The 56,269-nt window shown below is 72.4% G+C and carries 51 protein-coding genes and 1 pseudogene (2 of these 52 running past the window's edge); 28 read left to right on the top strand and 24 right to left on the bottom strand.

Going from position 1 to position 56,269, the window contains the following annotated elements; all coding sequences use genetic code 11:
• Both ACFWIA_RS16360 and ACFWIA_RS16355 read right to left on the bottom strand, forming a co-directional pair.
• Positions 1-496, bottom strand: partial view of a TetR/AcrR family transcriptional regulator gene (locus ACFWIA_RS16360; RefSeq protein ID WP_387005005.1) — the 5' portion only. 86 nt of this gene lie to the left of the window's left edge; the window shows 496 of its 582 coding nt (coding positions 1-496); it begins with the start codon at positions 494-496; the stop codon falls past the left edge of the window.
• Between the two features lie 49 nt (positions 497-545).
• Positions 546-1,019, bottom strand: coding sequence for a DUF4260 family protein (locus tag ACFWIA_RS16355; protein ID WP_387004952.1), 474 nt, complete (start codon positions 1,017-1,019; stop codon positions 546-548).
• Positions 1,020-1,166: 147 nt separating this feature from the next.
• Here ACFWIA_RS16355 and ACFWIA_RS16350 point away from each other — a divergent pair, with 147 nt between their 5' ends.
• Both ACFWIA_RS16350 and ACFWIA_RS16345 read left to right on the top strand, forming a co-directional pair.
• Positions 1,167-1,955 carry a MerR family transcriptional regulator gene (locus ACFWIA_RS16350; RefSeq protein ID WP_387004949.1) on the top strand — a complete coding sequence of 263 codons (789 nt, stop codon included), beginning with the start codon at positions 1,167-1,169 and terminating at the stop codon, positions 1,953-1,955.
• Positions 1,956-1,960: 5 nt separating this feature from the next.
• Positions 1,961-2,653, top strand: a complete 693-nt coding sequence (locus ACFWIA_RS16345; RefSeq protein ID WP_387004946.1) for a hypothetical protein — start codon at positions 1,961-1,963, stop codon at positions 2,651-2,653.
• 99 nt (positions 2,654-2,752) lie between these two features.
• Here the strand turns inward: ACFWIA_RS16345 and ACFWIA_RS16340 are convergent, their stop codons facing one another.
• Positions 2,753-4,156, bottom strand: a complete 1,404-nt coding sequence (locus ACFWIA_RS16340; RefSeq protein ID WP_387004943.1) for an APC family permease — start codon at positions 4,154-4,156, stop codon at positions 2,753-2,755.
• Positions 4,157-4,460: 304 nt separating this feature from the next.
• Between ACFWIA_RS16340 and ACFWIA_RS16335 the strand changes: the two genes are divergently transcribed.
• Genes ACFWIA_RS16335 through ACFWIA_RS16320 form a run of 4 tightly spaced genes read left to right on the top strand, consistent with a single transcriptional unit; the run spans position 4,461 to position 7,994 of the window.
• A complete protein-coding gene (locus ACFWIA_RS16335; protein ID WP_387004940.1) occupies positions 4,461-5,234 on the top strand; it encodes a polysaccharide deacetylase in 774 nt (257 codons plus the stop codon).
• Between the two features lie 32 nt (positions 5,235-5,266).
• Positions 5,267-6,046 (top strand): SDR family NAD(P)-dependent oxidoreductase, encoded by a 780-nt coding sequence (locus ACFWIA_RS16330; protein WP_387004937.1) that lies wholly within the window; start codon positions 5,267-5,269, stop codon positions 6,044-6,046.
• On the top strand, positions 6,043-6,795 hold the full coding sequence (locus ACFWIA_RS16325) for an SDR family NAD(P)-dependent oxidoreductase (RefSeq protein ID WP_387004934.1): 753 nt from the start codon (positions 6,043-6,045) through the stop codon (positions 6,793-6,795). Before ACFWIA_RS16330 ends, ACFWIA_RS16325 begins: the two co-directional genes overlap by 4 nt.
• The gene (locus tag ACFWIA_RS16320; protein ID WP_387004931.1) at positions 6,792-7,994 is read left to right on the top strand and encodes a C45 family autoproteolytic acyltransferase/hydolase; all 1,203 of its coding nucleotides are present in this window, start codon (positions 6,792-6,794) and stop codon (positions 7,992-7,994) included. Before ACFWIA_RS16325 ends, ACFWIA_RS16320 begins: the two co-directional genes overlap by 4 nt.
• A gap of 83 nt (positions 7,995-8,077) precedes the next feature.
• On the opposite strand, the gene ACFWIA_RS16315 is transcribed toward ACFWIA_RS16320, so the two are convergent.
• On the bottom strand, positions 8,078-9,811 hold the full coding sequence (locus tag ACFWIA_RS16315) for an ABC transporter substrate-binding protein (RefSeq protein WP_387004928.1): 1,734 nt from the start codon (positions 9,809-9,811) through the stop codon (positions 8,078-8,080).
• Between the two features lie 209 nt (positions 9,812-10,020).
• Here ACFWIA_RS16315 and yaaA point away from each other — a divergent pair, with 209 nt between their 5' ends.
• Entirely contained in the window at positions 10,021-10,821 is an 801-nt protein-coding gene (gene yaaA / locus ACFWIA_RS16310) for a peroxide stress protein YaaA (protein WP_387004926.1), read from the top strand.
• Between the two features lie 62 nt (positions 10,822-10,883).
• Positions 10,884-11,564 (top strand): bifunctional 4-hydroxy-2-oxoglutarate aldolase/2-dehydro-3-deoxy-phosphogluconate aldolase, encoded by a 681-nt coding sequence (gene eda, locus ACFWIA_RS16305; RefSeq protein WP_387004923.1) that lies wholly within the window; start codon positions 10,884-10,886, stop codon positions 11,562-11,564.
• 31 nt (positions 11,565-11,595) lie between these two features.
• Here the strand turns inward: eda and ACFWIA_RS16300 are convergent, their stop codons facing one another.
• From ACFWIA_RS16300 to ACFWIA_RS16290, 3 genes are read right to left on the bottom strand one after another with little or no spacing between them, the layout of a single operon-like run.
• Positions 11,596-12,900, bottom strand: a complete 1,305-nt coding sequence (locus ACFWIA_RS16300) for a bifunctional RNase H/acid phosphatase (RefSeq protein WP_387005002.1) — start codon at positions 12,898-12,900, stop codon at positions 11,596-11,598.
• Positions 12,901-12,923: 23 nt separating this feature from the next.
• Positions 12,924-13,667 carry a zinc ribbon domain-containing protein gene (locus ACFWIA_RS16295; RefSeq protein ID WP_385495314.1) on the bottom strand — a complete coding sequence of 248 codons (744 nt, stop codon included), beginning with the start codon at positions 13,665-13,667 and terminating at the stop codon, positions 12,924-12,926.
• Positions 13,664-14,530, bottom strand: a complete 867-nt coding sequence (locus ACFWIA_RS16290; protein ID WP_387004920.1) for a Nif3-like dinuclear metal center hexameric protein — start codon at positions 14,528-14,530, stop codon at positions 13,664-13,666. Before ACFWIA_RS16290 ends, ACFWIA_RS16295 begins: the two co-directional genes overlap by 4 nt.
• Before the next feature lie 376 nt (positions 14,531-14,906).
• Between ACFWIA_RS16290 and ACFWIA_RS16285 the strand changes: the two genes are divergently transcribed.
• Positions 14,907-16,583, top strand: coding sequence for a hypothetical protein (locus tag ACFWIA_RS16285; RefSeq protein WP_387004917.1), 1,677 nt, complete (start codon positions 14,907-14,909; stop codon positions 16,581-16,583).
• Between the two features lie 62 nt (positions 16,584-16,645).
• Positions 16,646-16,798 carry a hypothetical protein gene (locus tag ACFWIA_RS16280; RefSeq protein ID WP_385495282.1) on the top strand — a complete coding sequence of 51 codons (153 nt, stop codon included), beginning with the start codon at positions 16,646-16,648 and terminating at the stop codon, positions 16,796-16,798.
• A 117-nt stretch (positions 16,799-16,915) separates the two neighbouring features.
• On the opposite strand, the pseudogene ACFWIA_RS16275 reads toward ACFWIA_RS16280, so the two are convergent.
• A pseudogene (locus ACFWIA_RS16275) lies at positions 16,916-17,356 on the bottom strand (VOC family protein); the annotation flags it as partial.
• Between the two features lie 88 nt (positions 17,357-17,444).
• Here ACFWIA_RS16275 and ACFWIA_RS16270 point away from each other — a divergent pair.
• The 3 genes from ACFWIA_RS16270 (at position 17,445) to ACFWIA_RS16260 (ending at position 21,805) form a co-directional block, all read left to right on the top strand.
• On the top strand, positions 17,445-19,178 hold the full coding sequence (locus tag ACFWIA_RS16270) for a recombinase family protein (RefSeq protein WP_387004998.1): 1,734 nt from the start codon (positions 17,445-17,447) through the stop codon (positions 19,176-19,178).
• 1,264 nt (positions 19,179-20,442) lie between these two features.
• Positions 20,443-20,820: a phage terminase small subunit P27 family gene (locus ACFWIA_RS16265; protein ID WP_387004913.1), complete on the top strand. Its 378-nt coding sequence runs from the start codon at positions 20,443-20,445 to the stop codon at positions 20,818-20,820.
• A 49-nt stretch (positions 20,821-20,869) separates the two neighbouring features.
• Positions 20,870-21,805, top strand: a complete 936-nt coding sequence (locus ACFWIA_RS16260) for a major capsid protein (RefSeq protein WP_387004911.1) — start codon at positions 20,870-20,872, stop codon at positions 21,803-21,805.
• A gap of 56 nt (positions 21,806-21,861) precedes the next feature.
• Here ACFWIA_RS16260 and ACFWIA_RS16255 read toward each other — a convergent pair whose 3' ends face one another.
• Positions 21,862-23,211: a tetratricopeptide repeat protein gene (locus tag ACFWIA_RS16255; protein ID WP_387004908.1), complete on the bottom strand. Its 1,350-nt coding sequence runs from the start codon at positions 23,209-23,211 to the stop codon at positions 21,862-21,864.
• 1,256 nt (positions 23,212-24,467) lie between these two features.
• Here ACFWIA_RS16255 and ACFWIA_RS16250 point away from each other — a divergent pair.
• Positions 24,468-24,677 carry a DUF397 domain-containing protein gene (locus ACFWIA_RS16250; protein ID WP_387004905.1) on the top strand — a complete coding sequence of 70 codons (210 nt, stop codon included), beginning with the start codon at positions 24,468-24,470 and terminating at the stop codon, positions 24,675-24,677.
• 244 nt (positions 24,678-24,921) lie between these two features.
• Here the strand turns inward: ACFWIA_RS16250 and ACFWIA_RS16245 are convergent, their stop codons facing one another.
• Positions 24,922-25,203, bottom strand: a complete 282-nt coding sequence (locus ACFWIA_RS16245) for a GntR family transcriptional regulator (protein ID WP_387004902.1) — start codon at positions 25,201-25,203, stop codon at positions 24,922-24,924.
• A gap of 184 nt (positions 25,204-25,387) precedes the next feature.
• Between ACFWIA_RS16245 and ACFWIA_RS16240 the strand changes: the two genes are divergently transcribed.
• A complete protein-coding gene (locus ACFWIA_RS16240; protein ID WP_387004899.1) occupies positions 25,388-25,762 on the top strand; it encodes a hypothetical protein in 375 nt (124 codons plus the stop codon).
• A 264-nt stretch (positions 25,763-26,026) separates the two neighbouring features.
• Here the strand turns inward: ACFWIA_RS16240 and ACFWIA_RS16235 are convergent, their stop codons facing one another.
• The 3 genes from ACFWIA_RS16235 to ACFWIA_RS16225 form a co-directional block, all read right to left on the bottom strand.
• Positions 26,027-26,371, bottom strand: coding sequence for a VOC family protein (locus tag ACFWIA_RS16235; protein ID WP_387004896.1), 345 nt, complete (start codon positions 26,369-26,371; stop codon positions 26,027-26,029).
• Positions 26,372-26,533: 162 nt separating this feature from the next.
• Positions 26,534-27,610 carry a Zn-dependent alcohol dehydrogenase gene (locus tag ACFWIA_RS16230; protein WP_387004893.1) on the bottom strand — a complete coding sequence of 359 codons (1,077 nt, stop codon included), beginning with the start codon at positions 27,608-27,610 and terminating at the stop codon, positions 26,534-26,536.
• Between the two features lie 161 nt (positions 27,611-27,771).
• Positions 27,772-28,026, bottom strand: a complete 255-nt coding sequence (locus tag ACFWIA_RS16225) for a DUF6479 family protein (RefSeq protein ID WP_387004891.1) — start codon at positions 28,024-28,026, stop codon at positions 27,772-27,774.
• A gap of 201 nt (positions 28,027-28,227) precedes the next feature.
• Here ACFWIA_RS16225 and ACFWIA_RS16220 point away from each other — a divergent pair, with 201 nt between their 5' ends.
• The 4 genes from ACFWIA_RS16220 (at position 28,228) to ACFWIA_RS16205 (ending at position 31,365) form a co-directional block, all read left to right on the top strand.
• Positions 28,228-28,398, top strand: coding sequence for a hydrophobic protein (locus ACFWIA_RS16220; protein ID WP_387004887.1), 171 nt, complete (start codon positions 28,228-28,230; stop codon positions 28,396-28,398).
• 48 nt (positions 28,399-28,446) lie between these two features.
• Complete coding sequence (locus ACFWIA_RS16215; RefSeq protein ID WP_387004885.1) at positions 28,447-28,794, top strand: PRC-barrel domain containing protein; 348 nt, start codon at positions 28,447-28,449, stop codon at positions 28,792-28,794.
• 157 nt (positions 28,795-28,951) lie between these two features.
• On the top strand, positions 28,952-29,653 hold the full coding sequence (locus ACFWIA_RS16210) for a response regulator transcription factor (RefSeq protein WP_387004882.1): 702 nt from the start codon (positions 28,952-28,954) through the stop codon (positions 29,651-29,653).
• Entirely contained in the window at positions 29,650-31,365 is a 1,716-nt protein-coding gene (locus ACFWIA_RS16205) for a sensor histidine kinase (protein WP_387004878.1), read from the top strand. Before ACFWIA_RS16210 ends, ACFWIA_RS16205 begins: the two co-directional genes overlap by 4 nt.
• Before the next feature lie 31 nt (positions 31,366-31,396).
• Here the strand turns inward: ACFWIA_RS16205 and ACFWIA_RS16200 are convergent, their stop codons facing one another.
• The 4 genes from ACFWIA_RS16200 to ACFWIA_RS16185 all read right to left on the bottom strand — a co-directional run bounded on the left by ACFWIA_RS16200 (position 31,397) and on the right by ACFWIA_RS16185 (position 35,135).
• A complete protein-coding gene (locus ACFWIA_RS16200) occupies positions 31,397-32,599 on the bottom strand; it encodes an ABC transporter permease (RefSeq protein WP_387004877.1) in 1,203 nt (400 codons plus the stop codon).
• Positions 32,596-33,336 carry an ABC transporter ATP-binding protein gene (locus ACFWIA_RS16195; RefSeq protein WP_387004876.1) on the bottom strand — a complete coding sequence of 247 codons (741 nt, stop codon included), beginning with the start codon at positions 33,334-33,336 and terminating at the stop codon, positions 32,596-32,598. The genes ACFWIA_RS16200 and ACFWIA_RS16195 overlap by 4 nt, the downstream gene beginning before the upstream one ends.
• On the bottom strand, positions 33,333-34,478 hold the full coding sequence (locus tag ACFWIA_RS16190; protein ID WP_387004875.1) for a peptidoglycan-binding domain-containing protein: 1,146 nt from the start codon (positions 34,476-34,478) through the stop codon (positions 33,333-33,335). Before ACFWIA_RS16190 ends, ACFWIA_RS16195 begins: the two co-directional genes overlap by 4 nt.
• Positions 34,479-34,598: 120 nt before the next feature.
• Positions 34,599-35,135: a hypothetical protein gene (locus ACFWIA_RS16185; RefSeq protein WP_387004874.1), complete on the bottom strand. Its 537-nt coding sequence runs from the start codon at positions 35,133-35,135 to the stop codon at positions 34,599-34,601.
• 443 nt (positions 35,136-35,578) lie between these two features.
• Here ACFWIA_RS16185 and ACFWIA_RS16180 point away from each other — a divergent pair, with 443 nt between their 5' ends.
• The gene (locus ACFWIA_RS16180) at positions 35,579-37,585 is read left to right on the top strand and encodes a protein kinase (protein WP_387004873.1); all 2,007 of its coding nucleotides are present in this window, start codon (positions 35,579-35,581) and stop codon (positions 37,583-37,585) included.
• A gap of 38 nt (positions 37,586-37,623) precedes the next feature.
• Here ACFWIA_RS16180 and ACFWIA_RS16175 read toward each other — a convergent pair whose 3' ends face one another.
• On the bottom strand, positions 37,624-38,169 hold the full coding sequence (locus tag ACFWIA_RS16175; RefSeq protein ID WP_387004870.1) for a class I SAM-dependent methyltransferase: 546 nt from the start codon (positions 38,167-38,169) through the stop codon (positions 37,624-37,626).
• A gap of 71 nt (positions 38,170-38,240) precedes the next feature.
• Here ACFWIA_RS16175 and ACFWIA_RS16170 point away from each other — a divergent pair, with 71 nt between their 5' ends.
• The 4 genes from ACFWIA_RS16170 (at position 38,241) to ACFWIA_RS16155 (ending at position 42,715) form a co-directional block, all read left to right on the top strand.
• Positions 38,241-39,989, top strand: coding sequence for a hypothetical protein (locus ACFWIA_RS16170; protein ID WP_387004867.1), 1,749 nt, complete (start codon positions 38,241-38,243; stop codon positions 39,987-39,989).
• 113 nt (positions 39,990-40,102) lie between these two features.
• Positions 40,103-40,765 (top strand): class I SAM-dependent methyltransferase, encoded by a 663-nt coding sequence (locus ACFWIA_RS16165; RefSeq protein ID WP_387004864.1) that lies wholly within the window; start codon positions 40,103-40,105, stop codon positions 40,763-40,765.
• A gap of 21 nt (positions 40,766-40,786) precedes the next feature.
• Positions 40,787-41,719, top strand: a complete 933-nt coding sequence (locus ACFWIA_RS16160) for an N-acetylmuramoyl-L-alanine amidase (protein ID WP_387004862.1) — start codon at positions 40,787-40,789, stop codon at positions 41,717-41,719.
• 156 nt (positions 41,720-41,875) lie between these two features.
• Entirely contained in the window at positions 41,876-42,715 is an 840-nt protein-coding gene (locus tag ACFWIA_RS16155) for a hypothetical protein (RefSeq protein WP_387004860.1), read from the top strand.
• Positions 42,716-42,828: 113 nt separating this feature from the next.
• Here ACFWIA_RS16155 and ACFWIA_RS16150 read toward each other — a convergent pair whose 3' ends face one another.
• The 3 genes from ACFWIA_RS16150 to ACFWIA_RS16140 are packed head-to-tail and all read right to left on the bottom strand — an operon-like array spanning position 42,829 to position 46,072.
• Positions 42,829-43,899: a prenyltransferase gene (locus ACFWIA_RS16150; RefSeq protein WP_387004857.1), complete on the bottom strand. Its 1,071-nt coding sequence runs from the start codon at positions 43,897-43,899 to the stop codon at positions 42,829-42,831.
• Positions 43,896-44,630, bottom strand: coding sequence for a methyltransferase domain-containing protein (locus tag ACFWIA_RS16145; RefSeq protein WP_387004854.1), 735 nt, complete (start codon positions 44,628-44,630; stop codon positions 43,896-43,898). Before ACFWIA_RS16145 ends, ACFWIA_RS16150 begins: the two co-directional genes overlap by 4 nt.
• Positions 44,630-46,072: a glycosyltransferase family 4 protein gene (locus ACFWIA_RS16140; protein WP_387004851.1), complete on the bottom strand. Its 1,443-nt coding sequence runs from the start codon at positions 46,070-46,072 to the stop codon at positions 44,630-44,632. The genes ACFWIA_RS16145 and ACFWIA_RS16140 overlap by 1 nt, the downstream gene beginning before the upstream one ends.
• A 271-nt stretch (positions 46,073-46,343) precedes the next feature.
• On the opposite strand from ACFWIA_RS16140, the gene ACFWIA_RS16135 reads away from it, so the two are divergent.
• On the top strand, positions 46,344-46,976 hold the full coding sequence (locus tag ACFWIA_RS16135) for a TetR family transcriptional regulator (protein ID WP_387004848.1): 633 nt from the start codon (positions 46,344-46,346) through the stop codon (positions 46,974-46,976).
• 14 nt (positions 46,977-46,990) lie between these two features.
• Here the strand turns inward: ACFWIA_RS16135 and ACFWIA_RS16130 are convergent, their stop codons facing one another.
• Positions 46,991-48,448, bottom strand: a complete 1,458-nt coding sequence (locus ACFWIA_RS16130) for an aldehyde dehydrogenase (RefSeq protein ID WP_387004846.1) — start codon at positions 48,446-48,448, stop codon at positions 46,991-46,993.
• 635 nt (positions 48,449-49,083) lie between these two features.
• Here ACFWIA_RS16130 and ACFWIA_RS16125 point away from each other — a divergent pair.
• Positions 49,084-49,479 carry a hypothetical protein gene (locus ACFWIA_RS16125; RefSeq protein ID WP_387004995.1) on the top strand — a complete coding sequence of 132 codons (396 nt, stop codon included), beginning with the start codon at positions 49,084-49,086 and terminating at the stop codon, positions 49,477-49,479.
• Between the two features lie 17 nt (positions 49,480-49,496).
• Here ACFWIA_RS16125 and ACFWIA_RS16120 read toward each other — a convergent pair whose 3' ends face one another.
• Positions 49,497-50,168 (bottom strand): O-methyltransferase, encoded by a 672-nt coding sequence (locus ACFWIA_RS16120; protein ID WP_387004843.1) that lies wholly within the window; start codon positions 50,166-50,168, stop codon positions 49,497-49,499.
• 558 nt (positions 50,169-50,726) lie between these two features.
• Between ACFWIA_RS16120 and ACFWIA_RS16115 the strand changes: the two genes are divergently transcribed.
• On the top strand, positions 50,727-52,682 hold the full coding sequence (locus ACFWIA_RS16115; RefSeq protein WP_387004992.1) for a bifunctional glycosyltransferase 87/phosphatase PAP2 family protein: 1,956 nt from the start codon (positions 50,727-50,729) through the stop codon (positions 52,680-52,682).
• A gap of 89 nt (positions 52,683-52,771) precedes the next feature.
• Here ACFWIA_RS16115 and ACFWIA_RS16110 read toward each other — a convergent pair whose 3' ends face one another.
• A complete protein-coding gene (locus tag ACFWIA_RS16110) occupies positions 52,772-54,331 on the bottom strand; it encodes a hypothetical protein (protein ID WP_387004840.1) in 1,560 nt (519 codons plus the stop codon).
• A gap of 627 nt (positions 54,332-54,958) precedes the next feature.
• On the opposite strand from ACFWIA_RS16110, the gene ACFWIA_RS16105 reads away from it, so the two are divergent.
• Positions 54,959-56,269: the 5' end (the start) of a S8 family serine peptidase gene (locus tag ACFWIA_RS16105; protein WP_387004837.1), read on the top strand. 2,046 nt of this gene lie beyond the right edge of the window; only the first 1,311 of its 3,357 coding nucleotides appear in the window; it begins with the start codon at positions 54,959-54,961; its stop codon lies beyond the right edge, outside the window.

The raw sequence follows: 56,269 nt of genomic DNA, 5'->3' as shown, positions 1-56,269 counted from the left end.
CCATGCCGTGCGCGAAGGCCCACACGGCGCGGGCCCGGTCCACGTCGAAGTCGCAGGCCCGCATCAGAGGCATGGCCGCCCGGGCCTCCAGCCCCTCGGGCAGGGCGTGGCGGGGCAGCGGGCGTTCGGTGGCGAGGAGGTAGACGTGGGGGTGCGCGAGGGCGTCGGCCCGGTACGCCCGGGCGAGGGCGGCGAGGAGCGTGCCGGGCTCGTCGGCAGCGGCTCCGGTCGGCCCCGACCCGAACGGCGCGGATGACGCGGACCGCGCGAAGCGCTCCTCGGCGGCCTCCAGCGCCTCGGCCGTCTCCAGCAGTCCGAGGGCGATCACCTCGGCCTCGACGGCCGCCTTGTCCGGGAAGTGCTTGTACAGCGAGGGCGCTTTGATGCCGAGGTGGTCGGCGAGCGCCCGCATGGTGAGGGCTGCGGGGCCCGACTCCTCCACCAGGGCGCGTGCGGCCAGGACGATCTCCCGCCCCCGGGGGGTGAGGCGGGACAGCGGGTCCCGTGCGCCCGGGGGGAGCTCCGCCGTCGCGCCCGTGTGCCGTTCAGCCACGCTGGAAACCGTCCTTCGTCCGCAGTCCGTACCCGAAGGCGCGATCGTACGAGATGTGGGCGAGCCAGCCGCACAGGCCTGCGAAGAGGGGGGCCCACTCCTTGGGGGCGGCGAACGTGTAGAGGACCGCGAGGCCGAGCGGGATCATCGCCCGGTGCGCGAGGTTGTAGTACGGGACGGCGCGGGGCGGCAGTTGGCCCCGGACGAGGCCGCTGTGTTCGCGGATGCCGACCAGCAGGGCCAGGTCGGGCGCGACGGCGAAGAGCAGGGCCGTGCCGCCGGCGAGCCAGCCGTGGTTGACGCCCTCCAGCACGGCGAACGCGGTCCAGAAGAGGGCGGCGGCGAACCAGGCGGCCCGGAGCGCGGGGCCGGGCACGGCCCGGGTGCGCCCACCGGGCACCGGTGCCGGCGTCTCACCGGGCGCGGTGCGGGTGCTCCAGCTGGGTTCGGTGGCGGTGGTCGTCACGAGGGCTCCTCGAAGGTGTGGGGGTGTCGCGCCCGAAGGTCACCGACAACCGAAGCTAACGCCGTTAGCCACACCTTAGGGCTAACGACGTTAGCCGTCAATCGGCAGGCTTGACCCTGCCGCAGCGTCAACGTTTCTACTGGGGGCATGCGAATCGGAGAGATCGCCTCTGTCGTCGGCGTCACCACCCGCGCCATCCGCCACTACCACCACCTGGGGCTACTGCCGGAACCCGAGCGGCGGGCCAACGGCTACCGCGACTACGCACTGCGGCACGCGGTCACGCTGGTCCGGATCCGCCGCCTGACCGAGCTGGGCCTCGGGCTCCCCGAGGTGCGCGACGTCATCGCGGACGACGCGGGCCGGGAACTGGCCGAGGTGCTGACCGAACTGGACGAGGACCTGGCCGGGCAGGAAGTGGCGCTGCGCGAGCAACGACGGCGCGTGGGCGCCCTGCTGACCGAGGCCAGAGCGGGACGGGTGTCGGCGGACGGCCCGGTGTCCCCCCAACTCACCGGACTGCTCGGCGAGTTGGCGGCGTCGCGACCGGACGCCCCGGCATCCCCGATGGCGGCGAAGGACCGGGAACTGCTGATCCTGCTGGACTCCGCCACCTCGGACGACGACCGGGCCCAGCTGGTCTCCGCGCTCGGCGAGATGGTGCAGGAACCGGGGGCGGTGGACCGGGCCCACGAGGTGTACGCCCTGCTGGACGACCTGGCGGAGGCGAAGGCCACCGACCCCCGGGTGGACGAGGCGGCCCGGGCCCTGGCGGCGCTCCTGCCCCCGTCGCTCGCGGAGCACATGACGGATGCGGCGCCGACCGCGGGCGACGGGGCCTCGCCGGGCCTGTTGGACTCGGTCCTCGCGGAGTTCGCCCCCGCCCAGGCGGCAGCGGTGCACCGCGCCATCGCCCTCTTCCTCGCGGACCAGTGAGCGACGTGAGCGACGTGAGCGACGTGGACGCGAACGGGACGGCGCCCGGGACCGAGAAGGAGGACGAGCCGAAGGGCGCACGGGAAGCGGGGAGGAAGCGGGCACCGCGGGCGCCCGGCACCCTCCGCCGGATCGTGCGGCACGAGGGGCGCGTCCTGCACGCCCACGTCCTGTGGGTGACCCGACGGCACAACGGGGTCGGGGCGGGGCACCGGGCCTTCGGCTACGCGAAGGGTCAGGCCGCGATGGTCTACGGCGTGACCTTCGCCTGCCTGGTCGAGACGGTGGGCATCTCCTATCTGCTACGTGAACTGCCGGTCCTCCACGGGGTGATGCTGGTGCTCGACGTGTACACGCTCCTGATGGTCCTGGGGCTCCAGTCGGCGGCCGTCACCCGCCCGCACGTGCTCTCGGCCACCGAACTCCGGGTGCGCCGGGGCGCCGCGGTGGACCTGCGGATTCCGTTCGCGGAGATCACCGCGGTACGTCGAGGGCTGCGCACCTCCCCCGAGCGACCACCGGGCGAACTGATCCTGGACATCGGGGCGTTGACCAACGTCACCCTGGAGCTGGCGACCCCGCTGACCCACACCACGCTGCTCGGCCGCACGGAGTCCTTCTCGGTCCTCCACCTGTACGCGGAGGACCCGGACGCCCTGGTCGACGAGGTGCGCGCCGCAGTGGCCGCCACCGGCTGAGCCCCGCAGGACGCGCAGACACGCCAGCGCCCCGCCCGGGTCCCACGGAGAGGTGGGGGGCGCCCGGGGCGGGGCGGGGTCGCGGGGCGGCCGGTTCGGTCAGCTCACGGGGTTCGCCGTGGTCTCGCGGGGCGCTCCGGGGACGCCCGGGGTGACGTCCTCGTCCTCCATGCCCATGTGCAGCTCCGGCGGACGGCGGGTGAAGAACCGGGTGGTGATCGCGAGCAGCACCACGCCGACCGCCATCCAGACCAGGCCGACGACGAAGGTCTCGCCGGTCAGGCTGGTCCACAGCCACACCGTGCTGGCGAAGCCGAGGCCCGGCAGCAGGCCGTTGATCAGGAGCGAGCGGGGGGTCAGCGAACGCTTGGGGCCGGTCAGGTAGTGCTTGATCACGCTGAGGTTGACCATCGAGAACGCGGCCAGCGCACCGAAGTTGATCATCACGACGGCCTGGTCCAGGGTGAGGAGCACCGAGAGCAGGGCGACCGTCGAAACGGCGATCAGCGCACCGACCGGGGTGCCGAAGCGGGGGTTCAACCGGCCGAAGACCCGCTGGGGCAGCAGTCCGTCGCGGCCCATCGAGAAGATGATCCGCGAGACGCTCGCCTGGGAGACCATCGCCGAACCGATGCAGCCCATCACGTAGACGACGGTGAACGCCGTGCTCATCGCGCTGCCGCCGACGGTGCGCATCAGCTCCGCGCCCGCCGAGTCGGGGTCGGTGAAGTTGTTGTCGGGGCGGACCAGGGCGCCGACCCAGGCGACCAGGATGAACAGGCCGCCGCCGATCGCGGTGGTGAGGATGATGCCGAGCGGAACGGTCCGGCGCGGGTTGTGGGCCTCCTCCGCGAGGGTGGACACCGCGTCGAAGCCGAGGAAGCTGAGCGCGAGGATCGCGGCGCCGCCCGCCAGCAGCGACCACTGGTCGGAGGCGGGGACGAAGGAGTCGAAGAGTTCACCGGCCGGGACGTTGGACTTGGCGCCGGCCAGGGCGACGAAGAGGGCCAGCAGCACGGCCGTGGCACCCATGATGATCGCGGTGATCTTGCTGACGAACTTCACCCCGATGACGTTGAACGCCAGCACCAGCAGCAGCGCCAGGACGCTCCACACGCCCTGCGGGACGCCGGGGAACTGGGCGTGCAGGTAGATGCCCGCGAGCAGGAACGACACCATCGGCAGGAACAGGTAGTCCAGCATCAGGGTCCAGCCGGTCAGAAACCCGACGTGACCGCCGAAGACCTTTTGCGAGTACTTGTAAGCGGAACCCGCTGCCGGGAAACTCCGCACCATTCGCCCGTAACTGTGTGCGGTCAACAGCATCACCGCGAGCGCCAGTACGTAGGCGGCCGGAAGGTGTCCGCCGGTTTCCGCGCCCACGATTCCGTACGTGGTGAACACGGCCACCGGGGACATGTAAGTCAGACCGAACAGAACGATCGCGGGCAGCCTCAGGACTCTCGTCAGCTGGGGTGCTTTCTCCGTCGTGGTACTGGACACCGGCTTGATTCCTCTCCGCGCCCGTCGGTTCAACGGGGTTCCATCGATTCCCGAAGGGTGGCAAACCGCGGCGGTGACCGACATACGCAACTGTACGTATGGCGCCGCCGGGTCCCGGTGCGTGGCTCCCGGGGCGCTCTGCCGTCGGCACGGCTCGTACGTAATCTTACGGAGTTCGCCTCGCGACCTGGGCCGATACCGTGTTCCTCAATCCCGCGACACGTTCCCGCGAGGGGACCCTGCGGTGCGATCCCGCGAGCGATGAGAGGACCCCTACATGTGGCCTGTGGGCTGTAGAGCGGCCATGGCGGTGACCGTCGACTTCGACGCCGATGAATTGTGGCTCGCCGAGGACCCCGCGAACGCCGCCCGCCCCGGAGTTCTCTCCCAGGCGCGGTACGGCGCCCGGACCGCAGTGCCGGAACTCCTCCAGATTTTCGCCCGGCTCGATATTCCGGCGACGTTCTTCGTATGCGGTGGGGACGCCGTGCGCTATCCCGACGTACTGGAATCCGTCGTCGCGCACGGACACGAGATCGGTCACCACGGATACACCCACCGTTCCCCGCACCTCATGGCCCGGGAAGAAGAGGAAACGGAACTCGTCCGCGGTTTGGAAGCACTGCGGCCCCTCGCCGGTGAGATCCACGGTTACCGGTCGCCGTCCTGGGACATCAGCGGGAACACGCTGGAACTGCTGGGCGCGCACGGTTTCTCGTACGCGTCGAACATGATGGACGCCGTCCGGCCCTACACGCACCCCGTTCACGGGCTGGTGGAGGTGCCCGTGCACTGGTCGTTGGACGACGCGCCGCACTTCTGGTTCGACGCGACGAGTTGGAACAAGACGATGCGGTCGGCCCGGGAGGTCGCCGAGGTGTGGGAGGAGGAGACCTCCGCGATCCACGCCGGTGGGGGCCTGGTCACGCTGACCGTGCACCCGCAGATCATCGGACGGCCCGGGCGGCTGCGGATGCTGGAGGCGTTCCTGGCCCGGCTGCGTGCGGACGACGGGATCTGGTTCGCGCGCGGCGAGGAGATCGCCGCCGCCGTGCGGGCCGCCGAGGTGGCGGCGTGACCGGGGCCGTGGCTGGGGCTGGGGCTGGGGCCGTGGCTGGGGCCGACCGGCGGCGTACCGTCCTGGTCACGGGGGCGGCGCGGGGCATCGGGCTGGCCGTGGCGCAGCGGCTTTTGGTCGGCGGCTGGAACGTGCTGCTGGCCGATGTGGACCCCGAGGTCGAAGGGGTGGCCCGGCGGCTGGACCCGGCGGGGCGGCAGGCGGTCGGGGTCGTCGTGGACGTGGCCCAGGAGGCGGGCGCCGAGCGGATGGCGGCCCGGGCCGTCGAGGTGTTCGGTGCGGTGGACGCGCTCGTCGCCAATGCGGCTGTGGGCGGTCCCGACACCCCGCTGTTGGAGACCTCCGACGAGGCCGTGCGCCGGGTGTTCGAGATCAACTTCTTCGGGGTGCTGCGCTGTGCGCGGGCCGTCGCGCCGCTGCTGGGGCGAGGCGCGGAGCGGGGCCGGATCGTGGTGCTCGGTTCCCTGTTCGCCCAGGTGCCGACGCCGGGCGCGGGCGCCTACAGCGCGTCGAAGGCGGCCGTGCAGTCGCTGATGGCGACCCTGTCGGTGGAGTTGGCGCCGGTGGCCACGGTCAACTCCGTGGCGCCCGGTTACATCATGACCGAGATGCACCGCGAGGAGCTGGCCGCCCGGGCCCGTCGCAGTGGTCGCACCCCCGACCAGGAGCGGCAGCGGGTGGCCGCCGAGGTGCCCCTGGAACGGCACGGCACGGGCGACGACGTCGCGGACGCCGTGCACTTCCTGCTGTCCGGGGCCCACTACGTGACCGGCCAGACCATCAACGTCAACGGAGGAGTGCTCACCTCATGAGCGTCACACCCACCGATCCGGGCGCCCGGGCGCCCCGCCGGCTGCTCGTCACCGGCGCCGGTTCCGGCATCGGCCGGGCCACCGCCGAGCTGGCGCGGGGCCTCGGCTGGTCCGTCGTCGGACTGGACCTGCGGCCCGCCGAGGACGCCCCGTACCCCGTGCTCGCCTGTGACGTGAGTGACGAGCGGTCCGTGCAGGCGGCGTTCGACGGTGCGGCCCGGCTCTGGGAGGGCCGGGCCCCCGACGCGGTGGTGCACTGCGCGGGCGTCTACCGCTTCCGCGCCGCCACCTCGACGGGCGCCGCCGACTGGGACTCCGTGGTCGGGTTGAACGCCCGCGGTTCGATGCTGGTGGCCGCGGCGGCGGCCCGGCAGATGATCGCCGGGGGCGCCGGGGGCAGCATCACCCTGCTGTCCTCGATCGCGGCGGTCCGCGGTGACGCGGGCGAACCGAGCGCGGCGTACAGCGCCAGCAAGGGCGCGGTGGAGGCCCTGACCCGGCAGCTCGCCGTGGAGTGGGGGCCGGACGGCATCCGCTGCAACGCCGTGGCGCCGGGGGTGATCGACACCCCGATGACGACGGTGTCCGGTAACCCGGAGGCGTTCGCGCAGGTCCTCCAGCGGATTCCGGCCCGGCGGCTCGGTTCGGCCGAGGAGGTCGCGCGGGTCTGCGTGTTCCTCGCGTCCGAGGAGTCCTCGTACGTCAGCGGCGTCGTGGTGGCCGTCGACGGCGGGCAGGGCGCGGCATGAGCGGCGGGACGCGGGCCGCGCACGTCGCGTACCCGCCGGCGCTGGTGGTCCGGACCGAGGGCGGGCCGCTGGAGCGGGGCCGCCGGTACGGGGCCGCGGCGAAGGAACGGGTGCAGGCGAGCCTGACCGCGTACGAGGAGGTGTACGCGAAGTTCGCCGGGCTGACCTGGTCCGGGGCGAGGGCGCTCGCGGAGTCGTTCCTGCCGGCGCTGGAGCGCTTCGAGGCGGTGCACCTGGCGGCGGACGGGCCGCGCGCCGGGGCCGGTTACCTCGCGGAGATGCGGGGCGTCGCCGAGGGCGCGGGGGTGTCCTTCGAGGACGTGCTCGCGCTGAACCTGCGGACCGAGATCCTGTTCTCCGGGAAGGCCCGGAAGATCGCGGCGGCCCGGGCCGGGGGTGCGGGGCGTCCGCCCGCCGAGTGCACGTCCTTCTGCGATCTGCGGGGTGCGGAGCCGATCGTGGGGCAGAACTGGGACTGGATACCGTTCTCGCACGACACGGTCGTGGTGCTGGAGTCCGTGCCGGACCGCGGGCCGCGGTGGGTGTCGGTGGTCGAGGCGGGGCTGCTCGCGAAGTTCGGGATGAACGCGGCGGGGGTCACCGTCCTGACCAACGCCCTGGTCACCTCGCGGGACGTCGGTGCGGTGGGGGTGCCGTACCACCTGATGCTGCGGGCGCTGCTGGACTCCCCGTCGGTCGAGGAGGGCTTGGCGCTGCTGGACCGGGTCGAGCGGTCGTCCTCCGCGAACTACCTGCTGGTGGGGGGCGGTCGGGCCGTGGACGCGGAGACCCGTCCGGGTGGGCGGGCGGAGGTCCACCGGACGCCCGTGGAGCGCGGGCAGTACTTGGTGCACGCGAACCACTTCCACGGCGGCGACGGGGAGTTCGGGTCGGTCGCGGAGGACCTAGGTCCCCGGGTGATGCCGGATTCGCCGTTCCGGCGGGCCCGCGGCGAGCAGACGGCCGAGTTGATGCCCGAGCCGTCGGTGGCCGGCTGGCACGAGGTGCTGAGCGACCACGAGAACTTCCCCGACTCCCTGTGCTGCCACCCCGACGCGGCCGAGCACGTCCTGGAGCAGGGGTCGACCGTCGCCAGTGCGATCTTCCTGCCGGAGCGGCAGGAGATGCACCTGGCGTTGGGGCATCCGTGCACGGTGCCCCGGGTCGCGTACGCGTACGCGGAGTTCTTCGCGGAGTGACGCGGCGGCCGGGAGCGCGGGCAGGGCCGTCAGGCGGGAAGCGGTCGTCAGGCGGGAAGCGCTCGTCAGGCGGGAAGCGCTCGTCAAGCCGGGAGCGGAAGGAGTTCCTGGCCGGCGGTGGAGAGGCGGTACGTACGGATCGGCTGGGAGAGGCTGGCGTCCCCGGAGTCGTACGGGTAGCCGGAGACCGCCTGCCCGGGCGAGGCGAACAGGTACGTGCCGTTGACCCCGCGGTACGCCGAGTCCCGGAGGTAGGCGCCGACCGCCTCGGGGCGCAGGGAGCCCGTGATCGAGAACGCGGCGTGCACCATCCGCACCTGGTCGTACGCCGCGCTGGCCTGGCTGCGGCCGGGCGGGACGCCGAAGGCGCGGGCGTAGCGCTCGCTGAAGCGCAGCCCGAGGGGGTCGTCGGGGCGGCCGGTGACGGTGGACCAGATGACCTGTCCCCCGCGGTGCTCGATGCGGCGGGCGAAGCCCGGCACCGACGGGGTGTAGATGTGGTAGGTGAGCTGGTGGGGCCGGTGCCGGGTGATCGCGTTCTGGAGCGCCGCGGCGGTCTCCACGCTCAGGTGGGAGACGACGACCAGGTCGGGCCGGTCGTGGACGACCTCCTTGACCAGGTCGTCCACGTGCTCGACGGTGAGCCCGACCCGGTGCGTGGAGGTGACGCTCCAGCCCGCCTCGCGCACCCGTGCGGTGAAGGTGTCGTCGGTGATCGCGCAGCCGTAGCCGTCGAGTTCCACGATGGCGACCCGGGGCGGTGCGCCGTCCTCGACCCGGTGGCCGCGTAGGTAGCCGAGGAGGGCGGACTGGTACGCGGTCTCCGAGGGGCAGGTCTGGAAGACGTGTCCGAGGCGGCGGGGGTCGGCGCGGACCGCGTCGACGCTGCGGGTCCAGGTGTTGGTGTGCAGGAAGGTCCGCCCGAAGTCGGCGGCGAACCCGAAGACGGCGGGGCTCAGGGCGCTGGCGTAGCTGCTGGTGACGGCGTCGACGTCGGCCTCGGTGAGTTCGGCGAGGGCGTCTTCCACCGAGGCGGGGTCGAAGGGGTCGATGTGCACGGTCAGGTGCTCGACGGAGCGTCCGTGGTCGTGGCGCAGTGCGTTGATGTCCCGGACGGCGAGGGCGGCGCCGCGCGCGGACTCCCGTCCGTCGGCGGCGAACGCCCCGGCGACGACGATCGTGCCGATGCGCACGGTGGGCCGTCCGGCGCGGCCGGTGGCGGGGTGGTGACGGCGGCTGCGGCGGGCGACCGGGAGGCCGACGACGGTCGCGGCGTGGCGTTCGATGTCGAGGACGCGGATGCCGGAGCGGTGCTCGACCCCGCCGGGGATGGGCAGCCGGATGAGGTCGCGGTCCACGGCGAGGGCGCTGAGTCCGGCGCGGGAGTCCTGGCCGAGCTTCTTCAGGAGGCGTTCGACCTGGGTGGTGACGGTGCGGATGCTGGTGCCGAGGCGGCTGGACGTCTCCCGGTTGGAGAGTCCGAGGGCGACCAGCGAGATGATGTCGACCTCGCGGGCGGTGAGCCCGGAGGGCGGCCCGGTCAGCGGGGTGGTCCGCAGGGTGACGACGGGCTCCTCCTGGGGCGCGGTGCTCAGTTCCAGGTGGCACAGGGCCCAGTCGCCGTCCTCGCACCACAGGAAGCGGGCGTCGGTGAGTTCCGCCCGGTGGAATCCGGCCACCCGGCGCAGCAGGGCCGGGCTGACCCCCTCGGCGGCGGCGCGCAGCGGCTGGTCCGGGGCGGTGGGGGCGGGGAAGGTGACGTCCCAGGTGAGTGTTGTCCGAGCCGGGACGGGCACCGGGGGCTGTGGCGACGACACGGTCTGTTCCTCCCTTTCGCCGGGACGGTCCGCGCCCACGCCGACCGTGCGACAAAACCCCCGCGTACGCACCCTAAACGGTCGGCCGCGCCCCGGGCCAGGGACGTTGGTCTCTGACCGCGGGCCGCGGCCGGGCGGGGGGCCGCGGAGCGCTTAGGCTGGGCGGCCGGGGTCGGTCGCCCCGGTCACTTCGCGCCACTGGAGAAGCCGTGCTCGTGCTGTTGCCGCCGTCGGAAGGCAAGGCCGCCGCCGGCCGGGGAGCCCCGTTGAAGGCGGAGGGGTTGTCGCTGGCGGGGCTCGCGCCGGCACGGAAGGCGGTGCTCGACGCGCTGGTCGAGCTGTGTCTGGGGGACGAGGACGCGGCGCGGGCGGTGCTCGGGCTGAGCGAGGGGCAGCGGGCGGAGGTCGGGAAGAACGCGGCGCTGCGCACGGCGGGCGCCCGACCGGCCGGCGAGCTGTACACGGGGGTGCTGTACGACGCGCTGGACCTGGCGTCGCTGGATGCGACGGCCAAGCGACGGGCGACCCGTTCGCTGCTGGTGTTCTCCGGGCTGTGGGGTGCCGTCCGGGTCAACGACCGGATTCCCCCGTACCGGTGCGCCATGGGCGTGAAGCTGCCGGGGCTCGGCGCGCTGGGTGCCTTCTGGCGGCCGGCGATGGCCGAGGTGCTGCCCGAGGCGGCGGACCGGGGGCTGGTGCTGGATCTGCGTTCGTCGGCGTACGCGGCGGCCTGGAAGCCGAAGGGCGAGGTCGCCGCGCGGACGGCCACCGTGCGGGTGTTGCACGCCCAGGTGGTGGACGGGGTGGAGAAGCGGTCGGTGGTGAGCCACTTCAACAAGGCGACGAAGGGGCGGATCGTGCGGAGCCTGCTGTCCGCGGGCGCGGAGCCGAAGGGGCCCGCGGAACTCGTGGGGGCGCTGCGGGACCTCGGGTACCTGGTGGAGGCGCAGCCGCCGGCGCGGGCGGGTGCCCCGTGGTCGTTGGACGTCGTGGTGAGCGAGATCCACTAACACATTGCAGCATGCGCAACACGCTTTGCGCATGCTGCTCCTCGGGCGGCAGGATGGGCGCCATGACTTCCTCGCAGCCCGCCCCGCCCCCGCCCGCTTCCGGTGCCCGCGGTTCCGCTCCGACTTCCGTACTGGACCTCGCGCCGGTCATTCCGGTGGTCGTCGTGCAGGACGCCGCCGACGCCGTACCGCTGGCGCGGGCCCTGGTCGACGGCGGGCTGCCGGCCATCGAGGTGACCCTGCGCACGCCCGCGGCGCTGGACGCGATCCGGGCCGTCGCCGACGGGGTCCCGGACGCGATCGTCGGGGCCGGCACGGTGACCCGTCCGGAACACGTGGCCGCCGCGGTGGCCGCCGGGGCGCAGTTCCTGGTCAGCCCCGGTTGGACGCCCGCGCTGCTGGACGCAATGCGGGAGTCCGGGGTGCCGTTCCTGCCGGGGGTGTCCACCACCTCGGAGGTCGTGGCGCTACTGGAGCGCGGGGTCACCGACATGAAGTTCTTCCCGGCCGAGGCCGCCGGCGGCACCGCCTACCTCAAGTCCCTGGCCGGTCCGCTGCCGCAGGCCCGCTTCTGCCCCACGGGCGGCATCGGCGTGGCCACGGCCCCGTCCTACCTGGCGCTGCCCAACGTGGCGTGCGTGGGCGGCTCCTGGATGCTCCCCGAGGCGGAGGTGCGGGCCGGTGCCTGGGACCGGGTCGAGGCCCTGGCCCGCGAGGCCGCCGCACTGGCCACCGCCCGGTGACCAACGACCGCTGATCGCGGCCCCGGGGTCGTCAGCGCAGGTGGGCCGTCTCGTTGAGCAGCCGCACGCTCGCGTTGCCGTCCTGGAAGTAGGCGACGACCGAGAGCGCCGCGGCGGACAGCTCCATCCGGAACAGCGCCTCGGGCGGAGCCCCGAGTGCCAGGCGCACCAGGGTCTTCACCGGCGTGACGTGGGTGACCACCAGCACGGTGCGGCCCGCGTACCGGGCGAGCAGCCGGTCCCGCGCCCGCTCCACCCGCTCGGCGACCGCGAGGAAGCTCTCGCCGCCGCCCGTGGGGCGGGCCGCCGGATCGGCGAGCCAGGCCGTCAGGTCGTCCGGGTACTCCTCCCTGACCTGGCCGAAGGTCAGGCCCTCCCAGGCCCCGAAGTCGGTCTCGCGCAGATCGTCGTCGACGGCCACCGGCAGCCCCAACAGGTCGGCGGCGGCCCCGGCGGTCTCCCGGCACCGCTTCAGCGGTGAGGAGACGATCGCCTGGACGGTGCCCCGGGCGGCCAGCGCCTGGGCGGTGAGCACCGCCTGCGCACGGCCCACCTCGGACAGCGCGGGGTCGCCGCCCCCGCTGCCGGAGAACACCTTGGACGGGGTCAGCGGCGTCTCGCCGTGCCGCAGCAGCACGAACGTCGCGGGCGGGCCCATGTCGGCGGAGGGGCCCCAACCGGTGCTCGGCGCCTGCCGGGTCCCGTTCGCGGCGGCGGCACTGATGTTCTGCGCGGCCCGCAGGTCGGCGCGGGCCTTGACCTCCGCGGCCGAGGAGGTGCCCTCCGACGCCGAGGAGGCGGTGCCCGCGGCGTCGGCCAGGGCGGCACGCGCCCGGGCCGCGCCGGCCGCCGCGTCACCGGGCTCGCGCACCGGCGGACGGACCTCGCCGAGGTCGGCGGTGGAGGTGGACGGCGACCACTGCTCGCCCCGCTTGCCGGCGTCCATCGCCTCGTTGGCGAGCCGGTCCGCGTGCTTGTTGCGCTCGCGCGGAATCCACTCGTACGTGACCCGCCCGGCCGGGTAGACCGCGGCGGCCTCGGCGGCGAGCGGCTTCATGTCGGGGTGCTTGATCTTCCAGCGGCCCGACATCTGCTCCACGACGAGCTTGGAGTCCATCCGGACCCGCACCGGAACACCGGGGTCGAGCGCGTGCGCGGCACGGAGTCCCGCGATCAGACCCCGGTACTCGGCGACGTTGTTCGTGGCGACGCCGATGTACTCGGCGGCCTCCGCGAGGGCCTCCCCGCTCACCGCGTCGATGACGACGGCACCGTAGCCGGCGGGACCCGGGTTGCCCCGGGAACCGCCGTCGGCCTCGACCACGAACTCCCGCACGGCAGACGACACGAACGCTTCCCCTACAGGCCGGAGTCGGCGGTGCGGACCAGGATGCGGCGGCAGTTCTCGCACCGCACGACCGTGTCGGAGGGCGCGCGGCGCACGTCGTTCAGCTCGGTGATGTTGAGTTCCAGGCGGCAGCCCTCGCAGCGGCGCTGGAACAGGCGGGCCGCACCGATGCCGCCCTGCTGCTCGCGCAGCTTGTCGTACAGCTTGAGCAGGTCGGCCGGGATCGTGGCCGCGATCAGGCCGCGCTCCTTGGTGGCCGTCGCCGCCTCGGCGTCGAGTTCGCCGCTGGCGGCGTCCCGGCGGGCGGTGGCGTCGTCGGTCTTGGCCTGCACGGCGGTGACCCGGGCGGTCAGCTCGGTGACCCGCTCCTGGGCGGACTCACGGCGCTCCATGACCTCCAGGACGATGTCCTCCAGGTCGCCCTGGCGCCGGGCGAGCGAGGTGATCTCGCGCTGGAGGCTCTCCAGGTCCTTGGGGCTGGAGACGGCACCGGAGTCCAGTCGCTGCTGGTCGCGGGCGGCGCGCTGACGGACCTGGTCGACGTCCTGCTCGGCCTTGGTCTGTTCCCGGGCGCAGTCGCTCTCCTCGGTCTGGGCGGCGACGAGCAGGTCACGGAGCTGGGCGAGGTCCTTGCCCAGCGATTCGATCTCTGCGTGCTCGGGCAGCGACCTCCGTTTGTGGGCGAGCTGCTGGAGCCGGACGTCCAGGGCCTGGACGTCGAGGAGGCGGAGCTGGTCGGCGGGCGCGGCGTTCAGTTGGGGGCTCCCGGGTCGTTGGTGGTGACGAGTGGTGGTGCGGACGCCGCGTGGGCGGTCCAGGGGTCGGTGACCGTACGGGAGACGTAGGTGCGCAGTCCCCAGCCGTGTCGGTCGGAGATCGTGTCGAGCTGGGCGGCGGCCAGCTCGCACCAGGGCCATTCGGTGGCCCAGTGGGCGGCGTCGAGCAGCGCGAGGGGGCCGTGCTCCCGCGCTTCGGACACCGGATGGTGGCGCAGGTCCGCGGTGAGGAAGGCATCGACGCCCGCCGCCCGGACGTCGTCGAAGAGGCTGTCGCCGGAGCCGCCGCTGACGGCGACGGTCCGGACGGGTGCGTCGGGGTCGCCGGCGACCCGGATGCCCTGTGCGGTGGCGGGCAGCCGCTCGGCGGCCCGGGCCGCGAGCTCCCGCACGGTCATCGGGCGGTCGGGTTCGCAGATCCGGCCGAGGCCGCGGCGGCCCGCCGGGTCCGTGGGATCGGGCACCAGCGGACCGGTGACCCTCAAGTCCAAAGCACCGGCGAGGGCGTCGGAGACCCCCGGGTCGGCGCGGTCGGCGTTGGTGTGGGCGACGAGCAGCGCCACGTCGTGCTTGATCAGCGTGTGCACGACGCGGCCCTTGAAGTGGGAGGCCGCGACGGTGGTGGTGCCGCGCAGGTAGAGCGGGTGGTGGGTGACCAGCAGGTCGACGCCGAGCCGGACCGCCTCGTCGGCGATCTCCTGGACGGGGTCGACGGCGAACAGGACCCGGCGCACCTCGGCGTCCGGGTCGCCGCAGACGGGTCCGACCGCGTCCCACCCCTCGGCCCGCTCGGGGGGCCACAGGGCGTCGAGCGCGGCGATGACTTCAGACAGGCGGGGCACGGAGCTAGGCTACCTGCCCCGCGCGCTCCGCCGGACGGCCGATCCCCGTCGGCGCCGAGGCGAACGGGGCGCGCAGGGGTCGCACCGGGTCGGCCACCGGGGCGGACGACCGCGCAGGTCGCACGCGGGTCGCGCGCAAGCCGTACGGGTCCGTCGCCCTCCGGGCCGTTCGAAGACGACGAGCACCGGGCCCCGCTGACGACCCCCGCGTGCACGCCGAGGGTCCCGCTTACGCGCGTGCGGGGTCGCCGTACACACTCGCCGCGGTTTTCCCCGGCGAAACTCCCGACGGCCACCCGTTGTAGTGATCTTCGGTCGACGTGTGCCGCGTCCGTGCGTACGCCAACCAGGATTCGTCGCCGGAGGTGACCGAACCATGACGGTCTGTGCCGGCGAAACCACCGCCGAGAACGGGCAACCATCCGCACCGGCCCCCGCACCGCCGGGAGCCCGAACGAGGCCGGACGCCCTCGTGATCGCCGCGGACGGCGGCTATGCGGCTCGACTGACCCTGGCGGCCGGGTCGACCGACCGCTGGTTCCCCGAGCGCTGGACGCTGGACGGCCCCGAGCCGTACGCGGTGCCGCTGCCGGGTCGCCAGCCCGAGGAGGCGGACACCGAGGTGCAGCCGATGGCGGACGGCCGGGTGCTGGTGCGGCGGTCGGTCGCGGACCGGCACGAGTTCGCGCTGGTGTACCCGACCGGCCCCGCGACCGGAGAGGTGCGGCTCGGTGCGCTGGAGCGGGGGCCGGCCACCGCGCGCTGGAGCCTGCTGCCGCCGGCGCCCGGCGGCTCCCGCGCCTACGCGCTCGACGCGGACGGGCGCGCCAGCCGGGTGTGGCTGGTGGCGGGCGGCGGCAACGGGCCCGAACTGGTCGCGGAGGTCCCGGGTCGCTGCACGGGCGGGGCCTGGCTCGACCGGACGGGGCGCCTGCTGGCCCTGGACCGGGAGCACGGCGGCCGGACCAAGGCGGTCGCCGTCGACCTGGGACGGGGCGGTGCGGTGTCGCCGCTGCTCCAGATCGCGCAGGACAGCACCGATCGGCTGCTGCTCGCGGACCCGGACAGCGGGCTGTTGCTGATCCGTTCGGACGCTCCGTCGCCCGGGTGCGAGCGGTTGGGCTGGGGCGTGCTGGGCAGCACCCTCCCGGTCCGTTTCCCGGAGTGCCTGCGGCTGCCCGGACACACGGTGACGCCGTTCGCGGTGCAGCCGGGCCAGGCCCTCGCGCCGGAGGGCTGCGGGGTCGCCCTGCGGGTCGACGGGGCGGGCGGCACCTGGCTCGGCGTCTGGCGCCCGGAGTTCCGGGAGGTGCGCCGACTGCGTCCGCCCCGCGGGTGGTTCCCCGGGGCGGGGCGGTGGACCCGGGACGGGGAGCTGCGGTTGCCGTACGCCACCGGGGCGGTGCCGTGCGGGGTCGCCCGGCTGACGCCGGCCGCGCTGGCCGCGGGGTCCGCCGGTGCGGTCTTCGCTGCGGCGGGCCCCACGGGCGACGTGCGGGGCGCGGGCCGTCGTACGACGGCACCGGACGCGGCAGGCGCGGCGGACGCCCCTGCGTCGCCGGAGCCTTCTGGGGCACTCGGGTCCCTTGAGCCGCCGGTCGGGAACGACGGTGCCGGCGCGGGCCGCCCGAACGGCGCGCCGGGCCCGGACTCCCCACCGCGCCCGGACTCCCCGCCCGATTCGGGTGGACCACCGAACTCGGGTGGAGCGACGGCTGCAGCGGCAGCGCAGAGCACCGCGGGCGAGGACGGTCCCGGTGTCACGGTGCCGACCGGAGACGGGGGGACGAGGGTGCGGTGTGCCCCTGGGTCCGGGGTCTGGCCGGGTGCCGGGGCGGTCTGGGGAGCGGGGGCGGCCGGGGCGGCGCCCGGCACCGGAGCGGGCCGGCGAGCGGGCGGCGGGTTCGGCGCGTCGGGGAACCCCGCGGGCGCGGCGCCCGGGGGGAGTTGCGGCGAGGGCACGGCGACACCGTTCCCGGGCGGCGTGGACGCCGCCCGACCCGTTCCCCTGCAACAGGCGCCGCTCACCGGGCGGGTGCCCTTCGGGAGCTGACGGGTCGCCGGCTAGAATCACCCGGCTGTTGTGAAGATCCTTCGACGGGGTGAACCTTTCCGATGACCGAGACCCAGACGGACCCGACCGCCGAACCGCGTGAGGCCGTGGAGAACGACGGCCACGGCCGGCACCGGGGGGCCGTGGCCCCCCACGACCAGGAGGAAGAGCCGCACGGCCGGCACCGCAGGACCAACTCCTCCCAGGAGGGGTAGCGGTAGGACGCCGTAGCGCCTCCGGGCGGGGGGAGTCACGTAGCGGCGGCCCCCGCCCGTCCGAATCCCACGACGGCCCCGCCCCGCGGGGCCGTCGTGGCGTGCGGGGGCGCCCGTTCAGCGGCCGGCCGGTCGGGGCAGCGGCGACTCGGGCGGCAGTACGCAGAACTCCCGGCCGTCGGGGTCGGCCAGCACCACGTGGTCGACCTCGCCCTGGCCGATGTCGATCCGCTCGGCCCCGAGGGAGACGAGGCGGTCGACCTCCGCCAACTGGTCGCCGTCGGCGGGCGGAGCGAGGTCGAAGTGCAGTCGGCTCTTGCCGGTCTTCGGCAGCAGCGGCGGACCGCCCCAGGTGACCTTGGGGCCGCCGTGCGGCGAGCGGATCGCGGTCTCCTGGTCCTGGTCCCAGACCAACGGCCAGCCCAGGGCGCGGCTCCAGAAGTAGCCGACCTCCTGCGAGCCGTCGCAGGCGAGCGCTCCGATGAACCCGCAGTCGGCGAGGAAGTTGTTGCCCGGCTCGATGACGCAGAACTCGTTGCCCTCGGGGTCTCCCAACACACGGAACTAGTAGTTCTGGAGTGTTCCCGTGGGCGCATCGACGCAGGTCAAGGCTGACAACGGGCAAGGCTTGCTCTCCACGGAGGGCATGCAGACCACCACCCGCAACCCCCTCGGGGGAACCGTCTTCGAGACAGCGACGCTCCGGGGCGTGCGGTGCGTACGGCTGTCCGTGCTCACGGACGAGACCACCTCGCCGGAACGGCAGCGTGAAGCAGACGACCGGGCCGCCGCGGAACTAGGCATCACCTTCGACAACGGCGAAGCACTGCGCGAGGCCGTAGACCTGGACGTGAGCGCGTCCAAAGTGACCCCGTTCGACCGGCCAGAACTCGGCGCGTGGCTCGCCCGCCCCGCTGAGTTCGACGCGTTGGTGTGGTGGAGGTTCGACCGCGCCATCCGGTCCATGGCAGACATGCACGACCTTGCCAAGTGGGCTCGCACGCACCGGAAAATGTTGGTGTTCGCCGAGGGCATCGGCGGGGGCCGTCTGGTGTTCGACTTCCGGAACCCCATGGACCCCATGGCCGAGTTCCAAATGATGATGTTCGCCTTTGCCGCCCAGGTAGAAGCGCAGAGCATCAGCGACCGTGTCTCCGGCGCCATGGCTGCCATCCGGAAAATGGCTCTCCGGTGGCGCGGCGGCGGTAAGCCCCCGTACGGCTACATGCCCGCCCCGATGCCCGCGGAGTACGGCGGAGTCGGTCACACCCTGGTGCAGGACCCGGACGCCGTAGACATCATCCTGCGCATCATCCGGGAACTGTTGGAGGGCGCCACCGTTTCCGCGGTAGCCGCCCGCCTGAACGCCGATGAAGTCCCGAGCCCCCGCGACCACTGGGCAGCGAAGATGAAGCGGGAAAAAGGCGGCAAGACCGGCGGGGCCAAGGGAACCCACGTCGTCCGCGACGTGTTCAAGTGGACTCCGGCTGTCCTTAAGAGGATGCTCCGCAACCCGGTACTGCTCGGGTGGAAGATGCACAAGGGCAAGCCTGTCCGCGACGACCAGGGCAACCCGGTCATGGCCACGGAATCGCCGATCCTCACGCGCGAAGAGTTCGACCGGATCGGCGCGTTGCTCGACTCCCGCACCGTAGAAACCCGCGAACGCTCCGACACGGACGCACTGCTACTGCGTGTGATCCACTGCGACTCATGTGGGGGACGCATGTATCTCAGCGGCCCGACCGCGAACGGCGCAAGCGTGAACGCGTCCTACAAGTGCAACTTCCACTCACGGGGCGAAACGTGCGAGGCGCCCGCGCACGTCCGGGGTGACTGGGCGGACGAGTACGTGACCGCCGAGTTCCTGCGGCTGGTCGGCTCCGCACAGACACAACACGTGGTTGAACTCCCCGGGTACGACCCCGAGCCCGAGTTGCGCGCCACACTCGCCGAGTTCTCCGAGCACCAGGAACAGCAGGGTCGACAGAAGTCACGGCACGCGCGGCAGGCGTGGCAGGAACGCGCGGACGCGCTTGATACCCGCATAGCCGAGCTGGAGTCCCGGGAGAAGACCGAACCGCAACGGGTCGTGACCCCGACCGGACGCACGTTCGCGGACGAGTGGGCAGCCGCAGACACGGCGGGACGGCGCGCGATGCTCGTTGAAGCAGGGGCACGGCTGACTGTTCGTCGGGGCACACGTGGCGGGTGGCGACGGCTCGACGTCCGACGCGTTGACTTCAATCTGTCTGGCGATTTGGACCCGATCGCCGACGAACTCTCCGCGGTTGCCGACGTGACCGCTTTGGAGACCGACCCTGTGAAGGGTGCGCCCACAGCACCGGGCCACTCGGTCCGCCTCGTACCCGCGGCATAGTCGTTTACGGCGCCGGTATCCTCACCAACAGCCCGGTGCCGGTATGGAGCGCAGCGGGTCAGGCGACGGGTCCCGTTAGGGACGTAGCAGTACAGCCGTAGCCGCTTCTCAAGCCCCGGACGGGCACCCGACTGTCCGGGGCGCTTTCATGCCCGCAGACAGGCACACAGGACGTTCCCGGGTGTCTCCCGGATCGGTCGGCCCCCGGTGTGGCCGGCCAGCGGGGCAAGAAGGGTGATGGAGTGGTGAAGTAGCTATATTTTTTTGAACGCATAGAAAAAATATAGATAAAGGCGGCGGGTCGTCTCGTTCGCCACTCTGTCACCCCCGCGGGCAAGGCTTGCTCTCTACTAGTAGTGAGAGAGAACGGCGCCCACCCCCGTAGCAGGGGGACACGGCGGGCTCGGCGCACACCTCTCGAAATGAATCTGCCTGTCCATCACGCACCCGTACCGGGATGCCGCTGGTGTCTCGCCGTCCGATGCCCCCGCTAGAAACCGTCGCCCTCCACTACTGGTGGGCCCGACGAGGGCACCGGATTCCGGGAACCACTGGACCGTTCCATCAACCGCGCCGCGAGGAGAGAACCCACGCGCACACCCTTGGAGATAGCCCATTGCCCCGTAGACCCCGCCGACCGTGCACCATCCCCGGATGCCCGGCGTTGACCCCCCGGGGCGGCCGGTGCCCCGCTCACGAACGTGAGGCAACTCGACTCCGAGAGACACCGGGAACCAGCGTGTACGGCCCGCAGTGGCCAAGCACCCGACGCAGGTACCTGTACGCGCATCCGTGGTGTCTGCTGTGCAGTGCCCTCGCGACGGTTGCCGACCATCACCCTGTGAGCCGCAAAGACCTCGTTGCGCGGGGGGAGTTGAACCCGGATGCGCCGCGGCATCTTCGGCCCTTGTGCACGTCGTGCCACAACGCCGAGACCGCTCGGAACCAACCGGGTGGGTTCGCTGCCGAACGCCGGTCGCAGCGTGAGGCGAACGAACCTCCGCCGTTCTGACGGCACGGGCCCCGGGCGGGGTCCCCCTGTCCCTCCTGAGATTGCACGGCAGGGAGAGAAAAGAATCTCTCCGGCGCTGAAGGCATTTTTGGGTGCCCGAAATCGCACCCTCTCACCAGAAAGCGGGAATGCATGGCAGACAGATACAGACCGAAACCCGCTATCCAGCGAGCGCGCGAGGGAAACCCGTCGAGAACAGTGGTCACGGAAGGAGTGGTCGTTCCACGCGCCGTCTTGTCCGAACCGGGCTGGGTGGAAGTCTTCAAGTTCTCGTCCGATTCCGCTGTCGAATCAGCGAACGTCCGGTGTCGTGACGTGGCCTCGCAGGAGTGGCGACGCATCGTCCCCGTACTCGAAATTGCGGCCGGTATCGGCGAGGTGGATTACACCACAGTGAAAGATACGTGCGTCTGCGTCGCGCGACTCGATCAGGCGGAACGGGACCTTTCCGAACGAGGGTTGATGGTGACCGCGGAGCGGGGGACCGTGAAAAACGGGTCCGCAACCATCGCGGCACAGTATCGGACGCAGCTCGCACGGTACATCCGAGAGTTGGGGTTGTCGCCGAGTTCCCGTGCCGCAATTACGGCTCCGGAATTCGATGACGATGACGACGACGTATTTGACTGAAGCACATTGCCAACGTGATTGACAGTTGCTTAACTAGAAGGAGACGGACATGGCTCTTACTCTTGCGGAATCTGCGAAGCTCGCAGAGGATTACCTCAAGAGGGGGGTGACTGAGGTTTTCGTTCAAGAGTCACCCATTCTCGATCGCCTTCCGCTGATCAGCTTTGATGGGTCGGCCTACGCTTACAATGAAGAATCACTGCTTCCCGGAGTTTCGTTCCGTGCGGTGAATGAAGCGTATCCGGAGAGTACTGGTGCGGTGAATCAGCGGATCGAAACGCTTGCTATTCTCGGCGGAGATGCCGACGTCGACAAGTACATCGTCAAGACGCGCGGAAACCTGAATGAACAGCGCGCCATTCAAACTGTAATGAAGGTCAAGGCCGCTTCCATTCATTTCTCTGACCAGTTCTTCAACGGCGACACTGTAACGAACCCCAAGGGATTCGATGGCCTACGGAAGCGCGTCGCCGGGCGGCAAGTGATTGACGCTAAGGGCGTCGGCCCGATCGTCAATGGGCATGAGTTCTTTGACGCGCTGGACAAGTTGGCCGCTTCTGTGCGGGGGATCAACGGCTCGAACGGCGCCCTTTACATGAACGGTGAGCTTATCGCACGGGTTCGCTCCGGATTCCGTCGCCTGGGTGGCAGCGAAATGCTCATGAGTGATGTCCTCGGCAAGCGAACCACCCTATGGAACGGAATTCCCCTGCTTGACGCCGGACAGAAGTTGGACGGTACCGATGTGCTGCCGCTGACTGCCGGGACAGGAGGAAAGGAGACCGGGGAGATTTACGCAGTCCGGTTCGGTGACTCGGAGGCCGATGGGGCTGTTTCCGGTTTGACGAACGGCGGAATTCAGGCGACCGATCTCGGAGAAGCGCACGAGAAGCCGGTTTATCGAACCCGCATCGAGTTTTACTGCGGGATTGCAGTGTTCGGCGGGAAGGCCGCCGCTCGCCTCACAAACGTTCTGAACGGCTAGCCTAGGTCTAAATAGCCCCTGCACTCGTCGCCTTTCGGGGTGGCGCGCGTGGGGGTCTATTTCTTTAACGACACGGAACGGTACTGCAAGACCTCTCGCGTGCGCTCGTAGAGTGCGCTTGCAAAATGATTCTTAAGGTGCGGAGTTAGTGAATCTTTCATGAATGCAATCCGGCGATCCGCCCTTTCAGACTGAACGAAACCGTAATCGTCTAGGACCTTATGCCAAGTTGCACAGGCAGCTTCCAATTGGCCCCCTTCCAACTGCCGCTCCGCGAGGGTTGAACCATCGAGCACAGCGCGACGTCGATGCGACCCATTACGAAGACGATGGTACCGTTCCAAAGAATCTACCGATCCCCGCAAATCACCCAAGGCGTACTTGACTTGCGCGATGTCGAATTCCATCACGGCTTCACGATATTGCCCCATAACCACCCTGTCGACGGAATCAGTCTTATTCATCTCCCGTTCAGCCTCCGACAGTGAAGCAGTAGCGCCCCTCCGGTCACCGTTTAGGGCGATTGCGTATGCGCGCTGCCCTGCGTTAAATGCCCTCATGTTCGACCCAAGATGCGGCCCGCCCTCCATCGCAGCAGACGTAAGCCTGACAGCATTCTTTTTATGGCCGAGTTGAATCGCTTGTGAACCCATACCGTGGAGGGCAAGAGAATACGCTGCCCGATCCTCCGCCACGCCTGCCAGTTCGATTGCTTTAATGTAGTACTGCTGCCCGAGCCCTTGCAATCCTTCGTCGATCGCCATGTAACCCGCCAAATAGCACAGATCGGAAGCGGCGGAGAACATATTCTTTCGCACTGCTTGAGGTCCGGGAGCGGACAGATATGGAGCGACAGTATTGACCAGGAAGGCAGCGGCGAGAGGACGAACACCCCTGCCACCGAATTGGTAGTCGAGGTCGGAGAATTTCTTGGTCATGGCTACAACCATCTCAATTTCCCCTTGTCCGATTCCGCTCAGTTCGCGCACTTCCGCCACTTCCATTCGCCCAACAATCTCTTGCCAATTGGGAACTGTTGCGGCGACGGAAAAGAGACTGGCACTCAAAAGGCTGCGGCGAGACGGGTCCATATCAAGCCTCCCTAGATTAATCAAGCCTTCCATTATCGAGAGATTGCCGGATTCATCGATACGAGCGGGGAACCCGGCTTGATCGTGACTGATGGGTCGCTCTAATTTGCGTATGAGCGCTTCGATGATGAGTGGACGGGTTGTCTCCTTGGGTGTTTGTCCACCTAGCCACTGATGAACTGAGGGCTGCTGATACTTGGTCGGCGTGCCCCGCTCGGTGCCAATGCGGTTGACTGCTCGCGCAAACTGGCGCATCGACCAACCTGTCTCGCGGTACAGCTCGGCGAGACGGTCGTTCGGTTGACGGGTCGCCATCGGCTCAACTCCTCGCGTTCATGCGGCTTAACGCTCTTATGCCCAAGGTGTCCCCCAACGGTACCCCCGTACGCATCAAGGGTGTTGCCTAGTGCGACACGGCAGTCACAGACAGGAGTGAGGGGTGAGCCTCGGCTCATGGGCAGTAGCGACACCCGTTGGGCGGACGTTCAACCCGCCACCGCCGCGGACGCATTACGAACGGCAGCGACCGGGGTCAACACCCGCGACAGGCAGGGGAGTTCGGGGTGAGAGTGGCCAGACTGTTCGACCTCGAATGGACGTTGACGAGGGTAGAAGTCCAGGGTGTTTGGGCCCACATCGCGTGTGTGTCAGGGACTCCCCCCTGTGGTGTGACCCCGCCCATGCGCCCGGTGCACGCGACGCCGGACGGTGCGCTTGCTTGGGCAGAGGAACACATGCGTCTGACCGGGCACCGTCGGTACGACCGGCTCCTGTTCGACGTGGTGCAGTGGGACCCGCCGGACGACGTCGACCCGCGGACGTTGCCGGGGGTGACCACGTGAGGCTGTGCGGGACCACTACCCCGCTTCCCCCGCTGTTGGTCCTGGACGCGCTTATTGCAGCCGCGCCGGATGACGACATGGAGGTCATGACGCATCCGCGCTGTGAACTTGAGGACGACCACCGGGGTCTGCACGCCGCTGCGGTGCGATTGCTCGACATGGAACCGCCCCAGACAGTGTGGACCCAGTGGGCGGACGGACGGGACCCGAATTCGGTTGTCGTACTTCGGGACTGCGCGCGTGGGAACGGTGCTCCGCCCGGCTCCGACGATAGGTGCACGCAGTATGTCGACCACCCGGGAACGTGCTCCTTCGATCTGCTCGATCCGGAGCACGAGCACTTGATGGCAACCAATGGCGCGTACCGGCACATGTTTGAACGAGGGCATGTGCCGGACCCCGAGGACTCCCCGCCCACCTGATCCCGCCCGGACAGTTGGGCGGACCACCCAGACCCCGTTCCGTGTGGCGGTGTTCCATCGGCGCCGCGGAGAACACACGGAGCGGCACCCCGCGGGTCGGTGCCGAACATGGGCCCGTGGGAAGGGGGGCGGTTCCTCTAACCCCCAGCCCCGGTCGCCACCGCCACCCCGCCCCGGCGGCCGGGGCCCCTGATCTCCGTCCCTGCCGGACCGTCCGTTTCCGTGTCCCCCACGGCGGACCCCGGCAGGGGCGGGTACGAACGGCAGCGGGGACCGTTTCCCCGCACCACGGAGAAGGGACTAGTCAGTGACCGCAGTTCCCGAGTTCGAGTTCCGCACCGCGAACGCGTGCACCCTCCAGAACAGCGACCCGCGCTGCGTCGAGGTGGCGACCAACATCCCGGGCCGCGTGGCCATCCGCAACTCGACCAACGGCAACACGGTCGAGTTCACCAGCGGGGAATGGTCCGCCTTCCTCAACGGTGCCAAGCTGGGAGAGTTCGACCTCTCGGCCTAGGAGTGATCATGCAGGAGTGCCCACGCTGCGGCGGTACGGCCACGGCCGACCCTGAACATGCCGCCGCACGCTGGTGCCTCTCCTGCTGGCACGCCTGGACCCTCCCACAGGAAGCTTCCTGTGGAGGTACGTTGCCGCAGTTCGCGCCGGGACTCCGCACCCTGCGGGAGTCTCGTCACCTGAACCGCTGACAGCGCCGCACAGCACGAGGCCCCGCCTGCCCCTCGATACACGGTGGGCGGGGCTACCCGCCCCCTTGACTCTCGTCCCGGGCGCTCCGATCCGCGACGTACGTTCCTCGCTGCGGGACGACAAACAACAGCCCTTCGGCGACCAGCACGGCAATCGCCCGCCGCACGGTCGGGCGGGACAGCCCAAACTCATCACAGAGACGAGTCTCTGAGGAGATTGGTCGACGAGGCTTCCAGTCGCCGCGGGCGATGCGCGCCCGCAGGATGCCGGCGAGCTGGTGAAACGGCGGCTCGGGCGCATCCCGCTCGATCTCGTCATCAGGGCCGTATTCCATGCCGCCAACCGTAGCCGGGCTCATCCGACAGAGCACAACAAGCCATGTCAAGCAACGTGCCTTTACAAGCCTTTACGTGTCTTGACGTTAAGTCGTACTCTCAGAAACGAGAACGCCCCGACAGACCGTTGCGACCGGTCCGCCGGGGCTCCGCCAAAGACAGCTTTTGGGAGCTGACCGACGTATGCGAAACCTTATCGCCCATGCACTCATATGGGTGCTGCACCTGTTCTTCCCCCCTCGGGGACAGCACCGTGCGCCCACCCCGCCCCGCCCCGAAGCGGCGCCCGACCGCATCGACGTCGCCCTGTGGGGACTCAGGGACGCGTTCGAGCGTCTGCCCGGACACGACCCCGACCTACCGGAGATCCCGCCCTTCCGGCCGCTCTTCGTAGAACTGTCCGAACGGCTGGCGCCCGGCAAGTGGGAGCAGACACAGCAACGGGAACGGCGCATCGCAGCGGCAGCCGTGACGTACGGCGGCGAGTATCCGTACACCTACCCGACCGCACTCCGTTCCGTACCCGCCCCCGCGACCGATGCGGAGGTATCGGCATGACGCGTGACGCGCTCACCAACGACCCGCCCGCCCCGTCCGGTGCACATTGCTGTATCTGCGGGTGCTGGACCACGGCCCCCGTCGTGATCGGCTACAGCAGTGCGAGCGGTACCGGGTCTGTGACCCACCGGGTGTGCCCCGCCCACTTGATCGGGGGCGAGTGCGTGGTAGACCACATGACACCCCGCTAGCCGCAGACAACGAAGAGCCCCGCTCGGCCAAGTGCCTTGCGGGGCTTCTCTGTTGTATGGCCCGCACGTATCATCAGAACTGGTAGTCAAGAGTGTTGGGATCGGCGAGCACCACATGGCTGACCTCGCCCTGCCCGATGTCGAGGTGGCGGGCCCCGAGTTCGAGCGCCCGCGCCACGGTCCGCTGCTGGTCGTCGAGGGACCGGCTCGTCAGGTCGAAGTGCAGCTGGTTCTGGCCGCTCTTCTGCTCCCGGGTCGCACGGAACCCGATCCGGAACCCGGTGTCGTCGTTCGGCAGGAGCACCAGGTCGCCGTGGGAGTCGTCGGTCAACTCCCAGTCCAGGAAACCGGCCCAGAAGCGCGCCAGGCGGTGGGGGTCGTTCGCGTCGAGGCGGAGCGCGTGGAGGTGGGAAGTCATCCCTCGGTCATTCCGATCTGCCGGCCCGCTGCCCCGGCCCGCCGATCGGGTAGGGCACTCCACCGGCGATGAGGCGTTCGTCCAGGTCCTCGCCGGAGCTTGCCCAGCCCGAACCACCCGGTCAACTCATTAACGCACCGCGGGCCCCGCGCATGCGGGCGTTCAGCACGCGATGGAGGTGCGCAGTGCGCTGCCCGTGCGCATCTGCTCCAGTGCCTCGTTGATGTCCGCCAGCGACACCCGGTGGGTGATCAGTCCCTCCAGGTCGATCCGGCCCGCCCGCCACAGCTCGACGGTCCGCCGGTACGAACGCACGGCGTCCCCGCCTCCGTACATCGAGGGCAGGATGCGCTTCTCGTGGAAGAACAGCTCGAACATGCTGAGGCGCAGGAAGTCGTCCGGGGCGCCCGCGCCGACGACGCAGAGGGTCCCGCCGCGCCGGGTGGCGTCGTAGGCGGTGCGTGCGGTGTCCGAGCGGCCGACCACCTCGAAGACGTAGTCGAAGCCCTCGCCCCCGGTGATCCGCTGGGTGGCGTCGGCGAGTTCGTCGGGGGCCACGGCCTCGGTGGCGCCGAAGCGCAGCGCCGACCCACGGCGGAAGGCGACCGGGTCGACCGCGACGATCCGGGCGGCACCGCTGAGCCGGGCGCCCTGGACCACGGAGAGTCCCACCCCGCCGCAGCCGATCACCGCGACCGACGAACCGGCCTCCACCCGGGCGGTGTTGAGCACCGCACCGAGTCCGGTGGTGACCCCGCAGCCGATCAGGGCGGCGAGGTCGAAGGGCACGTCGTCGGGGATCGGGACCGCGCTCGCCGCGTCGACGACGACCTCTTCGGCGAAGGTCCCGGTGCCGGTGAACCCGAAGACGGGTCCGCCCGAGCGGCGGAAGTTGGGGGTGCGCGCGTTCCTGAACCCGGTCAGGCACAGCTGGGTCTGGCCGCGTCCGCACGGGGGGCACCCGCCGCAGGACGGCAGCCAGCTGATCAGCACCCGGTCGCCGGGCCGGACGCCGCTCACCCCGTCCCCCACGTCGAGGACCTCGCCGGCGCCCTCGTGGCCGGGGACGAACGGCGCGGGCTGCCGCAGGGTGCCGTTCATGGCGGACAGGTCGGAGTGGCACAGCCCGGCGGCCCGGACCCGGACGCGCACCTTGCCGGGACCGAAACCGACCGCCTCGACGTCGTCGTGGACTTCCAGCTTGTCGTGCCCGGTCTCGTGCAGTACGGCTGCGCGCATGCTGTGGCTCCCCTTCGCGGGACGGCGTCCGGCTGGTCCGGGAACCCCGGGGCGTCCCGCACGGGTTCCTACGACCTGCTCATCCTAGAACGCGTTCCAGTGCGGCGCCCGCGGCAGGTGCGGTGACCGGCGCCCCGAGGCCCCGCACCGCGGGCGGAAGGTCAGGGGCGGGGGCCGGGTCCGGTCGGGGGATCGTGCGGGGTCCCCCGGGAACGGGCGCGGCGTCGGGCGCGGGCGGGCTGTGCGGCTGGTCCGCGCCGCCGCGCGACCCGGCGACTCCCCCACCAGAACCCGCCCAGCAGGACGGCGGCCACGGCGATGCCGACCAGGACGATCGGGAGGGCGGACGGGGCTCCGGCGGCGAGGAACGCGAACGTGTCCGTGGATTGCGTGGTGCTCGTGGACTCGGTGTTCATGGGCCACGGGTGTCCCGATGCTCCCGCGGCACACCTCGCGCTGCCGCACACCTCGCGCAGCGGGCCGCCGTCCGTGCACCGCCGCCGCCGGACCGCCGCTGCCTGACCGCCGCCTCCGGACCGGGCGCTACGGAAAGAACCGGTGCTTCTCCGTGTGGTCCCTCGTTCGGGGGGCACCCGAGGCTTCGGAGGTTGATACGCATGGTTCCGCTCCTACTGGTTCTTCTTCTCGTCGTTCTGCTCTTCGGCGCCGGATTCGCGCTGGAGGTCCTGTGGTGGGTCGCCGCCGTCGTCCTGGTGCTGTGGCTCATCGGTTTCCTGGCCCGCACGGCCGGACCCGGCGGTGCCCGCAGCCGCTGGTACCGCTGGTAGCGGTCCGGCACCGGCTTTCTCCCCCGCACCCCCCGACAAGGAGTCCTCATGCACAGTGGTCTGTGGAACTACCTGCCCACCGCCGGACACACCCGGGACGACGACCTCTCCGGATACCGGGTGGAGGCGTCCGACGGACACATCGGCAAGGTGGACAAGTTCTCCCACGAGGTCGGCTCGCAGTACCTCGTCGTGGACACCGGAGTGTGGATCTTCGGTCGGAAGGTGATGCTTCCGGCGTCGACCGTCTCCCGCGTGGACAACGACGAGCGAACGGTGCACGTCTCCTGGACGAAGGACGAGATCAAGGCGTCCCCGGAGTTCGACGAGGACCGACACCTCGGCGACCCCGCCTACCGTGACCAACTCGGCGGCTACTACGGCGCCGGACACTGAACTCCGCCGTCCCCCCGGCGGGTTGCCGTGGGGACGGCCCCGCCGGGGAGCGGTCCCCCGCCGGCGGGTCCCACGGGCCGGTTCGCCCACGAGCGGCGGGCCGGCCCGTACGCCTGTACTACCGTGGCCGCATCCACCACGGGAGCGGGAGACAACCTTGGGCGCACGCATCCTGGTCGCCGAGGACGACGCGAAGCAGGCGGGGTTGATCCGCATCTACCTGGAGCAGGACGGTCACGCCGTGCACGTGGTGGGCGACGGCCGGGCCGCCCTCGACCGGGCGCGCACCGCCCGACCCGACCTCGTGGTGCTGGACGTGATGCTGCCGGGGATCGACGGTCTCGACGTCTGCCGCATCCTGCGCACCGAGTCGGACGTGCCGATCCTGCTGGTCACCGCCCGCACCACGGAGGAGGACATCCTGCTGGGGCTCGACCTCGGCGCCGACGACTACCTCACCAAACCGTGCAGCCCTCGCGAACTCGCCGCCCGGGTGAGGGCGTTGTTACGGCGGTCCGGGAAGGCGACGGACGGGGAGCCCGCGGTGCTGCGGGTCGGCGGCATGGAGGTGGACACCGTCCGCTTCGAGGTGCGGCTGTCGGGGCGGACGGTGACCCTGACGTCCAAGGAGTTCGGCATCCTCGAAACGCTGGCCCGGGAGCCCGGCCGGGTCTTCACCCGGGCCCAGATCATCGAGCGGGCCTTCGGCTTCGACCACGACGTCCTCGAACGCACGGTGGACGCCCATGTGATGAACCTGCGCCGCAAGTTGGAGCAGGACCCGGCACAACCGCAACACCTGGAGACGGTCTACGGGCGGGGCTACCGGATCACGGACGGCGGTACGGCGCGCCCATGAGCTTCCGGGTCCGGCTGATGGCGCTCCTGATGCTGATCGCCGTGGCCGCCACCGCGGCGACCGCCTGGCTGACGCTCCGTCAAGTATCGCGCCAGGTGCAGGAGTCGGCCGACGCCGACCGGGCCGACATCCGGGTCATCGACCGGCGGCTGCGCGATCACGCGGTGCGCCACGGCACCTGGGACGGCGTGTCGAACGTCCTGCGGTCACTGGCCGCGGAGACGGGTCAGCGCATCAGGATCCAGGACGAGACGGGCGGCCACGCCCTGGACTCGGACGCGCTGGCCGGTCGCGTGCCCCGCCCCGCCGGAGCCGCACCGCCGATCCTGGTCGACCCCCGACCGCGGCTCGTCGAGTGGTCGAGGCCCGCACCCGTTTCGGGGGCCCTGGTGAAGCAGAGCATCGGCCCCATCGCCGCGTACCCGAGGTCCGTCGCGTTCGCCGAATGCCTGGCCCGCTCCGGCATCGAGCCGGAGGTCACCCGTGACGACCTCGGCATCCCGGTGTACCGGGGCCCCGGCGGCAGCAAGCAGAGCGGCTCCTGCACCTTGCGGAACCCGTCGGAGGAGGAGTTGGACGCGGTGGCCGACGCCCTCCGGACGTGTGTGGAGGTCCCCTTGGACGAAGCCTCGACCTGTGTGGACCGGGTGTTCGTGACCCGCACCGGCACGGTCGGTCCCCCACCGCTGCGGGTGTCCCTGGGCGCGCTCGACGACGCGGGGCTGATGGTCGAGCGGAAGCCGGCCGTGCTCGCCGCGCTGGGGGTCGCCGGGGCCGCCGTGCTCGGGGCGCTCCTGTTGAGTCGGGCGGTGCTGCGGCCGGTGAAGGCCCTGACCGCGGCGGCGCGCAGCCTCGGGGAGGGGGAACTCGCGCAGCGGGTCCCCGCCTCCGGCAGCGACGAGATCGGCGAACTGGGGCGCTCCTTCAACCGGATGGCGGATTCGCTGGCGGCCAGCGAGCGGCGGCAGCGGCAGCTCATCGGGGACATCGCCCATGAGCTGCGCACGCCCCTGGGCAATCTCCGGGGGTACCTGGAGGCGATCCAGGACGGGTTCGTGGAGGTCACCCCGGAGCTCCTCGCCTCCCTGCACGAGGAGGCGATGTTGCAGCAGCGCGTCGTGGACGACCTCCAGGACCTCGCACTCGCCGAGGCGGGAGCGCTGACCTACCACCGCTCGGACCTGGACGCCCGGGACCTGTTGACGGCCTGTGCCACGGCCCACCGCGCCCTCGCGGGCGAGGCGGGCGTCACGGTGGCGGTCGCCGCGCACCCGGTCCCGGCCCCGGTGCACGGCGATCCGGCGCGGTTGCGGCAGGCGCTGTCCAACCTGGTCGGCAACGCGGTACGGCACACCGGGCGCGGTGGCCGGGTGACGCTCCGGGTGGCCCGCCCCGCGGACGGGGTCGGCGCAGCGGACGGGGTCGGCCTGGTGGTGCGGGACACCGGGAACGGGATTCCCCCGGACCAACTGCCCCACCTGTTCGACCGTTTCTGGCGGGCGGACGGGGCCCGGGGGCGGGCCACCGGGGGCAGCGGGCTGGGGCTGCCCATCGCCCGGCAGATCGTCGCGGACCACGGCGGGACCATCACCGTCACCAGCGAGGTCGGTCGCGGCACCGCCTTCACGGTCACGCTCCCCGCGCCCCCGGGACCCCGTACGCCGCACACCCCGACCGCACCGACCGCACCGACCGGCGGGGACGGCGGTTGACGGATCGGGGCGGCCGGGGGACCGGGGGCGATCAGGTGCCCGCCAGGGCCTCCGTGGGCGCCAGCCGGCTGGCCCGCACCGCCGGATACAACCCGGCCAGGGCCCCGATGACCAGCGTCGATCCGGTGCCCGCCGCCGAAGCCCAGGCCGGAACCACCGCGGGCCACTCCCGCGACACCGCGTACCCGGCGGTGATCAGCACCCCCAACACCGTTCCGGCGACCCCGCCGAGCACCGAGAGCAGCAGGGACTCCATCACGAACTGGAGGCGGATCTGTCCACGGGTCGCCCCCAGCGCCCGCCGCAGTCCGATCTCGGAGCGGCGCTCCAACACCGAGATGACCATGGTGTTCCCCACCCCGACGCCACCCACCAGCAGGGCGACCCCGCCGAGCCCCAGCAGCAGTCCGGTCAGCGCGGACTCGGTGGCCTCCCGGGCGGCGAGCGCGTCGGAGGGCCGGGAGATCGTCACCTCGGAGGACCGCTCCGGGTGCGCGGTCGCGGCGACGACCGCGCGGACCTCGTTCACCCGGTCCTCCGCGGTCCGTACGTAGACCGTCGTGGGCGTGCCGTCGTGTTCCAGGTACCGTTCCGCGGCCCCGGCGCCGACCAGCGCCGAACGGTCGATCTGCGGAGCCAGCGGGACCGGGCGCAACACCCCGATCAGCGAGAACCACCGGCCGCCCAGCCACAGCCGGGTGCCGGGCGCGCTCACGTCGAGCCGCCGGGCCGCCTCCGCGCCGAGCACCACCGTCGGGGCCCGTTCGGTGGCCGGGTCGTGCCAGCGTCCGCGCCCGACCTCCGCACCGATCACCGGCAGCAGCCCCCGGCCGGCGGCGACCACGTCGATCCCGCCGGTGCGGCCCACCGGGATGTTCTCGTTGCGGTAGACGCGGGCGGAGGTCAGCCCCGTCGCGTCGGCCCGCAGCACCGGGGGGATGCGACGGATCATCGTGGTGGCCTCGGCGGGCAGCCGGGTCTGCTGGCCCTCCGCGTCACGACCGGGTTCGATCCGCAGCAGGTTGGTGCCGAGCCTGTCGAGCCGGCGGTCCACCTCCGCCTGGCCGGACGCGGAGATCCCGACGACGGCGATCATCGCGGCCACGCCGATGGCGACGCCCAGCGCGGACAGGAACACCCGGAGCGGACGGGTGCGCAGACCGGTGCCGCCGAGGCGGACGAGGTCCCGTCCCCGCAGTCGGGCGGGCCGCAGCACGTCCCGGCGCCCGGTCACCGTGCCACCGTCGCACCGGCCGGGCGGTCGACTCCGGCGCCGGTACGCGATGCGGCACCGGAGTCGGTACTCGTGTCGGTGACCATCCGGCCGTCCCGCATCTCGATCCGTCGGGGCAGTCCGGCGGCGATCTCCCGGTCATGGGTGATGACGACGACCGTGGTGCCCGAGCCGTGGAGTTCCCGGAGCAGGGTCAGGACCGCGGCGCCGGACGCGGAGTCGAGGTTGCCGGTCGGCTCGTCGGCGAGCAGCAGCGCCGGGGCGCCGACCACCGCCCGGGCGACGGCGGCCCGTTGGCTTTCACCGCCGGAGAGTTGGTGCGGCAGGTGCCGCATCCGGTGGGCCAGGCCCACCCGGTCGAGCACCTCGGCGGCCTCGGCCCGTCGTCTGCGCGGGGCGGCCCCCGCGTAGAGGAGCCCGTCGGCGACGGCGTCCAGGATCGGGACGCCGACCGCGAGGTGGAACTGTTGGAACACGAAGCCGATCCGCCGGGCCCGCAGCGCGGACACCTCACGGTCGGTGAGGGCGGCGGTGTCGTGGCCGTCCACGAGGACCCGGCCGGTGGTGGGCCGGTCCAGGGTGCCCATCAGGTTCAGCAGGCTGGACTTGCCGGAGCCGGACGGGCCGACGACGGCGACGAGTTCGCCGGGGGCGAGGGCCAGGTCGACGTCCTCGACCGCGTGCACCCCTGCGGGGTACGTCTTCGAGACCCGCTCGAACCGCACGACGTCCGTCACTCCGGAATCCTCACCTTCAGGCCCTCGCGGAGCCCGGCGCCGCGGACCTCCACCATGCCGTTCGCGAACAGTCCCGTCCGGACCGCCACGAAACGGCCCTCGGGTTCGGCGAGTTCCAGGCCGTGGCCGCCCTCCGCGAGGGCGACGAGCGCGGACACGGGCACGGACAGCACCCCCGCGCGGCGCTCGCGCACGTAGCGGACGGTGACGGGTGCGCTCTCCATCCGGCCGAGTGCGCTCGGGTCGTCGAGGGTGATCGTCACGGGGAAGGTCGCGGGCCCCTGACCGGCCGCGCCGCCCTCGCCGCCGCCACCGTCGCCCTCGGCCGCGGCCATCCGTCTGCCCACCGAGGACACCTCGCCGTCCACCGGGTCGGCTCCGGGCAGTTCGACGGTGACCCCGGTGCCGCGGGTGGCCCAGGCGCCGTCCTCGGCCGAGGCGTCGACGGTCACCCGGCGGGCGCCGCCGGTGTAGGAGAGTGCCTCGGGGGTGGCCTCGGCGCCGATCCGGACGCCCACGTCGCCGACCCTGATCCGGCCGGAGGCGTACACGACGTCCCCGACCGTGATCCGGCCCGTCCGGGGCACGCCCAGGTGCCGCTGCCACCGTTTGACGGCGTCCGCGGTCTTGGCGGTGTACTCGTCGTCCACGGTGAAGTCGGTGTAGCCGAGTGCGGCGAGGTTCGACTCGAACTGCCGCACGTCCATGCCCTTCGTCCCCTCTTCAGCCCCGGCACCGGACCCGGACCCGGCCTTTCCGTCCCCGGAGCCTTCGGAGCCGGAGCCCTCCGCATCCGACCCCGCGGAGTCGGTGCCGCCCGGGCCGAGCGCGCGGTACATCGGCAGGGCCCCGTACAGCAGCACCACCGGCCGGTCGTCGACCTTCAGCAGGGTCTCGCCGCGGCTGACCCGGTCGCCGCGTTCGGGCAGCCAGGTCACGGTCCCCGTCGCCTTGAGCGGGACGGGGACCTCCTTGCCGTACCCCAACTTGCCGTCCACCGTGGTCTGGTCGACCAGGGTGCGGCGCACGACCTCCACCACCGAGCCGGCCCGCCCGGCACCGGTGGCCGGCTCCTCGTCTCCGCCGAGGTCGAGCCCGAAGGCCCCCGCCCCCGCGACGACCGCCACCACGACGACGGCCACGACGAGCAGTGTCCGGCGGCGCCCCGGGCCGGCCGACCGACCGCGCACCCCGCGGGTGCGTCCCGTCCGTGTCCCGGTGGCCCCTTCCGGGTCCGGGCCCGTCCACGTATCCGTCATCGCTCAGCCCCTGGCCCCGCCGGGCGGGAGGCTCGGATTGCCGAGGATCGGCTCGCAGATCCGGCTCGCACGCTTGGCCCCCGAACTGTTCTGGTTCCACATCTCCTCGGAGGAGTGGCCCTCGGAGTCGACGTCGGGGAAGTCGGGTGCGCCCTGCTCCTGCATGCAGGTGGAGTAGCGCTTCCGCTTCTCGACCTCCTTGGCGCTCGGCTTCGGCTCGTTGCGGCGTTCCAGTTCCGCGGGCACGGGCAGGGAGTACTGCTTGCAGGTGTCCTGCGCCTTCGCGAACTCCGGGTCCGCCTTCAGGGCCCCGAGGTCGCCCTCGAACTCGTAGCGCCCCTTGGAGTCCGGGTCACTGGACTTGAACCCCTCCTTCTCCATGCACCGGACGTACTTCTTCTGCGCCTCCAGGTACCGGGTGATCTCGTCCTCGACGTTCGCGTCGGACTTGGCCTTCGCACCGTTGTTCACCGACGGCACCCCGGGGCCGTCGTCCTGCGCGCCGCAGGCGGTCAGGGCCAGCAGGAGCAGGGGTGTCACCAGCGCCCACCGGCCCCGTACCCCACGCCGTGCCGCCCCCGGTCGTCCCACCGGTTTCCTCGTCGTGTGCCTCACTGCTGCGTGTCCTTCCGTGACTCCCGGGCGGGGCGGAGGGCTGGTCAGACCCCGCCCGCCCCGCCTCCTTGCCGCCCGGCCGCGCGCACTCCCCCGTGGTCGGGCAGGGAGACGGTAGGACGGAGGTGATGAAGAACCGTTGAAGAACCTGTCCGCCACCCGTGCGTTCGCCGGCGCACCCGGAGGAGGCCCGCCCGGCGCGCGTCCCGAGCCCGCGCCCCCGCGCGCTTCCCGTGTGCCGTGGCGGTCCTTCCAACCCGCCGTCCGCCGCCGCTCCGCTCCCCTACGCTCCGTCGCGCAGGGCCGCTCCACGACCGGCGGCGCGTCCCAACCACCCTGGGGAGAGCGGAACGTGACGGGAAACGGCGATGGCTGAGCCCGGACAGCGGATCAGTGACCGGTACCGTCTGGTCCGGCTGATCGGCACGGGCGGAATGGGCGAGGTCTGGCTCGCCCACGACGAACTGCTCGGCCGTCGGGTCGCCGTCAAGAGCGCCCGGGTGGACGGTGCGAAGGCACGGCGCCGGCTCAAGGCCGAAGCCAGCAACGCCGGTCGGCAGGTCCACCCCCACCTCGTCGGGGTGTTCGACCTCGTGACGACCGGACCCGCCTGCTGGATCGTCATGGAGTACGTCCCGGGGCACAGCCTCGCCCGGCGGGTCCGTACCGGCGGTCCCCTCGACGGGGCGGAGGTGGCGGCGCTGGGCCGGCAGATCGCCGATGCGCTGGTCGCGACGCACGCCGAGGCCGTGGTGCACGGCGATGTGACCCCGGAGAACGTCCTGGTCACCGAAGGGGGGCTGGCCAAGCTCACCGACTTCGGGATCTCCCGGGCCCTGTGGCGGGAGTACGTCCGCAGCCACACGCTCTCGGTCCGGGGCAAGCCGCCCTATCTCGCCCCTGAGGTCGCCCGGGGTGCCACCGCCGGGCCCGCGTCCGACGTGTTCGGCCTGGGCGCCACCCTGTACGCGGCGGTCGAGGGCCGCTCCCCGTACGGCGAGGCCGATCACCCCGTGGTGTACGTGGCCCGGGCCCAGCAGGGCGCCGTCCAACCGCCGCGGCGGGCCGCGGGGGTCCTGGCCCGGGTCCTCACGGCGCTGTTGGCGGCGGAACCCGGTGACCGTCCCGACGCGGCCGAGGCGTCCGCGATGCTCGGCGGGGCGGCCGGTCCGGTCGCCGTGCCGTTGCCCGCGCGGGGGGCGCCCGAGCCGGGAGGGCGCGCCGGGGCCGGTGTGCCGGTGTGGCCGCAAGCGGCGGGGTTCACCGTCACGAACGGGTCCGGGGACACCCAAGCCTGGTCCTCCGCCCCGGTGGCGCCGTTCGCGGAGGCCGAGGAGCCGAGTGCGCCCCTGCCCCCGAGTGCGCTCCCCGCGCGGGCTGGGCGCGCACGCCGGTTCACCCGCCCCGTCGTGCGCGCCGCACTCGGCACGCTGGTCCTGGCGGTGGGCCTCGGCCCGGGAGTGGTCGGGGGGTTCGACCGTCCGGCGAGTGACCAACACCGGCCGTCCGGACCGCGGGCCGTCCTGGGTGCGGCGCGGGCGGCCGATCCGTGCGCCCTGCTCGACCCGCGGGCGTTCACCGCGTACGGGTCCGCCGTCGAACACCCGGTGTACGGGGCGTTCGACCGCTGTGACGTGTTGCTGTACGCCCAGGACGAGGACGGCCGGCGGAGCGCCGAACTGCTCGCCGACATCCAGGTGGACTTCGCCGGCGAACCGGCCGAGTTCGATGCGCACGTGCCCCGGTGGAAGACGGGTGCGGTGACGGTGGCCGAACTCCCCGCGGAGAGCGGTGAATGCGTACGCAACCTCCAGCTCGCGGACGGCAACCAGGTGTGGCTGGCGGTGGAGCGGGAGGCTGCCGGGGCGCCCGCGCTCTGCGCCCTGGCCCGGACGGCGGTCGACCATGCGGCGGAGGTCCTGAACCGGGGTCCCGTGCCGGAACGGCCCGCCGGGTTCGCCGCCGCGTCGCTGGCCCGGGTGGACGGCTGCCGGCTGCTGGACGCGGCGGCGCTCGCCGTGGTCCCCGGGATCGACCCGTACGACGGACACCCCGACTTCGCGCGCTGGGGATGCGATTGGTCGGGCGACACGGACGACGTGGTGGTGGACCTCGGCTTCGACCGGGACAACTCGCTCACCGACGACGGCTCCCCCGCCCGGTTCGGCGGGCGGCCCGGCGCGGTGTCGCCCGAGGAGGCGGGCGAGGGATCGTGCGTGGTCCGCGTCCAGCACCGTGCGTACCCGGGGAACCAGGGTGAGCGCACGATCGAGTTGGTGACGGTGACCGTGCGGGGCCCCTGGAAGGCCGCCACGGCGTGCGAGCGGGCCGGTGAGCTGGGTACGGCCGTGGCCCGACGACTGCCCGCGGTGTGACGGCCCGCGGGTGTGACGCCCGCCCGCTCGCTCGCGATTCACCCCGTGCCGTGGGGCTCCGCGGGGGCGTGGGCGAACACGAATGCCTGCGGGGCGCGTTCGGGGAAGGGCCCGTCCAGATCGGGTTGCCGCAGCGTGGTCGAGCGCACGGACAGGCCGGCCGCGGTCAGGAGTTCGACCATCCGCTCCGGGGTGCGGCGGTGGAAGTCGAGGGCGATGGGGTGCCCGTACCCCTCGGTGAGCCGCAGCGGCACGGTGCCCGACTGGAAGCCGAGCAACAGCTGACCGCCGGGGACGAGGACCCGGGCGAACTCCGCGAGGGCGCGCGGCAGGTGGTCGTCGGGCACGTGGATGGTCGAGTACCAGGCGAGGACACCGCCGAGGCTGCGGTCGGGGACGTCGAGGTCCAGCATCGACCCGACCGTGAACGTGCACCCGGGGTGGGTCGCCCGGGCCACGGCCACCATGCCCGGGGACAGGTCGACCCCGGTGACCGGCACCCCGAGGTCCGTGAGGTGGGCGGTCACCCGGCCCGTGCCGCAGCCCACGTCCAGCACGGGCAGCGGCGAGGGGGCCGCCAGCACCTGCTCGGCGAAGAGGAGCCTAGGGAGCCGGCCACCCGCCGTTGTCAGTGGGGTCGGTCATGATCGGAGGCATGAAGGAGATCGACGCCCTCCAGGGCTTCGTCGGAGCCGGGGGCTGCTGGAACAGCACGTCCTTCGCGGACATCGCCCGGACCGGCCGTTACGTCGAGGGCAGTTGGGCGCCGGGACCCGGCGAAGGGGAGGTCCGACCGCCCGCGGCCGGCAGTTGGACGGAACTCGTGGGGCGCCCCGGCGCGCTCGCGCTGCGCGCGGCCTCCGCGGCGACCAGACCGGGGCGCCGCGAGGTGCTGCTCGACTTCCTGGAGATGTGGGCGGGGACGCCGTTCGCGGACCCGGCCTACCGCTTCCGGCTGGGCCGGCTCGCCGGAACGACCTCGTTCACCGTCCGCGACCAGCAGGGCGTCTCCTTCGGCCTGCACCTGCCGGCCGCCCGCTACACCCACTACTTCGAGGCGGTGCTCCCCGGCGGCGCGCTCGTCCCGCGCCCCGAGGAGCCGCTGTACGCCGTGGACTGCCACCGCGGTTGGGGCACCCCGGAGCAGTTGCTGCGGCTGGTGGAGCTGGTCCGGGAGCGCGGCCCGGTCGCCTGGGACGGGGACGCGGCCCGGACGCTGGCCGAGGCGACCGGCCTGAGCCGTCCGGCAGCGGCGCTCGTGCTGGCCGGCAACCCCGGCGCCGGCGGCTACGGCGTGCCCTACCTCGATGCGCACGAGCGTTCCGTGTTGGGCTTCGGCGCGGCCGAACTCGAATCGGCACGGAGCGAGTTGTCGATGCTGCACGACGACGACCGGCTCGCGCTGCTCGCCGACGTGCTGCCCGAGGACCCCGCGGACCTGTGGGCGCCGGACGGTCCCGCCCGCGTCGCGGAGCGCACCGCCGCGGCCTGGATCGAACGGCACGGCGCCCGCCCGCACCCCCCGTGGGACACCTGGCGGTCCGCGCTGGCGCTGGAGACCAGGATGCCGGCGACCCATCTGTGCCACCTGTTCCTCGACCCGGCGCGCGCCACCCTCCCGCCGGGCTTCTCTCTACGGATCTGGCCCTGCCCGCCCCGGCACCGCCAGCTGCGCACCGCCTGGGACGTCATGCGCCGCTACGACGCCGACACCCTCACGGACGCCGTCTTCGCCGGCCTGCCGTGGGCGTACGCGGACCTCCCCGCCGGGGACCCGGTGCGCACGGCCGCGCCGGAGCTCGTCCGTCAGCTGCGCAAGGTGCTGGCGGGTGGGGACTCACCGGCCCGGGTCCTGTACGCGGGCGTGATCCGCGACCCCCGCGGAAGCCGACGCTGGGACTGGCTGACGGACGGCACCTGCGACCGCGTCACGGCCCGCATCCTCGCCGACGACCTGCCGCCGGGCCGCTACGAGTCCGACCCGCGCGCCTGCGTCCCCGAGCTGGTCGCGGAGGTCGCCGCGGCCCTCGACCTGTCGGAGGACGCCGCCGCCCTCCACCTCCAGCTGCTACTGCTCCCGGTGCCCTCGGACCGCAACGTGCGGCGGTGGAACGCCTGGACGCCGACCCGCCACAAGAAGGCCGCGGCGCAGCTGCTGGCGCACGACCTGGTGGTGGAGGACCGCAGGCCGCGCGCGGGGCGCAGGCTCTTCCTGCCCGGACCCTGGGCGCACGGCAAGAAGCCGCTGCCGCCGATGGAGTCCTGGAAGGCGCCCCTGATCGGCGCGCGGCTGAGCGAGGACGGGAGCGAGGTGCGGGAGTTCGAGCTGCTCCCGGGCACGCTCCCCGAACTGTTCGCCGAGGCCTGGCGGCTGGTCCGGGCCGGAGCGGGGCCGGCGGCCTGAGCGACGCGGTGCCCGGAGATCACCCACCGGGCCCGCGGGGCGGGTGTGCCAGCATGGCGGCGACACCAGCGGCCCCGCGCCCTCCGGGCCGCGCCATGACCCACGGAGCCCCGATGCACCAGGCGACGACCGCCCAGCCCGCGCCGAAGGTCCTGTCCGCCTTCGAGAAGGCGAAGGGCTTCATGCCCCGCGACGAGGGGCTCGCGCTGTACGCCGCCGCGCGGACGGCGGCGGCCCTGGGGCACCCCCTGCTGGAGGTGGGCACGTACTGCGGTCGCTCCACGATCCTGCTGGCGGACGCGGCCCGGGCGGCGGGGGGCACCGTGCTGACCGTGGACCACCACCGGGGCAGCGAGGAGCAGCAGCCCGGCTGGGATTACCACGACCCGGAGACGGTGGACCCGGAGCTGGACCGGATGGACACGCTCCCGGAGTTCCGCCGGACCCTGTACCGGGCGGGTCTTGAGGACCACGTGATCGCCCTGGTGGGCCGTTCCCCGCAGGTCGCGGCCGTGTGGACCACGCCGCTCGCGCTGGTCTTCATCGACGGCGGGCACACCGACGAACACGCGAACGCGGACTACGAGGGCTGGGCACCGCGGCTGGTGACGGGGGGTCTGCTCGTCATCCACGACGTGTTCCCGGACCCGGTGGACATCATGACCGGCCAGGCGCCGTACCGGGTCTACCTCCGGGCGTTGGCCTCCGGCGCCTTCGAGGAGATCGGGGCGACGCGGTCCCTGCGCGTGCTGCGCCGCACCGCGTCCGGCGGCTGACCCGGGGTTAGAGTCGCTGCCGTGTCCCACCCAGAAGACCACCCCGAACCCCGTTCCGTCCCCGCGCCGGCCGGTCGCCGCACCCGCCGCCGGGCCCTGGTCGCGGCGGCCGTCCTGCTGCCCGTGGCGCTCGTCGCGGGGCTCGCCCTGGCGCAGGAGGGCTCCCCCGAGGGTCGTCCCGCCTCCGTGGACGGGAGGAGCGGGGGCGAAGGAGCGACAGGGCCGTCCCCGTCCGACGGGTCCGACGGATCGGGGGGACCCACGGCGAAGGCGCCGCTGGCGGGCAAGGTGGTCGTCGTCGACCCGGGGCACAACCCGGGCAACTTCCAGCACGCCCAGGAGATCAACCGGGAGGTCGACATCGGCACCGGGCGCAAGGCGTGCGACGCCACGGGAACGACGACGAGCGACGGCCCGGGCGGCTACCGGGAGGCGGACTTCACCCTGGACGTGTCGCGCAAGCTCCGCGCTCGGCTGCGGGAGCAGGGCGCGACCGTGATCCTCACCCATGACGCGGACCGGGCCTGGGGGCCGTGCGTGGACGAGCGGGCCCGCATCGGCAACGAGGCCCGGGCCGATGCGGTGGTGTCCGTGCACGCGGACGGTTCGGCCCGGGGCAACCACGGCTACCACCTGATCCTGCCCGCACGGGTCAAGGCCGGGGCCGCCGACACCGCGGCGATCGTCGGGCCCTCCCGTGACCTGGGGGAACGCATCGGCCGGCAGTTCGCGCTGGCCACCGGCAGCAAGCCGGCCAACTACCTCGGCGGCGGCACCGGCATCGACGTGCGCGACGACCTCGGGGGGCTCAACCTCTCGCGGGTGCCGAAGGTGTTCATCGAGTGCGGCAACATGCGCGACCCCCAGGACGCGGCCCGGCTGACCGACGGAGCGTGGCGGGAGAAGGCGGCGCGGGGGATCGCTGAGGGAATCATGAGTTTTCTGCGTGGGTAGTATGCCCTGCCCCGGCCTGGCAGACTCCTTCGCCGGGCCGACGATAGGGTCAGCCTACGATGGAGGGTCACCCCCCGCTCCGCCCACGCCCGTGGGCGACAGCGAAGCCCCCTTCACCAGCGACCGACCAGACGACGGACGAAGGACCTTCCTGAAGTGAACATCCGCTCCCTCACTAGAGGCGATGGCGTGGTGATCGGAGCAGCGGTGTTGCTCTTCATCGCGTCGTTCCTCGACACGTACTCGATCGACGGGGCCAGTGACAGCACCGAGTACCCGAACGCCTGGGACAGCGGTCCGACCCTGATGAGCATGTACCTGGCGGGCATCATCGCCGCCGTGGTCATCGTCTTCGCCCACACCCAGTCCCAGCCGCGGAAGGTCGTGGGGCTCGACCTCGGCCAGTTCGGCGTCGCGTTCGCGGTCTTCTCGGCGTGGAGCGCCCTGGGGAACATCTTCGACCCCGCCGGCCCGTTCGACGGGAACGGCGCCCTCACCCCGGACGCCGGCACGGGTCTGATCATCGGCCTGATCGCCGCCGTGGCGCTCGCCGGTGCCGCGGTGGCGACTCCGCTGGTGCCCGCGCTCAAGGCCCCGCTGCTCGGCGCCCCGCGCCCGGCGACCCCGCAGCCCTACGGTCAGCAGCCGCCGGCCGGTGGCTACGGGTACCCGGGAGGTGCCGGTGGGCAGGCCTTCGGCGGTCAGCCGCAGCCGGGCCCGTTCGGTACGCCGGGCGGTGCCCCGCAGGCCCAGCCGCAGCAGGGTGCTCCGGCGCCCGGGCCGCAGCCGTCCGGCGGGGACTTCTCGCCGTTCTGGTTCGCGGTTCCGGTTCCCCGGCCCCTGTACCCGGAGGACGGTTCTCCGAACCCGATCGCCGAGCTCGCCCCCGGCACCTGGTACCTGGCCGTGGAGCAGCGCGGTCCGGGTCTGATCGCCCAGACCCAGGACGGTCGCCGCGGCGTCCTCCAGGACACCTCGGGCATCCAGCGGGGCTGATCCCCCCGCAGCGGTACGACGAGGGCCCATCCGCATGCGGGTGGGCCCTCGCCCCCTTTCGGGCCGTACCGCGTACGCATCCTGAGGCGGTGTCAGGGAGCGGCGGCGTGCGCTCAGGAGCAGCAGGCGGGGGCGACGCCCCGGGGCAGCCGCTCGGCGGTGAAGACCGTGCGGGTCGCCTCGTGGCCGCCGAGCGCGGCCACCGCGAGCAGCACCGCGCCGGCCGTCCAGGCGGTCTGTTCCGCCGGCCAGATCGCCCGGTCCGCGTAGACGTAGCCGGTCCAGTAGAGGCCGGTGGTCTCGTCGCGCAGATGGCCCAGGGCGGCGAGCACCTCCCGTGCCCGGTCCGGCTCGCCCGCGACCCACAGGGCGAGGGCGAGTTCGGCGGACTCCCCGCCGGTGACCCAGGGGTTGGGGGACACGCAGCGGACGCCGAGGCCGGGCACCACGAACCGGTCCCAGTCGGCCGCGATCCGCTGCCGGGCCGCCGGGCCGGTCACCGCGCCGCCGAGCACCGGGTAGTACCAGTCCATGGAGTAGCGGTCCTTGTCGAGGAACCGTTCGGGGTGGTGCTGGATCGCGTGCCGCAGCGCTCCGACGGCGAGCTCCCACTCGGGCCGGTGCTCCCCGCGCCGTTCGGCGAGGGCGAGGGCGCAGCCGAGGGCCTGGTGGACGGAGGAGTTGCCGGTGAGCAGGGCGTCGGCGACGGGCGTGCCGTCGGCTTCGCGCCGCCAACCGATCTGCCCGCCGGGCTGCTGGAGGGCGAGGACGAACTCGACGGCGGCGTGGACGGTGGGCCACATCCGGTCGAGGAACTCCTCGTCGCCGGTGGCGAGGTGGTGGTGCCAGACGCCGACCGCGACGTACGCGCAGAAGTTGGTCTCCCGGGTGCGGTCGGTGACGTCGTCGGGGTCGCCGTCGGCGTAGGCCGCGTACCAGGAGCCGTCCGGGTTCTGGTGGCGGGCGAGCCAGGCGTAGGCGCGGGCGGCGGCCTCGTGCTCCCCGGCGGCGTCCAGCGCCATCGCGGCCTCGGTGTGGTCCCAGGGGTCGAGGTGGTGGCCGCGGAACCAGGGGATGGCGCCGTCCGGTCGCTGGACGGCGAGGAGGGCCCGTACGGTGGCCGCCGCCTGCGCCGCGGTGAGCACTCCGGGCAGGACGAGGTGCTCGGTGCGGGGGGTGGTCACGGGGCGTCCACCGGCGGGAGGTGCGGTTTGGTCGCGTAGGCCACGAAGCTCTTGCCGATCAGCGGGTTGAGGGCCCGTTCGACGGTCCGGGTGGCGAGGGGCTTCTTCATGATGTCCCAGACCAGCATCTTGTGGTAGGCGCGCACCGGCAGTGCCTTGTCGTTGTCGACACCGAACGCGCACTTGAGCCACCAGTACGGCGCGTGCAGGGCGTGGGCGTGGTGGCTGCCGTACGGGCGCAGGCCCGCTTCCCGCATCCGGGCGAGCAGTTGGTCGGCGCGGTAGATCCGGATGTGGCCGCCCTCGACCTCGTGGTACGCGTCGCTGAGCGCCCAGCAGATCCGTTCGGGGCCGTAACGCGGCACGGTGACGGCGATCCGGCCGCCGGGCCGCAGCACGCGGACCATCTCGGCGAGGACGCCCTTGTCGTCGGGGATGTGTTCCATCACCTCGGAGATGATGACCACGTCGAAGGAGGCGTCGGGGAAGGGCAGCGCGAGGGCGTCGCCCTCCATGGCGGTGGCGGTGGCCCCGCGGGGCGCCTCCCCGGCCTCCCGCATCGCGGCGAACCAGCGGGCGACCTCGCGGATCTCCTCGGCGTTGCGGTCGAGGGCGACGACCCGGGCGCCGCGCCGGTAGCACTCGAAGGCGTGGCGTCCGGCGCCGCACCCCAGGTCGAGGACGCGGTCGCCGGGGGCGAGCGGGAAGCGGGTGAAGTCGACGGTCAGCATCAGCGGTTGTTCCCCCTGGCGGCGACGGCCGTGGTGCGGCCGGCGCCTGTCGGTGCGGTCGGGGCGCCGCCCCGGCCGGGGTGCGCGCGGGCGATGGCCGTGCGGTAGTGCTCGACGGTGCCTTCGGCGGCGCGCGCCCAGGTGAACCGGTCGAGGACCCGGGCGCGGCCCGCGGTCCCGAGTCGGGTGCGCAGCTGCTCGTCGTCGAGGAGGCGGCCCAGTGCGGCGGCGAGGGCGCCGGGGTCGCCGGGCGGCACCGCGAGGCAGGTCTCGCCGTCGGGTCCCGCGACCTCGGGGATCGCCCCGCCGGTGGTGGCGACCAGCGGGGTGCCCGTCGCCATGGCCTCGGCCGCGGGCAGGGAGAAGCCCTCGTACAGCGAGGGGACGCAGGCGATCTGCGCGGACCGGATCAGGTCGACGAGTGCGCTGTCGCTGACGCCCTTGACGAACTCCACGGCGCCGTCGAGCCCGTACCGTTCGATCGCCCGGGCGACCGGGCCGTCCTCGGCGCGCTTGCCGACCACGACGAGGTGGGCGTCCGGGTGTTCGGTGCGGAGCTTCGCCAACGCGTCGACCAGGTGCACCAGGCCCTTGAGGGGGACGTCGGCGCTGGAGGTGGTGACGATCCGGCCGGGGACCTCGGCGACGGACGGGTCGGGGGTGAACAGGTCGGTGTCGGCACCGATGGGGACGACGTGGACGCGGCCGGCGCGCACGTCGAGGTGGTCGATGATCTCGCGGCGCGAGCTGCCCGAGACGGTGATGATCGACGGGAGGCGCCGGGCGACCCGCTTCTGCATCCGGGTGAACGCGTACCAGCGGCGGACGGAGGCCCGTCGCTTCCAGTCCGCGGCGGCGTCGATCTCCAGCCGCCGGTCGACGGTGATGGGGTGGTGGACGGTGGTGACCAGGGGGGCACCGAGATCGCCCAACTGTCCGTAGCCCAGGGTCTGGTTGTCGTGGATGACGTCGAACTGCCCGCGGCGGGAGCGCAGGTGACGGCGGGCGCGCAGCGAGAACGTCAACGGTTCGGGGAAGCCGCCGGTCCACATGGTGGCGACCTCCAGGGCGTCCACCCAGTCGCGGAACTCGTCGCGGGCCGGGGTGCGGAAGGGGTCGGGTTCGCGGTACAGGTCGAGGCTCGGCAGCGGGGTGAGGGAGAGCCGCCCCGGTCCGTCGCCGGCGCCATCGCCATCGACGGCGTCGAGCACGGGGTAGGGCTGGGCGCCGATCACCTCGACGGTGTGGCCGAGGCGGACCAGTTCGCGGGACAGGTGGCGGACGTAGACGCCCTGCCCCCCGCAGTAGGGGTTGCCCTTGTAGCTGAGCAGCGCGATCCGCAGCGGCCGTCGTCCCCCGTGCCCGGGGGGTGCGCCGTCGTGCCGACCGGTCGAGGGGTCCTCTCCCGATCGGGGGCGGGCCTCCATGGCCTCAGCGGTCACTCGTGGCCCCCTTCTCGCGGCGTACACCGGCGACCCTATGCGCGGGCGGTAATGTAGAACAAGTTTCAGACCCGCTCGTTCAAGAAGCTTGAATCTACCGGCTGGTAGCCCTCCGTGGCCGGGCGGTTCGGGTGATTCGCGCCACGACGCGGCGCCCTACCATGCCGTACGGTCCGGGAAGCCTCCGGGCGCGGGGCCGGACCGCTCCGGGTGAGCGGGGCCGGCTGCGCCCGGACCTCCACGACGGCCACGGAACGGGACGATCGGGTAGATGACAGCGCACGCCAGACCCGGGGACGCCAAGGGGCGGACCGCCGCTGCACCACCCCTCGCGGAACGCCAGGAGGCCCGGCGCCGCCGCATCCTGCACGCCAGCGCACGACTCGCGGGCCGGGGCGGCTTCGACGCGGTGCAGATGCGGGAGGTGGCGGAGCTGTCGGGCGTCGCGCTCGGCACGCTGTACCGCTACTTCCCGTCCAAGGTCCATCTGCTGGTCGCCACCATGCGGGACCGGTTGGAACGCCTGCACGCCACGTTGCGCAAGCGACCGCCCGCCGGGGACGGTCCCGCCGAGCGCGTCGCCGGGACCCTGATGGGGGCGTTCGGCGCGCTCCAGCGGGAACCGCACCTCGCCGACGCGATGGTGCGCGCCCTGACCTTCGCCGACCGGTCGGTCAGCTCCGAGGTGGACGAGGTGTGCCGGCTGACCACCGCGATCATCGTGGACGCCACGGGCCTGGACGACCTGGACCCCGAGCGGACGGCCGCGGTGCGGGTGATCGAGCACACCTGGCACTCGGTGCTCATCGCCTGGTTGTCCGGGCGGGCGTCGATCGAACAGGTGCGGCACGACGTCGAAACGGCCTGCCGGCTGCTCGACCCGCCCTGCGCGGGCCGCCACTGAGCCCGGCGCGGGGGTCAGCCGTCCCACCCCGCGGGCAGGTGGATCGTCTTGTGCTCGAAGTACGCGGCGTACCCCTCGGGGCCGAGCTCGCGCCCGAGGCCGGAGTCCTTGTATCCGCCGAACGGACCGAGCACGTCGATGTCGAAGGTGTTCACCGAGTACGTCCCGGTGCGCACCCGGCGCGCCACGTCGAGCCCGCGCTCCGGGTCGGCCGTCCACACGCTGCCGGAGAGTCCGTACGCGGAGTCGTTGGCGATCCGCACCGCCTCCTCCTCGTCCTCGTACGGGAGCAGGCAGACCACCGGGCCGAAGATCTCCTCCCGGGCGACCCGCATGGAGTTGTCGACCTGACCGAGGAGGGTCGCCTCCACGTACCAGCCCCGGTCGAACCCCCGGGGACGGCCGCCCCCGGCGAGGACCTTGGCGCCCTCGTCCCGGCCCAGCCGGATGTAGTCGAGGGAGCGCCGCTGCTGGCGTTCGGCGACCAGCGGGCCGAGTTCGGTGGCCGGGTCCAGGGGGTCCCCGGCGAGCAGGGCGTTCGCGGCGGCCGTGAAGCCGTCGGCGAACTCGTCGTGCCGTGCGCGGGGCACCAGGATGCGGGTCTGCGCCACGCACGCCTGACCGTTGAGGAGCCAGGCGAAGGGGGCGATGCCCGCGACGGCGGTGCTCGCGTCGGCGTCGGGCAGCACCACCGCGGCCGACTTGCCGCCCAGCTCCAGGGTGACACGTGTGAGGTTGCGGGCGGCGACCTCCATCACCCGTTTGCCCGCGGCCACCGAGCCGGTGAACGACACCTTGTCCACGTCCGGGTGCCCGACCAGGTACTCGCTGGTCCCGCGGTCGGCGCAGAGGATCGACAGGACCCCCTCGGGCAGCCCCGCCCCGGCGGCGATCTCCGCGAGGACGTACGCGTCCAGCGGGGTCTGGGGGGAGGTCTTCAGGACGACCGGGCAGCCGGCGAGCAGTGCGGGGGCGAGCTTCGCGGCGGCCGTGAACTGGGGGACGTTCCAGGGCACGACGGCCGCCACGACGCCGACGGGTTCCCGGCGGACCAGCAGCCGGCCGGAGGCTCCCGCGCGGGGCTCCTCGTGGACGAAGTCCCGGGCGACGAGGATCGCCGCGTCCCACACCTTCAGGGCGGACAGGGCCTGCATGTGCACGCTCGACGTGTACGGGGTGCCGTTCTCGGAGGTGATGAGGCGGGCCATCTCCTCGTGCCGCGCGGCAAGGCCGTCCCTGATCCGGCCCACGACCTCCAGGCGCTCGGCGAGGGCGGCCCGGGGCCAGGGTCCGTGGTCGAAGGCTTTCCGGGCCGCGGCGAGGGCGCGGTCCACGTCGGCGCGTGACGCGTGCGGGACCCGGGCGAAGACCTCGCCGGTGTGGGGTGACACCACCTCTATGACGTCGCTGCTGAGGGGGTCGGCCAGCGCCCCGCCGATGAACAGTTGTCCGTGCTCCACTCGTTCGGTCATGCCTTCAACCGCCTCCCCGCGGAACGCCGTACGGGCGTCCGTTCCGGTCGGACACCAGAGCAGGGTGTTCCCCGGGCGGGGCCCCCTGAATCGGACCGGCCTTTCGGCGCGCGGGGCACTCGGTTGTCCGGCGCCTGCGGGTGCGCTGTGGTTGCCCGCGCCGTTCCCCGCGCCCCTCTAGGTGCGCCCCGGCTGGGGTGCGCTGTCTCCTGCGGGTGCGCAGTGGTTGCTCGCGCCGTTCCCCGCGCCCCTTTGGGGCGCTCCGTGCTGCAGACGCCGAGCGGGGCGTACTGGATCAGGGGCGCGGGGAACTGCGCAACACCGCAGCGCACCCCGCTGGACAGCGCACCCCTGCGTGGGCGCACCCGAAGGGGCGCGGGGAACTGCGCGAGTGAGCACCGCGCAGCTCACTGAACAGCGCACGCCCAGAGGGACGTACCCCAGGGGCGCGGGGAACGGCGCGGGCAACCACCACGCACCCGCAGGGGACCGTGCAGGCCCGGCGGGGCGCACCGAGGGGGCTCGGGGAACTGCGGGGGCTCCCCTTTGCGTCGCGGGCTGTGCGACCCTCCCCCATGACCACAGCGACTGACCACGGCCAACGCCAGGGGCCGGGCGGAACGAAGGAGCACCGGGTGCTTGAGCTGACCATGGCCACGTTGTCGGAGGCGGACGCGGGCGCCACAGCGGGCATGCTGATGGCGGAGGAGACGAGCGACGCGGGCTCGGTCCTGCGGGTGGGGCGGGACCGGAGCGTGTGTCGCCTCGCCACCCCCGGCGACTGGCTCTTCGTGTCCCGGACCCATCTGGAGTTCCGCTGCGGAGCCGACGGGAGCTGGACGGTGTCCTGGCTGCGCGGTTCCCAGGTGGACCCGTCCTCCGAGGTACGGCTCACGGTGGGCCGGGGCCCCTCGCAGCCGCTCGCCTACGGCGGCACCTCACCGCTCCCGCCGGGCTCCTCCGGCGAGGTCGTCATCCTGGACCGCACCGGGCCCCGCTCGGTCAACGTCGGCTTCTACCACGAGGTGTGAAACCGGTCGGGCCGGGCTCAGCCGGTGACGCGGGCCAGCAGGAAGCCGTCGTACCCCTTGGTGCCGACCGTCTGGACGACGGTGGCGCTCAGCCCGGGGTGGGCGGCCACCCGGTCGATCAGCGCCCGGGTCCCGACGACGGCGGGGTCGGCGCTGTCCGCGTCGGCGACGGCCCCGCCGCGGACCACGTTGTCGCAGACGATGACCGAGCCGGGCCGGGTGAGCCGCAGCGACCAGTCGAGGTAGTGCGGATTGTTGACCTTGTCAGCGTCGATGAAGACGAAGTCGAAGGGGCCCGCGCCCTCGGCCTCCAGCAGCGGGAGCGTGTCCAGGGCGGCGCCCACGCGGACCTCGGTCACCCCGTCCAGCCCGGCCCGGGCGAGATTGCGCCGCGCGACCTCGGCGTGCGCGGCCTGGTACTCCAGGGTCACGAGTCGACCGTCGGCCGGGAGCGCACGGGCCAGCCAGATGGTGCTGTACCCCCCGAGGGTCCCGATCTCCAGGATCTTCCGCGCGCCCTGCACCTCGGCGAGCAGCTGGAGCAGCTTGCCCTGGTTCGCGGCGACCGCGATCTGCGGCAACCCCGCCGCGTCGCTGTCGCCCAGCGCCGCGTCCAGCGCCTCGTCGGCGAGGGCCAGTGCGGACGTGACGTAGTCGTCGACGGCGTCCCAACGCTCCTGCTCGGCCATGAACGGACTCCCCGCTTTCCTCGATCCCGCTCAGTAGTGTTTCTCACAGAACCTATCCCGGCTCCGCCTCCGGTGCCCTCGGCCGGACGCCCGGTCCTCCGGTGGGGTGGTTCGGGCGCACGGCCGAAATGCCGGAGCAACCGCGGAACGAGGGGGCGCGGCGCCCCTCGCGCGCCCTGCGCACCGCGCACTCCGGAGGGCGGGTGACGCCCGGAGAGCGGCCCGCACGAACCGGCTAGAGTGTGATCAAGATCGCATTCCGCGTTCAGCGCTGAGCCTTTTCCCCACTATCGTCGTCCGATCAAAAGTAAAGAGGCTGTCAGGTGAAGCGGGGGTTGCCTGCGTCTCTTCGCACGGGCAATGCGAGCCTCTTAGGGTCGGCCCATCGAGACAGGCCGTACATCGATGAGCGCAGTGAGCGAAACGGGGCGGGAGGGCCGACGCGGCGTGGCTGAGACGGAGCACGGACCAGGAGAGGCACGAGCAGCGAGACCTGGGGGGCCGACCGCAACGGCGGTGCACCCCCGGATCGCGGCCGTCCGCATCGGCCTGTGGCTGATGGCGGCGCTGCTCGCCGTCCGACAGGTCGCGGTGATAGTGCGACAGCCGCCCGATGAACGCCTCACCGACCTGGGGACCTGGATCGGCACGGACGGCGTGCTGCACGTCCCCGGGTCGGTCTACGACAGCGACCAGTTCACCGGTACCCCGTTCAACGGACTCGTACTCAAACCCTTCGCGAGCGCGGCCGAGGAAGCCCTCGGCTGGGGCTGGACCTTCGGGACCCTCCTGCTCGTGGCGGCCCTCGGCCTGGTCGCCGCACGCGCCCTGCCCGGGCCGGTGTCCCGCCGCACCGCACTGCTCGCCGCACCGGTGGCGGTCTGCCTGCTGATGCTGTCCCTCCCGGTGCGCAACACCCTGTACCTGGGCCAGACCAGCATCATCCCGGTGCTGCTGGTGCTGCTCGGCTGTTTCGCCGCCCGGGGAGAACGGGCCAGCGGCATCCTGATCGGCATCGGGGCCGCCTTCCAGCCGACCGTGCTGCTGTTCGCCCCGCTGCTGTGGCTGACCGGCCGCCGGAAGGCGGCGGTGTCGGCCGGGGCCACCTTCGCCGCGTGCTCCGCCCTCGCCTGGGCCGCGATGCCCGACGACTCGTGGACGTACTGGATCGAGCAGATCGCGGGCGCCGGGCTCGGCGCGACCCCGGACGGACTCGCCAACCAGTCCCTGCACGGGGCGCTGCTGCGGTTCGGGCTGAGCGGACCGCTGGAGTGGGCGCTGTTCCTGGCGCTCGCCGCCGCGGTGGTCTTCCTCGGCCTGCGCCGGGCCGTGCGCTACGCCCAGGACGGGCAGCTGCTGCTCGCCGTCGCCATCACCGGCTGCGTCGCCGCCGCGGTGTCGCCGACCGCCTGGCAGCACCAGTTGCTCTGGGTGTTGCTCGCCGTCGTCGGCCGGGTCGGCAAGCGCGCCGCCGACCGGCCGGTGTGGCCCGTCGCCGTCATCCTGGCGATGACGCTGCCCGCGAAGATGATGTTGCCGAACATGGGCGTCATGCATCCGCTGCGGGACAACGTGATCCTGATCGCGGCGCTCGCCGCGGCCTGTTTCGTGCCGTTCCTGTCGCGGACCTCGCCGCACTACGACGACCCGACGCCCACCCAGTACGCCGCCCCCGTGCCCGCCCGCTGGAAGTGGGTGCCGCTGGTGCCGTTCTGGCGGCGGGTGCTGAGCCGACCGAACCTGCTGCTGGAACTGCTGCTGATCCGGGTCGGCTACTCCGCTTACCAGCAGGTGCGGCTCGCGGCCACCTCGGGACGGGAGACCGCGGAGGCGCACGGCGAACAGATCCACGCCATCGAGAAGGCGCTGTTCATCGACGTCGAGCACTGGGTGAACCACCAGGTGGTGAGCCTGCCGTGGCTTGAGGACTTCTTCAACTTCTACTACACGTCCTTCCACTTCGTGGTTCCGCTGACCGTGCTCGGACTGCTGTACGTGCGGCGGCCGGTGGACTACCGGTGGGCGCGGACCGGGCTGGCCTTCGCCACCCTGCTCGCGCTGCTCGGGTTCTGGCTGTACCCGCTGGCTCCGCCGCGGCTGATGCCGGGTCTCGGGTTCGTCGACACCATCCACGGCGTGCAGGACTTCTCGAAGCCCGACTACGGAACCCTGACCGGGCTCACCAACCAGTACGCGGCGATGCCCTCGCTGCACTTCGGGTGGTCCCTGTGGTGCGGGGTCGTCATCGTCATCCTCGCCCCGAAGGCGTGGATGAAGCTGTTGGGCGCGCTGCACCCGGCGATCACCCTGGCGACGATCGTCGGCACGGCGAACCACTGGGTGCTGGACGCGGTGGGCGGGGGCGCCGTGGTCGCCGCGGGCTTCGGGCTCGGTTACCTGTTCGCCGGGCCCCGGGCCAGGCGGGCCGGGACCGAGGAGTCGGTCAAGATCCCCGAGCAGAAGGGCCCCCCGGCCGAAGCGTTGAGCGGCGCCTCGGCGGGCCGGAAGAGCTGACGGCCCCGGAGGAGTCGGGAACGCGGAAGGGGGGCGCGGCGTCACACGCCGCGCCCCCCTTCTGTGTTCTCACGTTCTCGCTCCGACGGTCAGGAGCAGGTCCCGCTGCTCGGGCGGGCCCCCCAGGACGACTCGATGCGGTACGTGCCGGCCTCGGGGGCGACGAGGCGGGTGTACTCGCCGTGCGGCTCCAGACAGGCGCCCTCGACCCGTAGCCACGGCGAGTGGGCGATCCGCACCGTGGAGGACCCGGCGCTGCCCATCCGGACGGTGACGTCCGTGCTGCTGGAGTCGAGCACGGTGCCCGGTGCGGAGGCCAGCGGCACGGCGTCCCGCACCCGGTAGACGCGCCAGTGCGCGTCCCGCCACACCGGTTCCAGCCACTCGGGCTCCGAGCGGACCAGCGCGGCTTCGGCCCGCGCGGGGCCGTCCGGCTTCCCGTCGTGCAGCACCACGAACCCGACGGCCCACCGGTCGAGCCAGTCGCGGTACGTGGTCTCGGAGAACGATCCGTCGTAGAAGAGCCGGCCGCGCTCTACGTCGAGCTGCCGGTTCCAGCCCCGGGCGAGGTTCATGTGCGGGGCGAAGGCGCTGGCCTCGCGGTGGTTGCGGGCGGGCACGACCTCGATCCGCGTCCGGTCCGCGCCGAGCCGTTCCAGCTCGGCGATGACGTCCTCGGTGTTCTTCGCCCAGGCCGGCACCTTGGTGGACACGATCAGGTCGTCCACGGTCTTGTGGGTCAGCCAGACCGAGGACAGCACCAGTGCCACCGCGAGCACGGCCCGGCGCAGCCGGTCCGCCTCGGGCACCAGCAGCGCGGCGAGCAGCACCGCGGGCGCCGCCAGCAGGGCCAGGCGCTCCACGTTGGTGCCGATCGGCGAGGAGATGAGGTGGCTGAGGACGACGCCGACGGCGTAGATGAGGGCGCCCAGTCGGACGACGCGCCAGCGCTTGGGCGCGGCGACGGCCACCGCCAGCGCGAACCCGGCGGGCTCCAGGATGCGACCCGCGGGCATCGGTTGTTCGCCCTTGAACGGGAAGAGCAGGGTGGTCAGGCCGACGACCGCGGCCGGGGGCACCAACAGGACCAGGGCCGGGCCCCAGCGCCGCACCAGGAACCACGCACCGCCGGCGACGACGAGGAACAGCCCGGACACCGGACTGGCCATGGTGGACAGCAGCGCCAGCACCGCGGCCCGGACCAGCGCGGGGCGGGGTCCGGTGAGGACGACCAGGGCGGCGAACCCGAAGGCGAGGCCGAGCGCGAAGGTGGTCCGACCGGAGGCGACGTCGCACCACAGGGCGATCGACAGCAGGGCCGCGGGGCCCAGGGGGCGACGGACTCCGGTGCGCTCGACGAGCAGGGCCGCGAACCAGGTGGACACGATGCCGGAGGCGACGGTCACCGCCGGCACGCCGACGACCGCCATGAGGTACGGGGACAGCAGGCTGTAGTTCGGCACGTGCATGCCGCCGTACCAGAAGAGGTTGTACGGCGAGCCCGGGTTCTCGGTGGCGAACCGCGTCCACGCCACCTGCGCGGCGAGGTCACCGGCACCGGTCGCGAGGAACGCCCACCACAGCGCGTACAACGGCAGCGTGGGGACCGTGACGAGCAGCGGCACCCGGTAGCGGCAGGCGAAGGCCACCAGGCGGTGCGGTGCGGTGCCCGCGGCCCCGGGTCCGGTGCCCGATTCCCCCGGGGCCGGCCGCGCCGCGGGGACTCCGGAAGGCGCCAGCGTCTGTGACCGGAGGGCTCCGGCACGCGCCTGCTGTGACGGGAGCTCCGGCGCCGCGTCCGTACGGGGCGTAGTGAGGGCTGACGGCTCGGGAACCACGATGACCGTTTCTGCTGGGCCCGGAGGGCGGTGGACGGACGAGTACGTCAGCCTAGACGCGCCACGCCGGGGAAACGTTCACTGCCCCGGGATTCCGGCCCGCCGATGGGCCCGGCCCGGGGCGCGGCATCCAGCGGACCCACGGCTGCCGTGCGCCCGCCCCTCGACGGACGGGGCGCCCGCGCGACTGACTTGGCGGCCCGGCCGGGGGGGCGGGCCGCCAACCGGCCCGCCCCGCTCCGGGTGGCGGCCGGCCGCAGGGTCCACCAGGGGTGACGGCCCCTGACTCCGCAAGGTGACGGGAGTCACCTCCCTGCTCCTCGGGGGAAACCCGCCGCTCGGCTGGCGCGATCGCGCCGGGTGCGTCGAAGGCGCGGCCGGAGCGGGCGGACGGCTGGTCGAATCTGCCTCTCCGACTCTGTCCCTCTGGGGGGAGACATGCAGATTCAACGCACCAGAGCGCGAACCCTCGTGGCCGCGCTGGCGACCGTCGCGGGCCTGACGGCGGGGCTGACCACCCCGGTGTCGGCCCTGCCCGGCGCCGAACCGCCGGACCGCTCGACGACCGGAACGAAGAAGCCGAGCACCGGGCCACTGCGGACCGTCCCGCTGCTCACCGGGGACCGGGCCGTGGTGGACGAGAAGGGCGGCCTCGTCTCGGTGGAACGGGCCGCGGGCCGTGAACGGATCGCCGTCGAGAGCTACGAGGTCGACGGCCACACCCACGTCGTCCCCGCCGACGCCCGGCCGCTGATCGACAACGGCACGCTCGACCGTCGACTGTTCGACGTCACCGAACGCGCGAAGGCGGCCTACCGCACCCTGCACGGCAGCGGGCTCAAGGTGATCGTCCGCTACGGGGACGGGGCCCGCTCCCGGGACGCCGCCCGCTCGCAGGTGCGGGGCGCCGACGGCACCCGGCTCGCCCGGAGCCTGGCCACCTTGGGGGCCGACGCCCTGACCGTCTCCCGGGACGGCGCGGCGGAGCTGTGGAACGCCCTCACCGACCCCCGGGGCTCCGGTGGCCGGGCCGCCGCGCCGGGCATCGACCGGGTCTGGCTGGACGCGGTCACCGAGGCGAGCCTGGACAAGAGCGTCCCCCGGGTCGGGGCACCCGCCGCCTGGCAGTCCGGGTACGACGGCACCGGGGTGAAGATCGCCGTGCTGGACACCGGAGTGGACGCCACCCATCCTGACCTCGCGGGGCGGGTGGTCGCCGAGCAGAACCTCACGGACGCGGCCGACACCAAGGACCACCAGGGCCACGGCACCCACGTGGCGTCGACGGCGGCGGGCAGCGGAGCCCGGTCCGGCGGCACCCACAAGGGGGTGGCGCCCGGTGCTTCGGTGCTCAACGGCAAGGTGTTGAACGACGGCGGGAGCGGGCTGCTGTCCTGGGTCGCCGCCGGCGCGGACTGGGCCGCGGCGCAGGGCGCGGACATCGTGAACCTGAGCCTGAGCGCCGACGACACCCCCGAACTGGACGTGATGGAGGTCCAGGTCAACACACTGGCGCGGACCAAGGGCGTGCTGTTCGCCGTCGCGGCCGGGAACGCGGGCCGCGGTTGGCTGGGTTCGCCGGCCACCGCCGAGGAGGCGCTGGCGGTGGGTGCGGTCGACGCCGCCGACAAGGTCGCGGACTTCTCCGGCAGTGGCCCCGGCGTCGGCACCGACCTCGTCAAGCCGGAACTCACCGCGCCGGGCGTCGACATCAAGGCCGCGGCCAGTTCCCTGACGGACGGCGGGGCG

The organism is Streptomyces sp. NPDC127068 (assembly GCF_042724695.1).
Lineage (GTDB): Bacteria > Actinomycetota > Actinomycetes > Streptomycetales > Streptomycetaceae > Streptomyces.
This window is presented reverse-complemented; position numbering and strand designations above follow the sequence as displayed.

What these genes read in the sequence shown, in the direction of transcription:
- ACFWIA_RS16240 (WP_387004899.1), top strand. Translation starts at nt 25,388, where the DNA reads ATGCGAAACCTTATCGCCCATGCACTCATATGGGTGCTGCACCTGTTC.
- ACFWIA_RS16170 (WP_387004867.1), top strand. Translation starts at nt 38,241, where the DNA reads ATGAAGGAGATCGACGCCCTCCAGGGCTTCGTCGGAGCCGGGGGCTGC.
- ACFWIA_RS16215 (WP_387004885.1), top strand. Translation starts at nt 28,447, where the DNA reads ATGCACAGTGGTCTGTGGAACTACCTGCCCACCGCCGGACACACCCGG.
- ACFWIA_RS16120 (WP_387004843.1), bottom strand. Translation starts at nt 50,168, where the DNA reads ATGGCCGAGCAGGAGCGTTGGGACGCCGTCGACGACTACGTCACGTCC.
- ACFWIA_RS16270 (WP_387004998.1), top strand. Translation starts at nt 17,445, where the DNA reads ATGCAGACCACCACCCGCAACCCCCTCGGGGGAACCGTCTTCGAGACA.
- ACFWIA_RS16285 (WP_387004917.1), top strand. Translation starts at nt 14,907, where the DNA reads ATGACGGTCTGTGCCGGCGAAACCACCGCCGAGAACGGGCAACCATCC.
- ACFWIA_RS16280 (WP_385495282.1), top strand. Translation starts at nt 16,646, where the DNA reads ATGACCGAGACCCAGACGGACCCGACCGCCGAACCGCGTGAGGCCGTG.
- ACFWIA_RS16205 (WP_387004878.1), top strand. Translation starts at nt 29,650, where the DNA reads ATGAGCTTCCGGGTCCGGCTGATGGCGCTCCTGATGCTGATCGCCGTG.
- ACFWIA_RS16325 (WP_387004934.1), top strand. Translation starts at nt 6,043, where the DNA reads ATGAGCGTCACACCCACCGATCCGGGCGCCCGGGCGCCCCGCCGGCTG.
- ACFWIA_RS16165 (WP_387004864.1), top strand. Translation starts at nt 40,103, where the DNA reads ATGCACCAGGCGACGACCGCCCAGCCCGCGCCGAAGGTCCTGTCCGCC.
- ACFWIA_RS16255 (WP_387004908.1), bottom strand. Translation starts at nt 23,211, where the DNA reads ATGGCGACCCGTCAACCGAACGACCGTCTCGCCGAGCTGTACCGCGAG.
- ACFWIA_RS16115 (WP_387004992.1), top strand. Translation starts at nt 50,727, where the DNA reads ATGGCGGCGCTGCTCGCCGTCCGACAGGTCGCGGTGATAGTGCGACAG.
- ACFWIA_RS16260 (WP_387004911.1), top strand. Translation starts at nt 20,870, where the DNA reads ATGGCTCTTACTCTTGCGGAATCTGCGAAGCTCGCAGAGGATTACCTC.
- ACFWIA_RS16180 (WP_387004873.1), top strand. Translation starts at nt 35,579, where the DNA reads ATGGCTGAGCCCGGACAGCGGATCAGTGACCGGTACCGTCTGGTCCGG.
- ACFWIA_RS16230 (WP_387004893.1), bottom strand. Translation starts at nt 27,610, where the DNA reads ATGCGCGCAGCCGTACTGCACGAGACCGGGCACGACAAGCTGGAAGTC.
- ACFWIA_RS16235 (WP_387004896.1), bottom strand. Translation starts at nt 26,371, where the DNA reads ATGACTTCCCACCTCCACGCGCTCCGCCTCGACGCGAACGACCCCCAC.
- ACFWIA_RS16350 (WP_387004949.1), top strand. Translation starts at nt 1,167, where the DNA reads ATGCGAATCGGAGAGATCGCCTCTGTCGTCGGCGTCACCACCCGCGCC.
- ACFWIA_RS16225 (WP_387004891.1), bottom strand. Translation starts at nt 28,026, where the DNA reads ATGAACACCGAGTCCACGAGCACCACGCAATCCACGGACACGTTCGCG.
- ACFWIA_RS16145 (WP_387004854.1), bottom strand. Translation starts at nt 44,630, where the DNA reads ATGCTGACCGTCGACTTCACCCGCTTCCCGCTCGCCCCCGGCGACCGC.
- ACFWIA_RS16135 (WP_387004848.1), top strand. Translation starts at nt 46,344, where the DNA reads ATGACAGCGCACGCCAGACCCGGGGACGCCAAGGGGCGGACCGCCGCT.
- ACFWIA_RS16130 (WP_387004846.1), bottom strand. Translation starts at nt 48,448, where the DNA reads ATGACCGAACGAGTGGAGCACGGACAACTGTTCATCGGCGGGGCGCTG.
- ACFWIA_RS16320 (WP_387004931.1), top strand. Translation starts at nt 6,792, where the DNA reads ATGAGCGGCGGGACGCGGGCCGCGCACGTCGCGTACCCGCCGGCGCTG.
- ACFWIA_RS16335 (WP_387004940.1), top strand. Translation starts at nt 4,461, where the DNA reads ATGGCGGTGACCGTCGACTTCGACGCCGATGAATTGTGGCTCGCCGAG.
- ACFWIA_RS16245 (WP_387004902.1), bottom strand. Translation starts at nt 25,203, where the DNA reads ATGGAATACGGCCCTGATGACGAGATCGAGCGGGATGCGCCCGAGCCG.
- ACFWIA_RS16220 (WP_387004887.1), top strand. Translation starts at nt 28,228, where the DNA reads ATGGTTCCGCTCCTACTGGTTCTTCTTCTCGTCGTTCTGCTCTTCGGC.
- eda (WP_387004923.1), top strand. Translation starts at nt 10,884, where the DNA reads ATGACTTCCTCGCAGCCCGCCCCGCCCCCGCCCGCTTCCGGTGCCCGC.